Source organism: Clostridium sp. Marseille-QA1073 (assembly GCF_054863625.1).
The window spans coordinates 56,664-114,334 of sequence record NZ_JBSVQM010000009.1; the positions used below are offsets into that span (position 1 = coordinate 56,664).

Consider the following 57,671-nt stretch of genomic DNA (forward strand, 5'->3'; position numbering starts at 1 on the left):
TAACACAAAGTTCCGCAAAAGCCTTAAAGGATGCTAACTTATCTGTTCTAAAATCTCTAATAGCTTTAAATAGCCCAATCATACCTTCTTGGTATATATCTTCTTTATCTGCACCAATTAAAAAATATGATTTAGCTTTAGCTTTCACAAAATTTTGATATTTACATAGCAAATATTCTAAAGCACGATTGTCCCCATTTCTAGCTTCAACAACAATTTCCTCATCAGTTTTGTTCATAAACTGGGAATTTAACTCCTCATTGTCAACCCTTTTCTCCAAAAGCATCCCCTCCAAAATGAATATTGGACTTAACTAAAATTATACATTATTATTTTAAAGCGTCAAGCTATATTACTTGCTTCGCCTTATTTTTTCTAGCTTTTTAGCTATTTCACTGTCAATCATATCCTCAAATAAGTTTCTATCCTGCGAATAAGTTTTTTCATACTTTTTAGAAATCTTTTTATTAGCCTCCATAACGGTGTGATAAAACTCTAATGAAGATATTCTATTGGCTCCCCTTTGAAAAGTAACTTGTTGTTCAATAGCATCAGAAGTAACTACGTAAACCTCTGATGCTCTACCTATATTATTTACGGTCTTTTCAATATATAGGTCTGCTGTTTCTCCTTCTTTAGTAAAAACTACTGTGATATTTCCAATCCTCTCTTTCTTTTGAATACTACCTTTTACCATATGAGCATCGAAAACTATTATAATGTTATATCCTTTAAAGGAAGAATAGTTAATCATAATATCTATTAATTTTGCCCTTGCGGATTCATAACTATAATCCTTTATCGTTCTAAGTTCCGGCCAACTATTTATAACATTGTAGCCATCTATAAATATTTTTCTCAAGATTATATTAGCAAAAGTCTATTTCAACTTTTGCTTCAACACCTCATACATTAGTATTCCACCAGCTACAGAAGCGTTAAGCGAAGTTATTTGACCAACCATAGGGATTTTCATTAGTACATCACATTTTTCTTTAGTTAGTTTTGATATCCCTTTTCCCTCACTTCCTATAACTAACGCTACTGCACCCTTTAAGTCCACATCATAACAATTCTCACCATGCATATCAGCACCATATATCCATAATCCTAATTCTTTTAATTCATCTATAATGCTGTTAATATTCGTAACTTTAGCTATTCTCATATGCTCTGTAGCACCTGCAGAAGTTTTATATACAATAGGAGTGACCCCTACATTTTTTCTTTTAGGAATTATAATTCCATGTGCTCCACAAACTTCTGCCGTTCTTATAATTGAACCAAAGTTATGAGGGTCTTCGATTTCATCCAGTATAATTAAAAATGGTTTTTCATTTTTTGAATTTGCATAATCAATGATTTCTTTTACATTATAATATTTATAAGCAGTAACTTTAGCTATTACACCTTGATGAGCCCCTGTTAAAGACATAGAATCAAGTTTTGCACGATCTACATTTTTAACAACTATACCTTTTTCCTTTGCCAAAGCTAAAACCACATTAATAGAACCTTTAGTATCACCTTTAGCAACTAATATCTGTTCTATAGTTCTATTAGATTTTAAAGCTTCAATTACTGAATTTCTTCCTTCAATAATATCTTCTCTTATTATTTCTTCATTTCCCATATTAGTTTTATTATTGTATTCTTTTTTAACTCTATCTCTACTGTTATTTTTTTTATTTTCTTTCATATTTTAACCTCTTTCATAAACCTATTTAAATTTAAGCTATCTTTAATTATATCCAAAAGTATAACTTTAATTTATGTAGTTGTTTATAAATTAGAATATTTTTTCCTTACTGCCACAATTTCTCCACAGGTCATAGTACCTTCTGGACAAGATCCTTTTATACAATTTGGTCCTCCATTTTTAAATAAAATAGGAGCTACTTTTTTTGCTTCTTTTAACATTGCATCTGCCATATCTCTAATTTCCCATTGAGCTCTATTACAGCATCTATGTGCAAAAAAGTGCATAAGCTCTCTTGCATTCATGGTAACAATAATTTTAGTTTCACAAGCATTTGGAAATACATATCTAGCGTCTTCAATAGCTCTTTTCTGTGCTTGTGACTTTAGTTTTCTTAATACACGTTCTTCAACTTCTGACGTTGAATTTAAAGACTTCTCTCTTATGTATTTATCTAAGCTTTCATTATAAATTTGGTCAAATAATATTTCCACGATTTCATCGTAATACTCTTGGTCCTTTTTCATAGCTTCTATAAATATTTCTTTAGCTTTAGAATTACTCTCTATTGATGGTGGTATTATGTACTCAAAAGCATCCAATTTTACGTATCTTTGACTTTGTTGTGAGTATGAAGCAACTCTATGACGTACTAGTTGATGTGTTAAACTTCTAGACACTCCTTCAATAGCAAAGGTAAAACTAACATGCTCAATAGGAGAATAGTGACCATAATTCATAAGCATACTTAAAAAGTTTTCTGTTTTTTCTTTATCTAATCCTTCTAATATTTCGTCTACTCCTACAGAGCTATAACAAAGCTTTGCTGCTGATGCAATAACCTTTTCCGGGTTTGGTGTATGCTCAATTAATTTAACTTTCAAAGTCATTTTTATCCTCCTCGTATTTTACTATTTTACTTAATATATAATTAAGTTTTTCTTCCTTTTCACATAAATATAGATATCCTATAACTGCTTCAAAACCAGTAGCCCATCTATAATCAGCTACATCTGAATTTTTAGGTGTATGAGATTTAGAATTTCTTCCTCTTTTGAAAATAGCCATTTCATCATCATCTAAATCATCTATTATAATCTTCATATATTCACTTTGCGCTTTTGCTTTTACATAAGATACAGCTTTTACATGAACCTTATGTACATTAAGTCCTCTATTTTTTTCCACTAAATATGTTCTTATAAACACTTCATACACAGCATCTCCTATCAAAGCCAACACTAGTGGATTAAGTTGTTTTATCTCTTCTAGAGTAAATTTTCCCTTTAGTAATTGAAAGTTCATGTTTTTCTCCTTAACCTTATAGTTATTCAATTTTAATTATACACAGATATTTAAAATAATAACAGGTAATAAATGAATATTTTTAAAAATCATGACGAAATTTAGCTAGTAAATTATAAATATATAAATTTAATATCAGTTATTAAAAACTTTGTATAATCTTCGTTTCATTCACAATATAATATTTAAATATTTCTTCTTAATTACAAGAAACATTGAAAATATTTTTAAAATATCAATAGATTATTATAAAAAGAGTAAAGTTTGTAGTAATTTTTATAAATTATAATAATAAATTATTACTTCTAATTATACTTAATTATTATTTTACTCTAATATAAATTTCCTTTAAATAAAAAAATGTTTGCAACAGTTTTAGAATTTTTTAAAACTGTTGTAAACACTTATGTATTAAATATAATTTTTATTTTAGATATTACAAATACCTTAAATAGAATAATTAATTAAAGGTTTCTAAAATACCACCTAGCTATTTCTCTTAAAATGTATAGGTTAATCTTAAAAATTATTTATATACTTGTTCAAATATATATCCTTTTATTGCTAAGGCATTTTTTATCATTGCAGCATGTTCTTTTGATTCTGTTTCAATTTCTATTTCAATATTTGTAAACTCAAGTCCTTTAGGATTCCAGTTTTTATCTTGTTTAATCTTTGATACATTTCCACCTAGTGTAGCTACTTCAGCAACTAATGCTCCCAATTGACCTATTTTATCTCTTAATTCAAATTGTAGAGTTATTCTTCTTTCAACTAAAACTAATTGTCTATCAATTATTTTTGATATTGTAGCTATATCTATATTCCCACCACTTATAACTGCAACAACATTTTTACCAGCATTCTTAATTTTTCCTGTTAATAATGAAGCTAAGGAAACAACTCCTGCACCTTCAGCTATGACCTTATTTCTCTCCATTAGTGCAAATATTCCATAGGCAATTTCATCTTCTGTAACCGTTACTATTTCATCAACATACTCTTTTATTATTTCAAAAGTTTTATCTCCTGGAGTTTTAACAGATATACCATCTGCTAATGACTTTGAACCTTCAACTGTGACAACTTCACCTTTTTCTAGAGATGCTTTACTTGAAGCAATTATTTCTGCTTGAACTCCTATTATCTTTACATTAGCATTTATAGCTTTAGCTGCTATAGCAATACCTGATATAATTCCTCCTCCACCAATTGGAACTATTATAGTATCAACTTCTGGTAAATCTTCAAAGATTTCAAGAGCAATTGTTCCCTGTCCTGCAATTACATGTTCATCATTAAATGGGTGCAAAAATGTTGCTCCTGTTTCCTTTTGTACTTCTACTGCTTTAGCATAACATTCATCGTAAACTTCACCATGCTGTATAACCGTTGCTCCATAATTCTTTGTAGCTTGAACTTTTGCAAGAGGTGCTGTTAATGGCATACATATTGTAGACTTGACACCAAATATAGTTGAAGCATATGCAACTCCTTGAGCATGATTTCCTGCGGAAGATGCAACAACTCCCTTAGCTCTTTCTTCCTCTGTCAATGATGCAACTTTGTTATAAGCTCCTCTAAGTTTGAAAGACCCAGTTTTTTGTTTATTTTCACATTTTAAATATACTTCATATCCAGTGTCTTTTGAAAACGTACTTGAATGAAATAAAGGTGTTTTTCTTACAACTCCCTTTAAATTTTCCTCTGCCTCTCTTATATCAGATAATGATAATGTTATACTCACTATTTTCTCTCCTTTTGTTTAAAAGTTTATACTAAATTAACAAAAAATTTAAAATATAATAATTAGTCAAAAGTTCCGAAGGATATTTTCTGTTAATAAAAAGTAATTTTCTATAGATACTTATTTATTATTATCTATAGAAAATTATAATTTAACATAGTAGAAAACACGCAAGAATACTCTCTATTATTTTTTGAATATAGTTATTCTATGCATATATATCAGTTTTAATATTGTATATCTATACATTATTTTATAGTAAGGTTATTATATTTAAATTCTCTCTTAACTCTTTCAACAACATTTTCTAATCCAATTAATTCAAGTTCTTCTTTAGTTCTAAGTTTAAATTCTACAAGTCCTTCTGATATCTTTTTACCCACAGTTATTCTCATAGGTATTCCTATAAGCTCAGAATCCTTAAATTTAACTCCTACTCTTTCATTTCTATCATCTAAAAGAACATTAACTCCTAAAGACTTTAATTCATTATATAACCTTTCCGCTGCTTCAACTTGTGCTGAATCCTTCATTACTGCTGGAACAACAACTACATGATATGGAGCAATTTCTAGCGGCCATGCTATACCATTTTCATCATGATGCTGCTCTATAATAGCTGCCATTGTTCTATTTATACCTATACCGTAGCATCCCATAACCAATGCCTTGTTTTTACCTTCTTCATCTATAAAATTAGCACCCATAGCATCTGAATATTTAGTTCCTAACTTAAATATGTGTCCTACCTCAACTCCTCTAGCAATAGTGATATCTCCACCACATTTTGGACATTTATCCTCATTAGTAACTTTTCTAAAGTCTCCCACTACACCTTCAAAATCTCTTCCATAATTAACATTTTTAAGATGATATTCTGTTTCATTAGCACCAACTACAAAATTGTACATTTTACTAACTTCTTCATCTATAAGCAGCACATCAACCTTTATTCCAATAGGTCCAGCAAATCCAATTTCAGCATTTGTTGACTTATTAACAGTTTCACTATCAGCTAATGAAAATTCTAATACTCCACCTAGTGCATTTATAACTTTTGTATCGTTAATTTCTCTATCTCCTCTTACCATAACAGCAACTACTTTGTCATTAGCCTTATAAATTATAGTTTTAGCTAACTTTTTCTTTTCTATATTTAAAAATTCTACTAGCTCGTCTATAGTTTTTGAGTGTGGTGTATAAATTTTTTCAATGTCATTTAATTCTTCTTTTTCTTGTATTTCAGCTATAGCTGATGCTTTTTCCATATTAGCACCATACTTACAGCAGTTACAAAAAACTATCTCATCTTCTCCAACTTCAGATTTAACCATAAACTCAGCAGAACCTGAACCACCCATAGCACCAGAATCTGCCTCTACAGGACTAAAATCTAATCCACATCTTGTAAATATGTTATTATAAGCATGATACATTTTTTCATAAGCTATATCTAATCCTTCATTATTTTTATCAAAAGAGTATGCATCTTTCATTATAAACTCTCTAGATCTCATAACTCCAAATCTTGGTCTTCTTTCATCTCTATATTTAGTCTGAATTTGATATAAATTTAAAGGTAATTGCTTATAAGATTTTATTTCATTTCTTGCAAATTCAGTAAACACTTCTTCATGTGTTGGTCCTAAGCAAAACTCTCTTTCATTTCTATCTTTTAGTTTAAACATTTCAGGTCCAAAAACATCCCATCTACCTGATTCTTTCCAAAGTTCAGAAGGAAGTAACGCTGAAGCTAAAAACTCCTGTGCACCAGCTTTATCCATTTCTTCTCTTACTATATTTTCTACATTCTTTAAAACTTTAAGTCCTATAGGCATATAATTGTACACACCTGAAGCTAACTTTCTTATCATTCCAGCTCTAAGCATTAACTGATGACTTAAAATTTCTGCTTCTGCTGGAACTTCTCTTAATGTTCCTAAAAACATATTTGATAATCTCATCGTAAATCACTCCTTAATCTCAACATATTTATTATCATAAAGTTTTAAAATAATTTTAGACATAAAAAAACTCACCCTAGTTTTAGGGCGAGTTAATATCGCGGTACCACCTAAATTTGTACTCTTTTTTGATAACGGTATAATTACCGGTAGTTTTGCTACTGCTCAGAAGTAGGTTCAAAATTGGCAAAAATCTTTCAGCCATGGATTTTCTCTCTGTATTTTAATTTTTACTAGTCTTCCTCATCACAACCTAAATATTAAATTATATTTACAAGAAAATACTATACAATTTTAAATTTATACTGTCAAGAGGATATAAATATATTTATGGTATTATTAGATTTTCTAGAATTTTTTCTCCTATAATTAAATCCTCTATAGTAGTAATTTTTATATTATTATAGTTCCCTTCATATAAATAAACTTTATATCCATATTGCTCTACTACCATAGTATCATCTGTAACTGATATATTGTCTTCATTTACTCTCTTATGACAATTCAAGATGATATCATATTTAAAGCTTTGAGGGGTTTGGACTGCAAAAAGAGTCTCCCTATCTGGAGTGTTTATAGAAAAACCATATTCATTTTTAATTTTAATTGTGTCTTTAGGTTTAACTCCACATGCAACAGCTCCATATTTTTCTGCATACATAATACCAGTATTTATAATATTATTATCAACAAAAGGTCTTGCACCATCATGAATTATTACTATATTACAATTTTCTATAGCTAATAGTCCATTTAATACAGAATGTTGCCTTTCTTTCCCTCCAGAAACTATGGAAGTAACTTTCGCAAACCTATATTTTTCTACAATTTCTTTTCTACAATACTCTATTTCATCTTTGGCAGCTACTAAAATAATTTCATCAATTAAATTACAATTTGAAAAAGCTCCTAAAGTATAATATAAAATGGGCTTTTCTTTTATTTCAAGAAACTGCTTATTTTTATCTGCTCCCATTCTTTTGCCTTTTCCCGCTGCCAATATCACAGCTACGTTTTTATTCATATATCCTCCTAAAGCATTTCCTTAGCTTTAGCAAAAATCATTCTGCCTGCAGCAGTTTGAAGTACTGATGTTACAACTACTACTATAGTTTCTCCTATATAACCTTTACCTTCTTCAACAACTATCATTGTACCATCATCAAGATATGCAAGACCTTGACCTGACTCCTTACCATCCTTAACAATTTGAATCTTCATTTCTTCTCCTGGAAGAACTACAGGCTTTATTGCATTAGCAAGTTCATTGATATTTAATACAGAAACCCCTTGAAATTCAGCTACTTTATTAAGGTTGTAATCATTAGTTATAACCTTACCATTTAAAAGTTGTGCAAGTTTTAGTAACTTAATATCAACCTCTGGTATATCAGGGAAATCCCCTTCCCATATTTCAACTTTTATGCTTAATTCCTTTTGTATTTTATTTAATATATCAAGTCCTCTTCTTCCCCTATTTCTTTTAAGTCCATCTCCTGAATCAGCTATATGTCTTAATTCATTTAAGACAAAGTTAGGTATTACTAGTACACCTTCAATGAATCCCGTTTGGCAAAGATCAAATATTCTTCCATCAATAATAACAGAAGTATCTAACACCTTTGCACTTCCTTTTGGTATGTTTTTATGTTTAGCCTCTTTATTGGGTGATATTCTTTTTAAATTGGAAAGTAGTGATAAAATATCTTCTTTTTTTCTAACTGCTACATCTGCTGATACTACCACAATTACTAAAGTTACTATAATTGATATAATTGTGTAAATCATTGATGTACTTTTAATTAAACTTGAAAGCAGTACGGATACTATTAATCCTAAAACCGCCCCAATTGCTCCTAATAACATGTCTGCTGTAGGTACTTTTTGTAAACTCTTCTCTGTGTAATCTATAGCTCTCATTATAAGCTTAGTAACATATGATGATAAGAAATAAAATAAAACTAAGAATGCTAAAACACAAAATATAATAAATAAAATTCCTTTTAATGGCGAGTTGTTAAGTATGCCAAGGCCTACTATAAATTCTGTTCGACTAATCCAAGTTCCTATTATATATCCTAAGCTTCCTCCTGCAATAGTAATAAGAGCTCTTAATATATTTTTCAACAAGAGATTCACCTCCCTATTCGATTATTGACAAATTATTAAAATACTATCCCATTTATAATAATATATATTATGAACAAATTTATTGCAATAAGTTATCATATTCTTAATAAAATATTAATTGAAAACCTTTAATTCTTATGATATTTTAATCTTTAATGTATATAGGTCAAAATAATATTATAATTATCCCCCTATCATTTGTTATGACAATGATATATTATATAAACATAAGTTAGATTTGGAAGTAAGAATAAATCTTATATATTATATCAATAAATGCTATTTAATTTAAACATGTACCTTAAAATTTTTATAAGGAGTTGAAAGTAATGAAGGATCTTATTTTCGATGAATTTCAAAATTCTGTTGATGAATGTTTATTAAGACATAAAAGTATATTGGATATTATGTCAAAACTTCAAGAGTCTGAAGCTAGAGTTAATAGAGCTTTAATAAAATCTGTAACTAGTTGCGGTTGTTTAAAAGTAGAAGCTGAAAGACAACATATTCCTCACAATATAGATAATTTAGATTTAGAGGATTTAGATCATTGTTTTGATACTCACCTTAAAGGTGATATTTGTGACTCTTGTCGGGAAATATTAGAAAAGGAGCTTGGGAATCATTTCTTCTATATAGCTTCAGTTTGTAATTCTCTTGATTTAAATCTTTATGATATATTTTTAAAAGAATATAAAAATATTAACGCTTTAGGAAAATACACATTAAAATAGTACATTGCATAGCACAAAACATTTAAGATTTTGTGCTATATTTCTTTATGAAATGAATATTGCTCTTTCAATTTTTCAATCCCACTTTTTATGGCCTTTGCTCTAGCTTCCCCTATACCCTCTACAGCATCAAGTTCTTCAAAAGATGCCTTTTCAATAAATCTTAATTGTTTAAAATGACTAATCAAATTTTCTATAACAGAAGTAGGTACTCTATAAATTTTATTTAAAATCCTATATCCTTTTGTAAATACTAAAGTGTCTGATGATGAACTAGAAGGATATCCTAGTAATTTGGATATACTATTTAAATCTAATAATTCATCTTTAGATAATTTCTGTATATTTTTATAAATAGTATTTATATTAGCTTCTTCTTTAGAATAATCTCTGATTAAATCCATTCCGTCCTTTTCAATATTTTTAATTAATTCTTTAAGCTGCATTTCTATTAATCTACCTTCATTGCCTAATTCACATATATATATTTCAATCTCATATACAATCCTCATAATCATTTCTACTCTTTGAATAGCAGTAGATACATCTAGTAAGCTCACAGAATCGTGAAGCTCTAATCTATTTAAATTATTAATAATCTTTTCAAAGACGGAAACATACTTTTCAAGGGTATTTAATGCTTGATTAGCTTTGGCTAAAACTTCACCACTATCTCTTACTATATACTTAATATCATCTTTATAGACAGTTATCAAATTTTTTCTTTGTGAAATAGCCACTACCATTGAACCTGTTTGCTTTGCAATTCTTTGAGCTGTTCTATGTCTAGTACCTGTTTCAAGTGTAGGTATAGATGAATTAGGTATAAGTTGAGTGTTAGCATATAATATCTTTTTTAAGTCACTACTAATAATAATAGCACCATCCATCTTAGCAAGTTCGTATATATGAGCTGGAGTATACTCTGAATTAATACTAAAACCACCATCAATTAGACCTAATATCTCATCACTATCACTTAAAACTATAAGACCACCAGTTTTAGCATACAAAATATTATCTAAACCTTCTCTAAGTAGCGTACCTGGTGACAATATCTTAAGTGTATTAATCAATTCCTTCTGTTTTTCTTCCTTCATCTTCTCCGTTATATGAACTACTTTAAAGAAATAATAACGGTATTCACTTCCTTTCCCATATATTTTTTATATTTATTATATTTTAGATGTCCATATTAAAAAACCTTATTAATTACTTCCCTAACATTTGATATTCCTATTATATTTATTTTTTTATTTTCTATTTTTTCTTTATTCCTTAGAGGCATAATTATGTTTTTAAATCCCATTTTTATGCCTTCATTTACTATTTTATCTATATGTGATATAGGTCGAACCTCTCCCGTTAAACCTACTTCTCCTATAAATAATGGTCTTTCAAGTTTAACCTCTTTTCCTTTAGCACTAGACATAAGAGCTACTGCAAGACCTAGATCTCCAAAAGTCCCTTCTATATTTAACCCTCCTACTACATTTATATAAACATCACTACTATAAAAAGGAATTCTTAATTTTTTCTCTAGAACTGCTAATATAAGACTCATTCTTGAGTTATCTACCCCTACTGCAGTTCTTCTAGGCATAACAGCTTTAGTTTCACTTACTAATGCTTGTATTTCTACAAGTAATGGTCTTGTTCCTTCAATAGTTCCTATTACTACTGACCCTTCTTGCTCAAAAGAAGTCTCTTGTAAAAATACGCTAGAAGCATCTAAAATTTCCTCAAGTCCACTTTGCCTCATTTCAAAGACACCAATTTCACTGGTTGTTCCAAAACGATTTTTTATAGTTCTTAGTATTCTAAATTCTTGAGTTCTTTCCCCTTCAAAATATAAAACTGTATCTACCATATGTTCTAAAACTCTAGGACCTGCAAGTTCTCCCTGTTTTGTAACATGAGCAACGATGAATAGTGGTATTCCCTTAGTTTTACCTATTCTCATAAGTTCATTGGTACACTCTCTAACCTGTGAAACACTTCCCGGTGCAGAACTTATTTCACTTTTATATAATGTTTGTATGGAATCAATTATTGCAAATACAGGTTCCAATTCTAAAACATGATTTTCTATGGTCGTAATATTAGTTTCGGATACAATATATAAGCTATCACTTATAGAATTTAATCTTTCAGCCCTCATCTTTATTTGCTCTTCTGACTCTTCACCTGATACATAAAGCACTTTTCCATATTTATCAGAAATATTTTTAGCACTTTGAAGCAGTATTGTAGATTTTCCTATTCCTGGATCACCAGATATTAAGGTCAAAGAACCTTTTACTAGTCCTCCACCTAATACTCTATTGAGTTCAGTAATTCCAGTATTATATCTTTCATATTGGCTAGACTTAATATCTTTTATATTTTGTGGCTTATTATTACCACTTATAGTAACCGCTCTATTAAATACTTGTGATTGTGATGAAACCTTAACCTCTTCTGACATGGTATTCCAGTTATTACAGCTAGGGCACTTTCCTATCCATTTAGGTGATTCGTATCCACATTGATTACAAACATATATATTTTTAACCTTAGCCATTAATTTGTCCTCCAAAATATTATATAAATTTTTTATTAATCCTTTAAAGTAAAATAGCTAGCATATCCACTAGCTATTTTATTTTAAAATGCCTTATATAAGATTTTAACTTATTTTTTATATATTATACAAATTTTTTTCAATTCATAATGTATAATTAAGATTGTTAACTTTGCATTGTGAATTGAAGAAGTTGCAAACTCAATAGTTCTAATTTTCTAAAACCCTATGTTTAAACATAGGGTTTTAAATATTAATGCTTATTAAATTTTAATTCATTTTCCTCTACGGTTACTATTAAACTATCTCCTTGTTTTACATTACCTTTTAATATTTCTTCTGATAATTTATCTTCTACAGTTTTAGTTATAGCTCTTCTAAGTGGCCTTGCACCATAGGTTGGATCAAACCCTTCTTTTGCAAGATATTTCTTCGCTTCTTCATCAAACTCAATATTTATTTCCTTTTCTTTCAATCTTTCAGAAACAGAATTTAGCATTAATCCTACTATTTCTAAAAGATCTTCTTCTGCTAAAGAGTGGAATACTATAATATCATCTATTCTGTTTAAAAATTCTGGTCTAAAACTGCGTTTTAATTCTTCCATTATATTTTCTTTCATTTTCTCATGTTCATTATTTGCTTCATTAGCACCTTGTGAAAAACCTATAGTTTTTTGTTTTCTAATAGTTGAAGCACCTGCATTGGAAGTCATTATTACAATTGTATTTTTAAAGTCAACAGTTTTTCCTTTTCCGTCTGTAAGCCTTCCATCTTCTAATATTTGAAGTAATATATTAAACACATCTGGATGAGCTTTTTCTATCTCATCAAATAATACTACTGAATAAGGATGTCTTCTAATTTTTTCTGTTAATTGACCTCCATCATCAAAACCTACATATCCTGGAGGCGCTCCTATAAGCTTAGATACTGTATGTCTTTCCATATACTCAGACATATCTACTCTAATTATGCTATTTTCATCACCAAACATAGCTTCTGCTAATGCTTTTGAAAGCTCTGTTTTACCTACTCCTGTTGGCCCTAAGAATATAAATGAACCTATTGGTCTCTTTGGATCTTTTAGTCCTACTCTTGCTCTTCTAACTGCCCTGGCAATAGATTCTACTGCTTCTTCTTGACCTATAACCCTTTTATGAAGTATCTCCTCAAGCTTTAATAACCTTTCAGCTTCACTTTCAGTAAGCTTTTCTATTGGTATATTCGTCCATTTAGAGATTACATTTGCAATATGTTTTTCATCTACTACTGCATCTGCCTCACTATTTTGAGATACCCAGTTGTTTTTAGAAGCTTCCAATTTATCCTTTAATTCTTTTTCCCTGTCCCTTAAAGTTGCTGCCTTTTCAAAATCCTGCATTGTTATTGCATCAGCCTTTTCTTTTATAACTGCTTCAAGGTCATTTTCTAATTCTTTTAAATCCTTTGGTGCTGTTAAATTTTGAATTCTTACCTTTGAACCAGCTTCATCAATTAAATCTATAGCTTTATCTGGTAAATATCTATCAGTTATATATCTATCTGAAAGATTTACTGCTGCTAATATAGCATCGTCAGTAATTTTCACTCTGTGATGTGCTTCATATTTATCTCTTAGTCCTTTTAATATTTCTACTGCTTCCTCTTTAGTAGGTTCTTCTACTGTAACAGGTTGGAATCTTCTTTCTAGAGCAGCATCTTTTTCTATATATTTTCTATACTCATCTAAAGTTGTTGCCCCTATACATTGTATTTCACCTCTACCAAGTGCAGGCTTTAATATGTTTGAAGCGTCAATGGCACCTTCTGCGCCGCCTGCACCAACTATAGTGTGAATTTCATCAATAAATAAGATAACATCTCCAGCCTTTGAAATTTCATCCATTACACTTTTAAGTCTTTCTTCGAATTCACCTCTATATTTTGAACCTGCTACCATAGAAGATAAGTCTAAAGTTACAACTCTTTTATCTTTTAACAGTTCTGGAATGTTGCCTGATGCAATTTTTTGTGCTAATCCTTCTGCTATAGCTGTTTTACCTACACCAGGATCTCCTATCAAACAAGGATTATTCTTAATTCTTCTACATAGTATTTCCAAGACTCTTTCTGTTTCTCTATCCCTTCCTATAATAGGGTCTAATTTACCTTCTTTTGCAAGTTCAGTTAAGTCTTTTCCATATTTCTCCAATGTTGGAGTGCTAGTTCTTCCTTTTTTAGGACTACCGCTTTGCTGAGTTTCATCTCCTGCAATATTATTTATAATTTCATTTCTTAATTTAGAAAAATCTACTCCTAAATTCCCTAATATTGTATAGGCAACTCCTTCTGGTTCCCTAATTAATGCTAACAATATATGCTCGGGTGATATATAATTTTGATTTAAGCCTCTTGCTTCTATTAGGCTTAGTTCAAATAATCTTTTAGTTCTAGGTGTTAGTGCAATTTCATTTTTAGGCATTTCTATATCTCCAACACCTATATATTTATTCACTAATTCTTTAACTTTATTATAATCTACTCCTGCATTTATTAAAGCATTAGCAGCTATACTATCTTTTTCTTTTAAAATTCCAAGTATAATGTGTTCCGTTCCTACATATCCATGTTTAAAATTTTGTGACTCTTCATGGGCATACATAAGAATATTTCTTGCTCTCTCTGTAAATCTATTAAACATATAAAACACCTCTCTATTATAGATTTTGTAATTTGTTCCTAACTATTTGCGCTCTATTTAAATCTCTCTCTCTTTTATCTAAAGCGGAATTGGCATTAAGTTGAAGTGTTGCTACTCCTGTTTCCACCATAAGTTCATTTAATATTGTTTTGTCTATATGATTTATTATTCCCATTTCTACTCCAAATCTAACATTAGATAATAAATCCATACATTCTTTAGAATTTAATAAAACTGCTGACTTTAATACCCCCAAAGATCTCATTATTTTATCTTCTAATTCATATTTATATTGAGATTTTAGTTTCTCCCTAGCTAACTTCTCTTTTTCAATAATTTGATAAACCATAGCATTTAATCCATTTATTATTTCCTCTTCACTAGGTCCTAATGTTATTTGATTAGATATTTGAAATATATTTCCATAACCTTTTGAGCCTTCACCATATAATCCTCTTATAGTCATTCCTATTTTACTTACAGCATTAAAAACATTTTCTATCTCTTTAGTCTCATGTAATGCAGGAAGATGAAGCATGACTGAAGCTCTTAGACCTGTACCTGCATTAGTAGGACATGCTGTTAAATAACCTAAATCAGAGTCGAAAACAAATTCTAATTTTTCCTCTAAAAGATTATCTATCTTATCAACTTCTTCATAAGCTTTTTTTAAGTTAAATCCTCCTACTATATATTGCATTCTTAAATGATCTTCTTCATTTATCATAATACTTACAATTTCATCTTTATCTAATATAAAGGCAGATATATCTTTGTTAGTAATTAAATTATCACTTATAAGATGTTTCTCAAAATAAGAGTTTATCTCCATTGCATTTATACTATTCATATTTATAGTCTTAAAGTTTTCATTTATATAGGATGAAGTATAAAAGGCAGATTCAACCTTTTTAATTATTTCCATTGCCTTATCTTTTGAAAGTTTATTAGGGAAAGGATATCCTTTTATATTTCTAGCTAACCTTATTCTACTGCTTAGTACAATATCGTCATTTGCACTATGAGCTTTAATCCAATTTTCCATAACTATACCTCCTAGATTTATTAACTTAAATCTCTAATTTTATCTCTAAGCTCTGCTGCTTTTTCATATTCTTCAAGGGCAATGGCTTTTTGAAGTTCTTCTTTAAGCCTGATAAGTTCTTTTTTCTTAAGTATTTCTCCACCTGATTTTACTGGTATCTTTCCATTATGCTCTGTACTTACTTGAACTCTTTTAACTATTGGTATTATAGTTGTTTTAAATGTTGAATAACAATTGCCGCAACCTAATAGTCCTGTTTCTTTAAATCCTCTATAAGTCGTACCGCACTCTTTACAAATTACTTCGCTAGGAAGGTTACTTTCAGTTGTAGTATTCATATAGTCCATGAATCCACTTAATATATTTTGAAATGAAAAGCTTGGAGAGAAATCCATATCTTGAAGCATACTCATAGTATTATTTTCTTTGGCACAGACTTCACATAGATGCTCTTCTTCCCTTACTCCATTTACTATTTTAGTTATATGGAAATTAGCTTCATTTTTTTTACATTTTTCACAAAGCATAATATCACTACTCCTTTTAAATTCATTAATTTAATATATTAAATATCACTGCTCTTAAAATATCTGCTCTTAACTTATTCTTCATATCTCCTGCGTAACTTAATGTTCTATCATTAAGTGCGGTTTTAATAATATTTTCTTCTTTTTCATTAATAATTTCTGAATCCTTAAGACTTCTTAGTATTCTTACGCTATTATCATAGGTTATATTATTTCCTATCGCTTCATCAATAGCCTCAAGCAAGCTACTATGATATTTGTATTCAATTCTAGTAATCCGTATATAACCTCCACCGCCTCTTCTACTTTCTATATAATAACCTTTATCTTTTGTAAATCTCGTAGTTAATACATAATTTATTTGTGACGGTGCACAACTAAAGTAATTAGCTAACTCATTACGTTGAATTTCAATTTCATTGTTTTGAGTTTCTTCTATCATCTCTTTAATAAAATCTTCAATTATGTCTGATAATCTTGCCATAATCATTACCTCTTCCAAAGTTTAACTTTACTTTGACTTTCTTTGACCTTAATTAAATATTATAACTTTATATAATATTATTCAACTAATATTTTTATCTTTTATTAATTAATTTATTCTTATAAAGCGAATTAATGGAAAATAAATTAACTTTGCTTAATTTTTCTCTTAAATTCTTATTTTTTCTTATAACTTTAAAATTTATTAAATATATTACTTACTTTTACTTTAGTCTACTAAAGAAATATTATTAAGAATGATATCAATACAATTTCTTCCAAATATACTAATCTCTATACTTGTTATTTAATTTAAAGTAACTAATTCTATACAAACTTAATTATTCCTTTATGAAAAATATTTTTTAATATTCTTAATATTTGAATGTTTTTTATAAAGTATGTCCATTTTCTTATTAATTTTACACTTTAAATTTCTTTTTACATAATAATTTCTTTTTAATATGCTATATTAGCTATATTAGTTAATATAAATAAGGTACTTTTCCACTATTGGAAAAGTACCTTATTTATATATTTTCTATCTTTGTATAAAGCTGATATGCCATCTTCATAATCATAATAATTAATTATTATACATTTTTCATCATAACATCTTATATGCATACTTTCTTCTGTTTTAAGTTCTACATCAATTATTACAGTATCTTTTTCATAAGAAAAATTTTTCATTTCATTTATTAGCTCGCATATATTACTTTTGTTTTTTATCATATTATTCCTCTCCCATCTTCAATAATTTCCATATTTTTCATGTTAATTATATTCTATGGCTTTTGTTCATTTCCTTTTTTTTACATGTTTTTGTCTTATATAAAATTATTACAATTTTCTTCAAATATTTTATACAAGGCGTTAAGTTCTGCTCATAGTACCACTATGAGCAGGTTTTGTGAGCATAGCATGTTTGAAAATAAGCTAACATACTTGTTCTGTTATTTTGAAAATACTTCATATTATTTAACATTCCATATCATCTGGTATGAAGCCTCTAAATTGAGCATTATAAAGCTTTGAGTAAATTCCATTATTCAATATAAGCTCTTCATGATTACCTTGCTCAACTATGCCTTTATTAGTTAAAACAACAATTTCATCTGCATTTTTAATAGTAGAAAGTCTGTGTGCAACTACTATTGTTGTTCTTCCTTTAGACAGATCTTCAAGAGATTTTTGAATTATAATCTCTGAAGCATTATCTAGAGCTGAAGTAGCTTCATCTAATATTAATATTGGAGGATTTTTTAAGAATACTCTAGCTATAGATATTCTTTGTTTTTGTCCACCTGAAAGCTTTACTCCTCGCTCCCCTACATAGGTATCATATCCTTCTGGAAGTGAAGATATAAAATCATGTATATTAGCATTTTTAGCTGCTTTTATAACATCTTCATCACTAGCCTCTGGTCTTCCATAAAGAATATTTTCCTTTATTGTTCCTGTAAATAAAAATACATCTTGTTGAACTATACCTATATTTCTTCTTAAAGATTTTAGTGTTATATCCTTAATATCCATACCATCAACAGTTATACTACCATCACTTAATTCATAAAATCTAGGTATTAAATGACATATTGTAGTTTTGCCTCCACCGGATGGTCCTACTAAAGCTAAAGTTTTGCCTCTCTCAATCTTTAGATTTAAATTAGATATAATTTCTGTGTCTTCATCATACTTAAAACATGCACTTTTAAACTCTATATCACCTTTTACATCTTTAAGCTCTGTTGCATTTGGACTATCCACTATATCAGGCTCAGTTTCCATTATTTCTAAAAACCTTTTAAAACCTGACATACCACTTTGATATTGTTCAACAAAAGCAGTTAACCTTCTTATTGGTTGCATGAAATATGTGATATATAAAAGATATGCTACAAGTTCTGTTGGAGTTATATATTTCTTATAAGCAAAATATCCTCCAAATCCAATGACAACTACATTTAACATATCTACCATAAATCTCATACCAGACATGAATTCAGCCATATATTTATATGCATCTGACCTTGAGGTTTTAAACTCTATATTTCCCTCATCAAATTTTTCCATCTCATATTCTTCATTAGTAAAAGATTTGGCAACTCTAATACCAGAAATACTATTTTCTAATTTAGCGTTTACATTACCTATTTTCTTTCTAACGTCATCAAAAGCTTTTGACATCTTCATTCTTTTAGTCATTGCAAACCAAATAATAAATGGAAGGCAAGCAAATATTAATAGCGTTAATTTAATGTTAATTCTACAAAGAAGTATAAAAGAACCTAGAATCATTACTAATGATATAAATACGTCTTCTGGTCCATGATGTGCAAGCTCAGATATTTCCATTAAATCATTAATTATTCTAGACATTAAATGTCCTGTTTTATTATCATCAAAATAACTAAATGGTAGAGTTTGCAAATGTGAGAACACATCTTTTCTCATATCATATTGTAGCCTTACCCCCATAACATGTCCCCAGTAGTCAACTATGTAATTAGCAATTAACTTTATTACATATAAGCCAGTTAACACAATCACAAAGTTCATTATCATCCTAATATCACTATTAGGAATAGCCTTTTCTAACAATTCCTTTGTAATCATAGGAAAAGCTAAATCTAAAGCTGCTACTAAAAATGCACAAAACATATCTATTATAAATAATTTTTTGTGCCCTGCATAATAAGAAATAAATTTTTTAATCATAATCATCATCCCCCTTTACTTCAATTTCTTAAAAATTAATATAAAAAGCAATTAAATTGCATTTTAGGCATGTGAAAGAAAATAACAAGTGAAAATAAGTTAATATACTAGCTTGCTATTTTTTAAATATGCCTTAAGCTATGAAAAATAAAACTCCCCCATTATGGTTTATATAATGGGAGAATACAGAACACTAATTATTTATACATACTTAATTTTGTTTCTAATATTTTATAATGTAACTAAGTAACAACTTGTAATTATCTTAGTTACTAGATGTCCTTTATTCTAATCCTTATTCCTTCTTTCTTAAAATATAAATCTTTATATCTTATCAAATTGTATATTTTAAATCTCATAAGTGTAAGGTCCCAAATAACTATTTAAAACTCTAATAATGTTTACATCAAATAAAAAGTCATATAAAAGTAACACTACTGCAAAATCTAATTATGTTCTATAGCAAGCTACTAGAATACTAATTAATTATTTTTTGAAAATATTTAATATCTATTCGAAAAATGAGCTTAAATATTATTATACCATATCTTCATAAGTATGACTGCCATATTTAAAAAATTCAGTATATTAAATTTATTAGTAAAAAAATGCCTGAATGTTTAATCAAGCATAATTTTATTAAAATATATAAATTTTTAATACTACACAATGTAATTTATTCTTTATAATGAGATATGTCATTTTCCATTAAAACTTTATAACTATTATCGTCATTAAATTCTATAGCTGTTAGGCTTCCTTGTTGAATAAAAGGTGGATCCCATATATGTGCTATAGATTTTTTCTGTAAAGCGCATAAGAATGCTTTTATTGTCATACCATGACTAACTACTAATATATTTTCATTTTTATGATTATTAACAATCTTCATTATAGCTTCATATATCCTATCTTTAAGTTCATCAAAACTCTCTCCACCTTCTGTAGGCTTGTACATTATAGGGTTATTCCAATAATTATAGCAGTTTTCTTCATCTAAAGCTTTTATCCCTTCTTTATCTAACCCCTGCCATAATCCTAATTTTAATTCTTTTAAACCATCATTTTTAATTATCTTTATATCTCTATTTCCTTTTATTATTTTCGCTGTATTATATGCTCTTTCAGAAGAACTCGTATATATAGTATTTAAATCTAAATTTATTACTCTATCTCTAAACCATTGTGCCTGCTTAATTCCTAGCTCCGTTAAAGGAGAATCTCCCCAGCCCTGCATCCTGCCAAGTTTATTCCATTCTGTTTCTCCATGCCTTGTTATATATAATGTTGTCATCGCCACACCTCTTTTACTTTAGTTTAGTTAATACTATTATACTAAAATTATTCTCATTACCTAAAAATATATTTTATTTAAGAATCTAAATATGATTTTATCAAGTAATAGTTAAAAAAATCAAGTGAAAAATTTATATTAGTTAAACTATTACAAAGTATTATAACGATTATAAGATGCTATCACTATAAAATTATGAAATAATAAATTATGCTGTTTGATATTTTTTATTATAAAAAATAGACTACGAAAATCATAGTCTAAATCCTTTTCTTTCTTCATGATTGATTCCACCAATTTGAACCCAATTTTTTACTGCTGGAATTAGATCATTTGTTATTGGATAATTGTGTTCTACTTTACAGTGATTAATGTCTGAACCATAGGCTTGTTCGATAAGTCTACTATTAATAGGATCATTTTTTCTTAAACGCTTGTATGAAGTATTTTCCATCATATATATCTCCTTTTGAAACTATAGTGAATTTATCACTTTCTAAAATACTACATAGTACTTTGGCATCTTCCTCACTAGCAGACTGCAAAACAATAGTGAATTTGTCTTCTGGTCCTACTATACCCATATAGTCATGGATACTACTATAATCACTAAGGTTTATGTCTCCTCTTATATCCATTCTGTAGTCTGACATATAAATCCCCCTCAATACTATTTAGCTATATTTTGTACAAAATATATAAATTTATTCATTTACAAAAATAAACTTATAAATTTTAACTTGTAATTTATAATTTATATTCTCTCAAGAAAAATATTATAATGGTCTTTCTACTTCTGCAAAAATAGAAGAGACTACTCTTAAGAATAGTCTCTTTGTATTTTAATTAAGCATCTTTCTTTATATCTGAAATTATTTTATTAACTATATCACTAGGAACTTCTTCATATCTTTCAAATCTACTTCTAAAACTTCCTCGTGCACCTGTCAATGATCTTAAATCATTAGCATAATTATAAAGTTCAGCCTGCGGAACTTCTCCTACAATTTTTTGACCTTTTTCAAAAGGTTCCATTCCAAGAATTCTTCCTCTTTTCTTATTGATATCAGCAATTACGTCTCCCATGTAGTCATCTGGAATCATAATTTCTATATGCATAACTGGTTCTAGTAATACAGGTTGAGCTTCTTGTAATCCCTTTTTAAAAGCTAAAGATGCTGCAATCTTAAATGCCATCTCTGAAGAATCCACAGGATGGAAAGATCCATCGTGAAGAGTAGCTCTTAATCTAATAACAGGATATCCTGCTAAAACTCCATGTTGAATACAATCTTTTAATCCTTTTTCAACAGCTGGAATATACTGTCTTGGAACAACTCCACCTACTACTGCATCAACAAATTCTAATTCTTCCTCCCCATCAGTTCTAGGCTCAAATTTAATCTTAACATCACCATATTGACCATGTCCTCCAGATTGTTTTTTATGCTTGCCTTGTGCATCAGAGAACTTTTTAATAGTTTCTCTATAAGGTATTTTAGGTATTTCAAGTGAAACATCAACACCAAATTTTGATTTTAATTTACTTACTATAACATCTAAATGGGTTGTACCTAATCCTGATACTATAGTTTCAGCATTTTCAACATCTCTAGATATGGAGAACGTTGAGTCTTCTTCTAATAGCTTTGATAATCCATTAGATATTTTGTCTTCATCGCCTTTAGCCTTAGTAGCTATAGCTCTTGAATACATAGGAATTGGGAACTCTATAGAATCAAAAATTATTGGTCTTTCCTGTGAGCAAAGAGTATCTCCAGTATTAGTATAATTAAGTTTAGCAACAGCACCTATATCTCCTGCTTTAACCTCAGTAGTAGCATATTGTTGTTTTCCTTTTAAAAAGTATAAGGTTCCAATCTTCTCATCTTTTTCTTTATTAGAATTATAAACAACAGTATCAGACTGAGCACTTCCTGTAATTACTCTAAACATTGAAAGTTTACCTACAAAAGGATCCGCAATAGTTTTAAATACTAATGCTGAAAATGGTTCCTCTTCATCTATTTTAATATTTGTATAACTATTATTCTTTAAATCTTTTGCCATGTATAGAGTGGTATGAATTGGAGATGGGAAACACTCTACTATATCTTCGAGCAATGTGTCTATACCTATGCAATTTAGTGCAGAACCACACATTATTGGAGCTATTTCTCCCATCGAAGCACCTTTTATTAATCCATTATAAATTTCTTCCTCACTTAAATGTCCATCATTAAAGTATTTATCTAATAAAACTTCATCAATTTCTGCAACGGCTTCCATAACCATTTGTCTACATTCATCAACTTTATCTATTAACTCTACAGGTATTTCAGCATCTTCCATTTTTTGAGTTTTAGAATTGAATAATCTTGCTCTTTTTGAAATAACATTAATAACACCTCTAAAGTTATTTTCAGAGCCTATAGGGTATTGGATAGGTACAACTGACATACCAAATTTATCTTTTAATTGTTCTAAAACTTTTTCAAAATTACTATTTTCTCTATCTAATTTATTTATAAAAAAGGCCCTAGGTAATCTCTGCTTTTCAGCATAATCCCAAGCTTTTTCTGTTCCAACTTCAATGCCTGATACTCCACATACAGCTATCATAGCCATATCTACTGCATTTAAACCTTCTATCATTTCTCCAACGAAATCAAAATATCCTGGAGTATCTACTAGATTTATTTTTACATGTTTCCATTTACAAAGTGCCACTGAAGTTGATATTGATACTTTTCTTTTCTTCTCTTCAGCATCATAATCACTAATTGTAGTTCCATCTTCAACCTTGCCGAGCCTATCTGTTGCACCAGTATAATATAATATTGCTTCCATTAAACTTGTCTTTCCAGAGCCACTATGCCCTATAATTCCAACATTTCTAAGATTATTAATTTTATACTCTTTCATGTGCTATACCTCCCATTTTCTCTTTCAGATTATCCAATATAATTTATATATTCTATATTTTGGTGATTTTCCCTCTAATTTTTTATAATATTCTAAATCTTTAAAATATATTTACATTTTTTGAGGAAAAATATACTAAAATTAATTAGATTTAATTTTAAAAATTATCAACTTTAACTTTAAAATTATCAACAAACTGTTAACAACTTTAATAAAAAATGTTATTAATTTAATTAGCCACATAAAAAAGTATGTTAGATTCAATCTAGTTATTCTTAAAAATAAAAAAACAGCTCTTTTGAGCTGTAATTTACACAAAAAAATAAAATGGCTCCGCGAAGAGGATTCGAACCTCCAACCTATCGGTTAACAGCCGAGTGCTCCACCGTTGAGCTATCGCGGAATATTGCTAAACTTAAGTTAGCACTACCTGGCAACAACCTACCCTCCCACACAGTCTCCCGTGCAGTACTCTCGGCGTCTTAAGGCTTAACCTTCCTGTTCGGAATGGAAAGGGGTGTTACCCTTAAAACCATCATCACCAGATTAAAAATTTACATAAGCTTCACATTACTGCGTCAGTTTCAGTCACTCCAGTGCTCATTTACTCTAGTAAACTCCGCTCTTCGTTCCTTCACTTCCTTGTCCTGTTCGCTTCTATTAATTTTTTTAAATTTATATAAGCTTCATACCATTTTATCAACTTATAACATATTTAATTTTTAAATATGGCTCCGCGAAGAGGATTCGAACCTCCAACCTATCGGTTAACAGCCGAGTGCTCCACCGTTGAGCTATCGCGGAACATTATAAAATTCACTATAAACATCGTACTACTTCGTCAACTGCATTCGCTCCGGTGCTCATTTACCATAGTAAACTCTGCTCCTCACTCATTTGTTTCCTAGTATTACTCGTTTCTATCAAATTTTAAAAATTCATATAAACTTTGCATTACTTCGTCAGCTTCAGTCACTGCGGGGTTCATTTACCTAAGTAAACTCCACTCCTCGTTCCTTTGCTTCCTTGTACTGCTTGTTTCTATTAATTTTTTTAAAATTTATATAAGCTTCAAAGAAATTATTCTCTGAAAATTGCACAGTGAAATTAATTAGGTCAAGCCCTCGACTTATTAGTATGAGTCAGCTGAACATGTTGCCATGCTTACACCTCTCACCTATCAACCTGGTGTTCTTCCAGGAGTCTTACTAACTTATGTTATGGGAAATCTCATCTTAGGGGGGGCTTCACGCTTAGATGCTTTCAGCGTTTATCCCTTCCAGACATAGCTACCCAGCTGTGCCACTGGCGTGACAACTGGTGCACCAGAGGTCTGTCCATCCCGGTCCTCTCGTACTAAGGACAGCTCCCTTCAAATTTCCTACGCCCGCGACGGATAGGGACCGAACTGTCTCACGACGTTCTGAACCCGGCTCGCGTGCCGGCACAATGGGCGAACAGCCCAGCCTTGGGACCTGCTTCAGCCCCAGGATGCGACGAGCCGACATCGAGGTGCCAAACCTCCCCGTCGATGTGGACTCTTGGGGGAGATCAGCCTGTTATCCCCGAGGTAGCTTTTATCCGTTGAGCGATGGCCCTCCCACGAGGAACCACCGGATCACTAAGCCCGACTTTCGTCCCTGCTCCACTTGTCTGTCGCAGTCAGACTCCCTTCTGCCTTTGCACTCTTCGAACGATTTCCGACCGTTCTGGGGAACCTTTGGGCGCCTCCGTTACTTTTTTGGAGGCGACCGCCCCGGTCAAACTGCCCACCTAACAATGTCCCGTGACCTGATTCAAGGCCTCCGGTTAGAATTCCAGTACTATCAGGGTGGTATCCAAGGATGACTCCACAAAGGCTGACGCCCTTGCTTCCAAGTCTCCACTATCCTGTACAGATAGTACCGAAACTCAATGCTAAATTGCAGTAAAGCTCTACGGGGTCTTTCCGTCCAATCGCGGGTAGCAAGCATCTTCACTTGCACTACAATTTCGCCGGATTTGCTGTTGAGACAGTGCCCAAATCATTACGCCATTCGTGCGGGTCGGAACTTACCCGACAAGGAATTTCGCTACCTTAGGACCGTTATAGTTACGGCCGCCGTTTACTGGGGCTTAAGTTCATGCCTTCGTTTGCACTAAGCAATCCCCTTAACCTTCCAGCACCGGGCAGGCGTCAGCCCCTATACATCAGCTTTCGCTTTAGCAGAGACCTGTGTTTTTGCTAAACAGTTGCTTGGGCCTATTCTCTGCGGCCTACTTGCGTAGGCACCCCTTCTCCCGAAGTTACGGGGTCAATTTGCCGAGTTCCTTAACAGCAATTCTTCCGATGGTCTTAGGATTCTCTCCTCACCTACCTGTGTCGGTTTGCGGTACGGGCACTAACTTCCTCCATAGAGGCTTTTCTTGGCAGCGTGGAATCAGATACTTCACCCTTAAAGGGTTTCCCCATCACGCCTCAGCTAATGTAGGTGGATTTGCCTATCCTACATACCTAAACGCTTAGACTAGCATCCAATAGCTAGCACATCTTATCCTCCTGCGTCACCCCATTTGTAATAACGTCTGCTAGTGGTACAGGAATATCAACCTGTTGTCCATCACCTACGCCTTTCGGCCTCGGCTTAGGTCCCGACTAACCCTGAGCGGACGAGCCTTCCTCAGGAAACCTTAGGTTTTCGACCGACAGGATTCTCACCTGTCTCTCGCTACTTATGCCAACATTCTCACTTCTGCATCGTCCACCGCTCCTTCCGGTACGACTTCAGCCAATGCAGAAAGCTCCTCTACCGCGTACACGTAGTGTACACCCATAGCTTCGGTGGTAAGTTTTAGCCCCGGACATCTTCGGCGCAGGATCTCTTGACTAGTGAGCTATTACGCACTCTTTGAATGAGTGGCTGCTTCTAAGCCAACATCCTAGTTGTCTTAGAAATCCCACATCCTTTACCACTTAACTTACACTTTGGGACCTTAGCTGATGGTCTGGGCTGTTTCCCTTTTGACTACGGATCTTATCATTCGCAGTCTGACTGCCGAAATAAAAGTATATGGCATTCGGAGTTTGATAAGGTTCGGTAAGCGATATGCCCCCTAGCCTATTCAGTGCTCTACCTCCATTACTCAATTAATCGACGCTAGCCCTAAAGCTATTTCGAGGAGAACCAGCTATCTCCGAGTTCGATTGGAATTTCTCCGCTATCCACAGCTCATCCCATGGTTTTTCAACACCAACGTGGTTCGGTCCTCCACGAGATTTTACTCTCGCTTCAACCTGGCCATGGATAGGTCACCCGGTTTCGGGTCTACGACATGCAACTTTGCGCCCTATTCAGACTCGGTTTCCCTTCGGCTCCGTACCTTAAGTACTTAACCTTGCTACATATCGTAACTCGTTGGCTCGTTCTACAAAAAGCACATCGTCACACATATAAAGTGCTTCGATCGGTTGTAGGCACAGGGTTTCAGGTTCTATTTCACTCCCCTCCCGGGGTTCTTTTCACCTTTCCCTCACGGTACTTCTCCACTATCGGTCACTAGGTAGTATTTAGCCTTGGGAGGTGGTCCTCCCTGCTTCCCACAAGGTTTCACGTGTCTCGTGGTACTCTGGATCAGAACTGTTACCTTATCTCTTTCGCTTACAGGCCTATTACCTTCTACGGAGTAGCTTTCCAGCTATCTTCAACTAAAGATACAGTAAATTTATGTTCTGTCCTCAACCCCCAAGCCAAAGGCTTAGGTTTGGGCTCTTTCCCTTTCGCTCGCCGCTACTTAGGAAATCGATTTTTCTTTCTCTTCCTCCGGGTACTTAGATGTTTCAGTTCCCCGGGTTTACCTCTATATACCTATGTATTCAGCATATAGTACATGGCGTAGCCATGTAGGTTTCCCCATTCGGAAATCTTTGGATCACAGACTATTTGCGTCTACCCAAAGCTTATCGCAGCTTATCACGTCCTTCTTCGGCTCCTAGTGCCAAGGCATTCACCCTGCGCCCTTTGTAGCTTGACCTTAAAATTCAATATAAGCTTCACACTACGTCGTCAACTGCGCTCGCTGCGGTGCTCATTTACCGTAGTAAACTCCGCTCCTCGCTCACTTGTTTCCTAGTATTGTTCGCTTCTATTTAATTTTATAAAGTAACCTAGTTAACTTTATAAAAAAGTGTCCTATACAAATTCGCATAAATAGAGTTCAAAAACTTTGTTTTTAAACTTATTTCTGTTTGTCTTGACGAAATTGTTTATTTATCTTTTAAATTTAAAGGATATTTAAACAAATATTTTCACTGTGCAATTTTCAAAGAACAATTGAGCTTTTCCTTTGTCCCGTAGGACCTTGGTCGCTCAAAATTAAACAGAGATAGTACCAGTTTTCGTAGTAGAGTTACCAACTACGTCGACTCCCTAGAAAGGAGGTGATCCAGCCGCAGGTTCTCCTACGGCTACCTTGTTACGACTTCACCCCAATCACTAATCCCACCTTCGGCCGCTGGCTCCTTGCGGTTACCTCACGGACTTCGGGTGTTACCAGCTCTCATGGTGTGACGGGCGGTGTGTACAAGGCCCGGGAACGTATTCACCGCGACATGCTGATTCGCGATTACTAGCAACTCCCACGGCTTCATGTAGGCGAGTTTCAGCCTACAATCGGGCCTAGGTTAGTTTAAGTTTAGCTCCACCTCACGGTCTTGCATCTTGTTGGCTAACCATTGTAGCACGTGTGTAGCCCCTAGACATAAGGGGCATGATGATTTGACGTCATCCCCACCTTCCTCCCGGTTAACCCGGGCAGTCTCACTAGAGTGCTCAACTTAATGGTAGCAACTAATGATAAGGGTTGCGCTCGTTGCGGGACTTAACCCAACATCTCACGACACGAGCTGACGACAACCATGCACCACCTGTCTCCCTGCCCCGAAGGGCTTCCCTCATTACAGGTAATTCAGGGGATGTCAAGTCTAGGTAAGGTTCTTCGCGTTGCTTCGAATTAAACCACATGCTCCGCTGCTTGTGCGGGCCCCCGTCAATTCCTTTGAGTTTTAATCTTGCGATCGTACTCCCCAGGCGGAATACTTATTGTGTTAACTGCGGCACAGAAGGGGTCGATACCTCCTACACCTAGTATTCATCGTTTACGGCTTGGACTACCAGGGTATCTAATCCTGTTTGCTCCCCTTTCATGCCTCAGCGTCAGTTACAGTCCAGAAAGCCGCCTTCGCCACTGGTGTTCTTCCTAATCTCTACGCATTTCACCGCTACACTAGGAATTCCGCTTTCCTCTCCTGCACTCTAGACACCCAGTTTCAAATGCAGCACCCAAGTTGAGCCCGGGTATTTCACATCTGACTTAAATGTCCGCCTACGCATCCTTTACGCCCAGTAAATCCGGACAACGCTTGCCACCTACGTATTACCGCGGCTGCTGGCACGTAGTTAGCCGTGGCTTCCTCATATGGTACCGTCATTATCTTCCCATATGACAGAACTTTACAACCCTAAGGCCTTCTTCATTCACGCGGCGTTGCTGCGTCAGGGTTTCCCCCATTGCGCAATATTCCCCACTGCTGCCTCCCGTAGGAGTCTGGACCGTGTCTCAGTTCCAATGTGGCCGATCACCCTCTCAGGTCGGCTACGCATCGTCGCCTTGGTGAGCCCTTACCTCACCAACTAGCTAATGCGTCGCGGGTCCATCTCATAGCGGATTGCTCCTTTGGTATAAAAGTCATGCGACCTTCATACTTTATGCGGTATTAATCTCCCTTTCGGGAGGCTATTCCCCTCTATGAGGCAGGTTACCCACGTGTTACTCACCCGTCCGCCGCTAATCCACTCCCGAAGGAGCTTCATCGCTCGACTTGCATGTGTTAGGCACGCCGCCAGCGTTCGTCCTGAGCCAGGATCAAACTCTCAATTTAAAAGTTTGTATCTTGATTGCTCAAGTAAAGTTTGCTGACTATAATAGTCATTTTAAGTTTCTTTCGAAACTCAATGAATTAACTGGTTTTACCTATTTCTCTGTTTAATTTTCAAAGACCAAGTTTTAATTTATTTGGTCTGCTCTCAGACCGCTTAATCATCTTATCATCTGCATTTAGTTTTGTCAACAACTTTTTTAAAAAGTTTTAAACTCAACTGTGTGCTTGATAACTTAAGCGTCGTATGCACCTTAGCACTGACGACTTATTCATAATAACATGTTATAATTTATATAAATATAATTATTTACATTTTGTATAAAAATTATCCTAAAAAATCTTAAATTATCTCGAAAAATCTTTAAATTACTCATATTGATACACCTGGTAATGTTTTAGGCTAAAATAATAAGATTCTGTTTAAATTGAATATCATAGGGCAATTTATTTCATTAAATAAATCTTAAAATTAAAAAAGTTTTATATTAAATCAAATATCTTTAATATAAAACTTCTTAATAATCTCTTTATAGTTTTATCTATATTCATAATTCTCCATAAATAATCTAGACTTCTCTTACTTTCATTATTTACCTACATTAATAACAGTTTAAATTGTTAACTTAATACTAAATTAAAGATGTGTTATATTAAAGTACATAGTTTTAATATAACACGCCTGATCTATTCTCTATTTAATTTAATCCTGACTGTAAATTCACGTGTTACTCTTAGTTTAGACATCTAAAAAACTAACTAATCATAGATATTAGACATTTTACATCCTGCAATGGAGTATAATGGAGAATATTTTAATAAACTGGTTTATTTTAAAGATACCTTAACTTGAACTCTTTTTATTTCTTCATATAATTACCTATATTAGCATCTTTGTCAATTATACCTTCAATGATAGGCTTTTTACTAGTAATGATTGTCGTAATTCCAGGTCCATGGCCAGCTTTTACACAATCACTATGAATCACCACTCCAATACTTACAGCTCCTTTTAAAAATCCTCTTCCATAAGTATTGTCACAATCTTCAAGTAAAACCAAGTCTCCAAATCTTAATTTATCTAAGCCTAGTCTTTCTATTTCTTCTGTATCAGCAGTCATTATATCATAATCTCCTGTATATGCACTTGATGATCCAATACCTGAACCCATAAGATATGGTGGAACCTTAGCAACAACAGGAACTTGTAGCTTACCATCTTTTTCTGTAATTCCTAGCTTTTCAAATAAATCTGGATCTATACTCATAAGTTGTACATCTTCAAATCCTTCTAATTTTAAACCTTGTCCATATGCTTTGATTAGTATTTTATCGTCTATAGCTAAATTTTCTAAATCTTCTTTTTCAAAACAAATCATAACATGTTCTATTCCGCCATGCATACCAGTTACATAACCCTTTGCACCTTTTCCATCTCCTGAAACAACCTTTGCTTCATTTCCTATACATGCAAATGTCATCAATGCTGCATTTTCTGTTGTATTCTCATTTCTAATTGATACTCCTGGTTCAACATGATCACCTACCCATCCAAAAGCTGAATCTCCAATGCTCACATTATAAGAAATCCCTCCTGTAGCTGGCAATATCATGGGTACTCCCTCATGAGTTATTCTATAATTTCCACCTAGTGGATGATGTATTTTCCCTTGAACTGACCATTTAACAATCTTTTCTTTATTTGTTCTTAACATATAAACTCCCCCTTATATTTAAATGTTTTATCAAAATATAAATTAGATAAAACCTATATATTTAATTTTATAAATATTTGTTAAAACATTGTACTAAAGATTTATTAGGATTATATCCTAAATCTCTAAGTGCCTTTTCTAAAATATTTAATACATATACTAATCGTTCTTCTCTAGCGTTTTCACCCATATGAGCTATTCTAACAACTTTGCCTTTTACAAATCCAAAAGAAGCTGACATTAATACATTATATTTATTAAACATATGAGATACTAATTCATCTGCATCTATCCCTTCTGGAAGTGCTACTGCTGTTACTGTGTTAGCTTGTCCTTTTCTTATAAATAGCTCTAATCCAAATTCTTTAACTGATTTTCTAATAGCATTAGCATATTTTTTATGTCTTTCAATAACATTATCTATTCCCTCTTCTATTACATTATCCACTGCTGCTCTAAGTCCCATAATATCACTTATAGGCATTGTATAAGGAAACCATCTTTTTTCATAATAACCTTTCCATATTGTTAAATTACAATAGAATCCTACAATTGGAGTTTTTCTGTTTTCCATAACCTTATAAGCATCATTACTAATTGATAGTATTGTTAGCCCTGGTGGCGCTGAAAATGCTTTTTGAGAGCCACCTAATACAATATCTATTTTCCAATCATCTACTTTTAAAGGTTCCCCTACCATAGCAGCAACACTATCTACAACTGTAATTATTTCATATTCCTTTAATAATGGACATATTTTACTTATATCATTTAAAAGTCCTGAAGGAGTATCACAATGCACTATAGTTGCATATTTAAAATTATTATCCTTCTCCAAAAACTTTCTTAAAGCTTCTATATCTATCTCTTCCTGTCTATCTACGCTATAATATACAGGTTCTCCACCATATATTTTAACAAAATCACCAAAACCTTCTCCAAAAACCCCATTATCCAATATAAGTACTCTATCATTTAGTTCTGTTAATGATGCACAAGCAGCTTCAAGTCCTAATATACCTTCACCGCTTAATATGTAAACATCATTCTTAGTTTCAATTACTTGTCCTATTTTTTCACAGGTCTCTTTGTAAAAATCATAAAAATTTATATCTAAATCTGGATTAGTAACTTCCATTGCTCTAGCTAAACGAACATTTTCTCTAACCTCTGTTGGACCGGGTGTAAATACATAAGGTTTATTCATATTAGCACTCCTTTTCTATATACCTCTTATATGAAGTAATTGTTATAGTTATCTTTTAATATTATACAGTATTTAATAACACTGAACAAAAATAAGGGAATTATAATGACTAATTTATAAAATTAATAATGCATATAATTAAGATAAATTTTTGTTTTTATGTTATTTTTTCATTGTAAGCCATTCATTCTTCTTTATACTCATCTCATATAAATTCCAATATTTATTTTCTACAAACCTAGCATTTTCAGTAAATTTTGTCTTTTTAAAACCTACTTTTTCATAACATCTTATCGCACCATGATTAAAATCAAATACCCCTAAAGTGATTTCTTCTAATAAAAAGGTATTGAAACCTATACTTAATATCTCATCTATTGCCGCTGTACCAACCCCTTTACCTCTCATAGATTCTTCACCTATAAGAAATCTTGCTATTTTTCCTATTTTATTTACATTATCTGCTTTAATTAGTTGAATAGTCCCAATGACTTCATTACTTTCTGTATAAATAATTTTATATATAAATACTTGTGATTCCTCTTTATTGGATATGTTTTTAAAATTCTCAGCTATTTGTTCCTTTGTTATAGGATACTTATATGTTGGCCCTGCCCATTGCATTAAATACTCTGGTGAAGTATTTTCATTCCATTTTATTATCTTATCAAAGTCCTCTTCCAACAAATATTCTAATTTTACCATAACCCTCTACCTTTCATACAAACATTTCATTATAGTGTTGCCAAAATCTTTAACATCTCTTAAATAGTCATACCCTTTAGGATTGCCTTTTTTATTGTACATTCTAACTGCTATTAATTCCTCACTAGGAATTACCAATATGCATGCTCCTGTATTACCTAAAATCTGATATGATCCATTAGGTACTAATTCTCCTAATTCACTTTTTTTACACTCTCTAGTTTTTACCCACCACAAAAATCCGTTCTCTGGAAGTTCTCTATCTTCCAAATATGGACTTTGAAGAGAAGTAGCTAAATCAAATATTTCCTTAGGAAGTACTTCTACTTCATTAATAGTACCTTTTTTCAAATGAATATATCCCCAATAAGCTAATTCTCTAGATGAAACATATAAATTCTTATCATATCCTGCTCCTGTAGAGCTTTTTTTAACCCCACTTACTGGTTCATCTTCTGGATTGAAAATAATTAACACTTGATCTTCTTTTGCTTCTGTCTCCCACCCTGTTTCTGATAAATTAAAAGGATTAAAAACAGTTTTTTGTAATATTTGAGATACAGTTTTTCCTGTACTAATTTCTACTATATCCGTTAATACCTTTATTCCCTCATTCCTATATTCCCAACTTGTACCACACGGAAAATTTCTAATTAGATTTCTGCTTGCATCACTGGTTAAACCATGAGTATGAGTTAATAAATGTCTAATAGTAGTTTTATCTATTATGTTCTTATCTAAATTAGGTAAATAATCAATTACATAATCATCAATACTATGTATATTTTTATTTAACAATGCATAAGCGACTGCAAATCCTATATAGCTTTTTCTTGCAGATGCAATATTAAATCTAGATCTGCAATCTACTTTCCTAGCAAATTCTTTATAGGAATGTTGTCCAAAATACTTTTCTGTAACTATCTTATCTTTATGTATTATAAATAATGATGAAGCAGAAGCTTTAATAAAATCTCCTGTATTTTTAACTTTATTTACTACCTCATCAAAAATATGATTTTCTTCTTTTTTTATCTCATCTTTAATATTAATATTATTTTTAATAAAATTAATCATTGTATATCATCCTTTTAATATAGCTTTTTTGTAAAACATTTTATATTTACAATTATAATCCTTCTATAACATAGTGTTAACTTATTTTTCTCTATTTTATTACACATCTTAATTTACTTATAAGTAGAAAAAGAGCTATTAAGCTCTTTAAGTCCATAAAAAAGTATACCTTAATATATTTAAAACATTTTTTTCACATCTTCTAATATATTAAAATTAGTTAAATCATAATGAAGAGGGGTTAGAGTTATATACCCTTTTTTAATATTATAAACATCTGTTTCTTCAGTATCATTCTCTTCTAATACGCCATTTATTTTTAAACTCCTTGTGCCATCCTCATTTAAATCTTCTACAAAAGTATTTTTATAATTTCTTTCTCCTATTCTACATACTTTTATTTCATTTTTGATATTTTCATCTATAGGTGGTATATTTATATTAAGTACTATATCATTTTTAAATTTACATTCTTCAGCTTTTGCTGCTATATCTAATGCTATTTTAGCTGCTAAGTCATAACTTTCATCTTTACCATCGCAAGAAAATGCAACTGAAGGTACTTTTAATATTGCTGCTTCAACAGCTGCAGATACGGTCCCAGAATAAATTACATCTGTTCCTAAATTATATCCTTCATTAGCTCCTGAAATTACCAAATCTACTTTATTTTCAACTAACTTCATAAGTCCTACTCTTGTGCAATCCGCTGGAGTACCGCTTACACTGAAAGCCTTAGACTTTATTCCATCTAATTTTTCCTCTTTAATTATAAGCGGGGCTGTTATTGTAATAGAGTGACTACTAGCACTTCTTTGCATATTAGGTGCTACAATTATTACCTCATGATATTTCTCAAGTTCTCTAGCTAATGTTTGTATTCCTTTTGCAAATATTCCATCATCGTTTGTTAGTAATATTCTCATATATAACTCCTCCTAAATTCTATGTTTTACCTTATACTAAGATTACTTACCTTATCATTATTTATCATATCATTAATTTTAACCTATGTATTTTCTTTTTAACATTAAAATATAGAAGATAAAACTTCTAAATAGAAAAGTGTCCTAAAAAGCAATTATTAAGTTGCTTTTTAGGACACCGCAAAATAGTTAATTTATGAATTTGAATTGAATTAAAGTAATTAATATTTAATAATATAAAATTTTATTATTTATTTTTATAGTAACAATGTCTTAAATAGACTTTGCAACATAGTTTACTAAATCTACTGTTCTACAAGAATAACCCCATTCATTATCATACCAAGAAACAACTTTAACCATATTATCTTCTATAATCATAGTAGATAATCCATCAATTATTGATGATCTTGGGTCTTGTTTATAATCTACTGATACTAATGGCTCTTCAGAATATCCTAATATTCCTTTCATACTACCTTCTGAAGCCTCTTTAAGTGCTGCATTTACTTCTTCTGCAGTAACTTTTGTTTTTAATTCACATACTAAATCTGTTAAGGATACATTCGGTGTAGGTATTCTTACTGCAAAACCATTTAGTTTTCCATTTAATTCTGGAAGAACCTTAGCAACTGCCTTAGCTGCTCCTGTAGTTGTTGGAATTATAGATTCTCCCGCTGCTCTTGCTCTTCTTAAATCTTTATGTGTTTTATCTAATATTCTTTGATCATTTGTATAAGAATGTATTGTAGTCATTAGTCCTTTAACTATTCCAAACTTATCATTTAATACTTTAGCAAATGGTGCTAAACAGTTAGTTGTACAAGATGCATTTGAAATTATATGATGCTTTTCTGCATTATAATCATTTTCATTAACTCCCATAACAATGGTTACATCTTCATTTTTACCTGGTGCTGTTATTATAACCTTCTTAGCTCCTGCTTCTATATGCTTTATAGCACCTTCTCTACCGTTAAATATACCTGTAGATTCAATAACTATATCTACTCCAAGCTCTTTCCATGGTAATTTAGCCGGATCACACTCTCTAAGTATTTTAATTTCTTTTCCGTTAACTATTATTTTATCTTCGCCATCAACTTCAATAGTTCCATTAAATTTGCCATAACAAGAATCATACTTAAATAAATGTGCTAGTGTTTCACTTTCTGCTTTAGCATTTATAGCGACTAATTCAACGCCATCCATTAGATTTTCTTGAGCAATTCTTAAAACAGCTCTTCCTATTCTTCCAAAACCATTCATAGCAACTTTTACAGTCATTATTTAGTCCCCCTATAAAATATAAACTTAAATTATATCATACTTTTTAAAAGTCTATAATACTATTATATTTATTAATTCATTTATGTGTTATACTTTTTCACCTTTTTTTCAATATATAATTATATGTGCTATACTATATATAGCATATTTAAGGATATATGTCAATACATTCAGCTAAATATGATATTCTATTATCTTAATTTAAAACTTATATAATAAATAAATTTTCTATTTAAATATATAAATTTAAGAACTTTTTGCATTTAAAGAAGCATATTAATTTGTCATTGTAAACCTTAATAGTAATCTTTAACCTTTCTAATACCTCTAAAATAAAATTATAGCTTGCACGTATAAATTATCTAAATTATCTAAATTATAATATTACATAATAAATATTTTTAAGAGGTGTTAATATAATGGAGAAGATGCTTAAAAAGTATGCTAGATTAGCAGTAAAAACAGGAGTAAATATTCAGAAAAATCAAACTCTTATAATAGCATCCCCAATAGAATGTGCTCCATTTACTAGAATGATTTCTGAAGCCGCCTATAAAGAAGGAGCTAGGGAAGTAATAATAGATTGGAATGATGAACTTTCTACAAAAATAAAATATATGTATGCTGATGATGAGGTATTAAGCACTATAGCCCCATGGAAAGTGGATTCACTTATGCACTATGTAAAGAATGGTGCCGCAGTATTAAGTATATCTGCCTCAGATCCCGAACTTATGAAAGATGTTCCCTCTAAAAAAATTTCTGCTTCTATAAAAGCTAGTCAATTAGCATTTAAAGAATTTAATAATCGATTAACAAATTATAAAAATCGCTGGTCAATACTATCGATCCCTACAAAATCATGGGCTTCAAAAGTATTTCCAGAACTTTTACCAGATAAAGCAGTAGAAAAACTTTGGGAAGAGATTTTCAAACTAGTTAGAGTTGATAAAGAAGACCCTGTAAAAGCATGGGAAGAACATATAGAAGTTCTCAAAAGCAATAGAGACCTTTTAAATAATCAAAATTTAAAATCACTTCATTTTAAGAATTCTTTAGGTACAGACTTATATGTGAACTTGCCTCAAAATCATCTATGGATGGGTGGTAGTAAAAAGAGCTCAGATGACATAGAATTTGTTGCTAATATGCCAACAGAAGAAATATTTACATTACCTAAAAGAAATGGCGTTAATGGTATAGTGTATAGCTCAAAACCTTTGAATTATAGCGGAAAGCTTATAGAAGATTTTTCTTTGACATTTGAAAATGGCAAAATTATAGATTTTACTGCTAAAAAAGGCTATGATTCATTAAAAAACTTAATTACAACTGATGAAGGTTCTCATTATTTAGGTGAAGTGGCACTTGTTCCATTTAACTCTTCAATATCTAATTCTGGATTAACTTTTTTTAATACGCTATACGATGAGAATGCCTCTTGCCATCTTGCTATAGGGAAAGCTTATAACTTATCTATAAAAGATGGAGATAAAATGACAGATGAAGAATTCTTAAAGGTCGGGGGAAATATATCTTTAATTCATGTAGATTTTATGTTTGGCACAGAGGATTTAGAAGTAATCGGAGTAAATCAAAATGGAGAACTAATTCAAATTTTTAAAAATGGGAACTGGATCTTTTAATAAGGATAAAAAATTTTAAAGAGTTTTAAGCTTATAAATTTTTCAATATATGCTAAGTTTTTTTAACAAATTAGTTTTTGACTTCATATTTATAAAAAATGAATGCTATTATTAAAAATTCGTATAAAAAAAGCAATCCTTTTGGATTGCTTTTTTGGTGGAGATAAAGAGATTCGAACTCTTGACCCCCTGCGTGCAAGGCAGGTGCTCTCCCAACTGAGCTATACCCCCAAATATGGTGGACCTTCAGGGACTCGAACCCCGGACCTACCGGTTATGAGCCGGTTGCTCTAACCAACTGAGCTAAAGATCCATACTGTTAACTAAGTTTCCTTAGTTAACACTACCTGGCAACAACCTACCCTCCCACAGGGTCTCCCCTGCAGTACTCTCGGCGTCCTAAGGCTTAACCTGCCTGTTCGGAATGGAAAGGGGTGTTACCCTTAGGACCATCATCACCAGATTAAAAATTCATATAAGCTTCACATTACTTCGTCAGTTTCAGTCACTCCAGTGCTCATTTACTTTAGTAAACTCCGCTCTTCGTTTCTTCACTTCCTTGTTCTGTTCGCTTCTATTAATTTTAAAGAAAATTTGTCATAAACGTCGTACTACTTCGTCAACTGCATTCGCTGTGGTGCTCATTTACCATTAGTAAACTCTGCTCCTCACTCATTTGTTTCCTTGTATTACTCGTTTCTATCAAATTTTAAAATTATATAAACTTCAAAGAAATTATTCTCTGAAAATTGCACAGTGAAATTAATTAGGTCAAGCCCTCGACTTATTAGTATGAGTCAGCTGAACATGTTGCCATGCTTACACCTCTCACCTATCAACCTGGTGTTCTTCCAGGAGTCTTACTAACTTATGTTATGGGAAATCTCATCTTAGGGGGGGCTTCACGCTTAGATGCTTTCAGCGTTTATCCCTTCCAGACATAGCTACCCAGCTGTGCCACTGGCGTGACAACTGGTGCACCAGAGGTCTGTCCATCCCGGTCCTCATTGCCAGAGTTGGCTCCTTCAATTTCCTACGCCCGCGACGGATAGGAGACCGAACATCTCCACGACGTTCTGAACCCAGCTCGCGTGCCGCTTCAATGGGCGAACAGCCCAACCCTTGGGACCTACTTCAGCCCCAGGATGCGACGAGCCGACATCGAGGTGCCAAGCCACGGCCTTCCCCGTCGATGTGGACTCTTGGGGGAGATCAGCCTGTTATCCCCGAGGTAGCTTTTATCCGTTGAGCGATGGCCCTCCCACGAGGAACCACCGGATCGCACTAAGCCCGACTTTCGTCCCTGCTCCACTTGTCTGTGTCCTGATCAGGCTCCCTTCTGCCTTTGCACTCTTCGAACGATTTCCGACCGTTCTGAGGGAACCTTTGGGCGCCTCCGTTACTTTTTGGAGGCGACCGCCCCGGTCAAACTGCCCACCTAACAATTGTCCGTGACCTGATTCAAGGCCTCCGGTTAGAATTCCAGTACTATCAGGGTGGTATCCCAAGGATGACTCCACAAAGGCTGACGCCCTTGCTTCCAAGTCTCCCACCTATCCTGTACAGATAGTACCGAAACTCAATCGCTAAATTGCCGTAAAGAGCTCTACAGGGTCTTTCCGTCCAATCACGGGTAGCAAGCATCTTCACTTGCACTACAATTTCGCCGGATTTGCTGTTGAGACAGTGCCCAAATCATTACGCCATTCGTGCGGGTCGGAACTTACCCGACAAGGAATTTCGCTACCTTAGGACCGTTATAGTTACGGCCGCCGTTTTTCAGGAGCTTAAGTTCATGCCTTCGTTTGCACTAAGCAATCCTTAACCTTCCAGCACCGGGCAGGCGTCAGCCCCTATACATCAGCTTTCGCTTTGTGAGACCTGTGTTTTTGCTAAACAGTTGCTTGGGCCTATTCTCTGCGGCCTACTTGCGTAGGCACCCCTTCTCCGAAGTTACGGGGTCAATTTGCCGAGTTCCTTAACAGCAATTCTTCCGATGGTCTTAGGATTCTCTCTCCACCTACCTGTGTCGGTTTGCGGTACGGGCACTAACTTCCTCCATAGAGGCTTTTCTTGGCAGCGTGGAATCAGATACTTCACCCTTAAAGGGTTTCCCCATCACGCCTCAGCTAATGTAGGTGGATTTGCCTATCCTACATACCTAAACGCTTAGACTAGCATCCAATAGCTAGCACATCTTATCCTCCTGCGTCACCCCATTTGTAATAACGTCTGCTAGTGGTACAGGAATATCAACCTGTTGTCCATCACCTACGCCTTTCGGCCTCGGCTTAGGTCCCGACTAACCCTGAGCGGACGAGCCTTCCTCAGGAAACCTTAGGTTTTCGACCGACAGGATTCTCACCTGTCTCTCGCTACTTATGCCAACATTCTCACTTCTGCATCGTCCACCGCTCCTTCCGGTACGACTTCAGCCAATGCAGAAAGCTCCTCTACCGCGTACACGTAGTGTACACCCATAGCTTCGGTGGTAAGTTTTAGCCCCGGACATCTTCGGCGCAGGATCTCTTGACTAGTGAGCTATTACGCACTCTTTGAATGAGTGGCTGCTTCTAAGCCAACATCCTAGTTGTCTTAGAAATCCCACATCCTTTACCAACAACTTACACTTTGGGACCTTAGCTGATGGTCTGGGCTGTTTCCCTTTTGACTACGGATCTTATCATTCGCAGTCTGACTGCCGAAATAAAAGTATATGGCATTCGGAGTTTGATAAGGTTCGGTAAGCGATATGCCCCCTAGCCTATTCAGTGCTCTACCTCCATTACTCAATTAATCGACGCTAGCCCTAAAGCTATTTCGAGGAGAACCAGCTATCTCCGAGTTCGATTGGAATTTCTCCGCTATCCACAGCTCATCCCATGGTTTTTCAACACCAACGTGGTTCGGTCCTCCACGAGATTTTACTCTCGCTTCAACCTGGCCATGGATAGGTCACCCGGTTTCGGGTCTACGACATGCAACTTTGCGCCCTATTCAGACTCGGTTTCCCTTCGGCTCCGTACGCCGAAGTGTCAACACCGCTGCATATCGTAACTCGTTGTGGCTGTTCTTAAAAAAAGCATCGTCACACATATAAAGTGCTTCGATCGGTTGTAGGCACAGGGTTTCAGGTTCTGTTGCCTCCCGGGGTTCTTTTCACCTTTCCCTCACGGTACTTCTCCACTATCGGTCACTAGGTAGTATTTAGCCTTGGGAGGTGGTCCTCCCTGCTTCCCACAAGGTTTCACGTGTCTCGTGGTACTCTGGATCAGAACTGTTACCTTATCTCCGCCAAGCACGGGCCTACCTATTACCTTCTTTGGTGCTTTTCCAGCTATCTTCAACTAAAGATACAGTAAATTTATGTTCTGTCCTCAACCCCAAGCCAAAGGCTTAGGTTTGGGCTCTTTCCCTTTCGCTCGCCGCTACTTAGGAAATCGATTTTTCTTTCTCTTCCTCCGGGTACTTAGATGTTTCAGTTCCCCGGGTTTACCTCTACCACCTTATACTTCGGCATATCTGAGTACGCCCGGCAACCGCCGGGAGGTTTCCCCATTCGGAAATCTTTGGATCACAGACTATTTGCGTCTACCCAAAGCTTATCGCAGCTTATCACGTCCTTCTTCGGCTCCTAGTGCCAAGGCATTCACCCTGCGCCCTTTGTAGCTTGACCTTAAAATTCAATATAAGCTTCACACTACGTCGTCAACTGCATTCGCTGTGGTGCTCATTTACCTAAGTAAACTCCGCTCCTCGCTCACTTGTTTCCTAGTATTGTTCGCTTCTATTTAATTTTATAAAGTAATAAAATGATTTTATTAACTTTTACAAAGTGTCCTATACAAATTCGCATAAATAGAATTCAAAAACTTTGTTTTTAAACTTATTTCTGTTTGTCTTGACGAAATTGTTTATTTATCTTTTAAATTTAAAGGATATTTAAACAAATATTTTCACTGTGCAATTTTCAAAGAACAATTTTAAATTAATGGTGGGTCTAAATGGACTCGAACCATCGACCTCACGCTTATCAGGCGTGCGCTCTAACCAGCTGAGCTATAGACCCACAATATGGTGGAGATAAAGAGATTCGAACTCTTGACCCCCTGCGTGCAAGGCAGGTGCTCTCCCAACTGAGCTATACCCCCATATTAAAGACTTTTGGTCTTTCAAAATTAAACAGAGATAGTACCAGTTTTCGTAGTAGAGTTACCAACTACGTCGACTCCCTAGAAAGGAGGTGATCCAGCCGCAGGTTCTCCTACGGCTACCTTGTTACGACTTCACCCCAATCACTAATCCCACCTTCGGCCGCTGGCTCCTTAGCGGTTACCTCACGGACTTCGGGTGTTACCAGCTCTCATGGTGTGACGGGCGGTGTGTACAAGGCCCGGGAACGTATTCACCGCGACATGCTGATTCGCGATTACTAGCAACTCCGGCTTCATGTAGGCGAGTTTCAGCCTACAATCCGAACTGGGATTGGTTTTTAAGTTTAGCTCCACCTCACGGTCTTGCATCTTGTTGTACCAACCATTGTAGCACGTGTGTAGCCCTAGACATAAGGGGCATGATGATTTGACGTCATCCCCACCTTCCTCCCGGTTAACCCGGGCAGTCTCACTAGAGTGCTCAACTTAATGGTAGCAACTAATGATAAGGGTTGCGCTCGTTGCGGGACTTAACCCAACATCTCCCCGAAACTTCACGAGCTGACGACAACCATGCACCACCTACTCCCTGCCCCGAAGGGCTTCCTCATTACGGGTAATTCAGGGGATGTCAAGTCTAGGTAAGGTTCTTCGCGTTGCTTCGAATTAAACCACATGCTCCGCTGCTTGTGCGGGCCCCCGTCAATTCCTTTGAGTTTTAATCTTGCGATCGTACTCCCCAGGCGGAATACTTATTGTGTTAACTGCGGCACAGAAGGGTCGATACCTCCTACACCTAGTATTCATCGTTTACGGCGTGGACTACCAGGGTATCTAATCCTGTTTGCTCCCCACGCTTTCATGCCTCAGCGTCAGTTACAGTCCAGAAAGCCGCCTTCGCCACTGGTGTTCTTCACAATCTCTACGCATTTCACCGCTACACTAGGAATTCCGCTTTCCTCTCCTGCACTCCTGAACGCACCGGATTTCAAATACAACACAAGTTGAGCCAGGTATTTCACATCTGACTTAAATGTCCGCCTACGCATCCTTTACGCCCAGTAAATCCGGACAACGCTTGCCACCTACGTATTACCGCGGCTGCTGGCGCATGGGTGTAGCCGGCGGCTTCCTCATATAGTACCGTCATTATCTTCCCATGTGACAGAACTTTACAACCTAAGGCCTTCTTCATTCACGCGGCGTTGCTGCGTCTGGGGTTTACATTGCGCAATATTCCCCACTGCTGCCTCCCGTAGGAGTCTGGACCGTGTCTCAGTTCCAATGTGGCCGATCACCCTCTCAGGTCGGCTACGCATCGTCGCCTTGGTGAGCCGTTACCTCACCAACTAGCTAATGCGCCGCGGGTCCATCTCATAGCGGATTACTCCTTTGGTATAAAAGTCATGCGACCTTCATACTTTATGCGGTATTAATCTCCCTTTCGGGAGGCTATTCCCCTCTATGAGGCAGGTTACCCACGTGTTACTCACCCGTCCGCCGCTAATCCACTCCCGAAGGAGCTTCATCGCTCGACTTGCATGTGTTAGGCACGCCGCCAGCGTTCGTCCTGAGCCAGGATCAAACTCTCAATTTAAAAGTTTGAATCTTGATCATTTCTTAAAGAAATTTGCTCAAGTAAAGTTTGCTGACTGTAATAGTCATTTTAAGTTTCTTTCGAAACTCAATGAATTAACTGGTTTTACCTATTTCTCTGTTTAATTTTCAAAGACCAAATTCTTACTGTTTTGCCGTCGTTTCCCGACTGCTTTTTTATCTTATCACTTTGTTTTCTCGTTGTCAATATATTTTTTAAAACTTTTCAAAGTTTTTTTAGGAAACTTAGTTTTCTTTAAGTCCTATTAAATATGTTGATTTAAAAACTCAGTATGTCGCTTTAGCACTTGGCGCTGACGACTTATTCATAATAACATGATAAAAAAAAGCAAAATTTTATTTATTATTTTGCTAAAATTATTTTATAAATTCTTGGCAATAATATCTTTCTCGTTTTTCATATAAAGATACACTAGGATAAGTTTCTTTTTGTTTTTTCTAACTGGAATAGAAATCATGAATAATTGCTACTTTTAGCAATTATAATTAAAACTATTGAGTTCATAATTCACAAAGAATTAGTTTCTTTAAAGCTAGTTTCAACCTTAATTTTAAATTTTACATTATCTTAAGTTGTTAATTGAAATACTTAATGGCATAGTTATTATTTATAAATTAACTTCTTTTATCTATAAATGAAATACTGCCTTAAGCATTTTATTATACTCAAGACAGTATTCTACTAATTATAAATTATTAATTATTTCTTTAAATCTATTTCCTCTAACTTCAAAATTTACAAACATATCAAAGCTAGCACAAGCAGGAGATAATGTTACTATATCATCTTTTTCAGAAATTTCTTTTGCCTTATCTACCGCTTCCTCTAAAGTATCAACCATATATATTGTAGTTTCTATTCCTTCTTTTTCTTTTAACTCATCAAAAGCTGCCTTTATTTTATACTTTGTTGCACCTAGTAATATTAATGATTTAATATATTTATATCCTTCAAAAGCTAAAGGTTCAAATGGTAGCTTCTTATCATATCCTCCTGCTATTAATATAACAGGTTTTTCAAAAGCTTTAATACTTGCTAAGGTTCTTGTAGGACTAGATGCTATAGAATCATTATAAAACTCCACTCCATTTATAGATCTTATAAATTCACTTCTATGTTCCACTCCTCCAAAAGATATAGCTATATTCTTCATAACTTCAATATTTACTTCATCACAAGTTGCAGAAAACGCAGCTAATAAATTTTCAACATTATGCATACCTTTTAATTTTATATCTTTCTTATCACAAACTTCCTTACCCCTAACATATAATTTTTCATTTTCATAATATGCACCTTTTTCTACTTTTTTCTTTCTACTAAAAGTGTAAACTCTTCCTTTAGCTTCTTCTATCATTGAGTTAGTTATATCATTATCTTCATTTAATACTAATAGAGAGTTTTCATCTTGATATTTGTATATATTCTTCTTGCTTTCAACATATTCATTCATGTCCTTATGCATATCTAAATGGTTAGGAGATAAATTTGTTATTACTGCTACATCTGTAGAATCCTTCATTGTCATAAGCTGAAAGCTTGATAATTCTAATACTACTCTATCATCTTTTTTTATTTTTTCTATGTTAGTAAAGAGAGGCGTTCCTATATTCCCACCTACCCAAGTGTTATATCCTGCTTCTTTTAATATATTATATACAAGTGTTGTAGTTGTAGTTTTACCATCACTTCCTGTAATGCCATAAATCTTAGCAGGACAATATCTTACAAACTCCTCCATTTCAGATGTTATATAAGTTCCTTCATTTCTAGCTCTAACTAAAGCTTCACTATCTATTCTCATAGATGGAGTTTTAAAAATCACTTCAAATCCTTTTAAATTATTTAAATAGTTGTCTCCTAACTCAAATTTTATTCCTAATCCTTCATACTTATCTATATCTTTAAACTGGTCTCTATTTTTCTTATCAAAAGCAGTTACCTTAGCTCCAAGTTTAACTAAAAACTCTATAAGAGGTATGTTACTGACTCCTATACCCACTACTGCTACATTTTTATTCAATATATATCTTTTAAAATCATTAAAATCTCTTTTCATTCTATTTTTAATCCTCCAACATTGACTGTTATCATTAATAATATGTATATTATAACACTTTTTATTTGTTATTTGAATTACCGTAGAATATGATATAATCAAAAACGAGAATTTTGTCGAAATTGTTCGAATTGAATTAATATATAAACTTATCTTTGTCGTATTGATTTGCACTTTTCTACATGCTATACTTCTCTTGTGCCGTAAGGAATATGTTAAGATGATTCCCCAAAGTTTTAACATAACACATAACATATCCCCATGATTAAACCCTATTTTTTACCGGATGACAATCCGGTTATTTTTTTACCTAAAAACCCTTTTAACTTTAGAATTATCCTCGACATTATTGAGTATTTTTAGAATATATTTATTTCATTTTTTAAATTCTTTAAATAAATTTTAAAAATATAATTTTATCTATAAGTTATTAGTATCAATTTCAAAAGAAAAACTCTCTACAAATATATTGAACTTGTAGAGAGTTTTTCATTGAATTTAGGCATCTGAAATAAAATAATAAACCAAAGATGTTAGTATGTTTTATATCAGACAAGGCGTCAGGTTCTCCTCATAGTGGAGCTATGTGCGGGTTCTTTGAGCGTAGTATGATGAAAAATAGAATAACATACTGGTCTATTATTTTTTTGAAGATGCCTAAGTTATTAAAATTCCATTTTTTCTTCTATATATTTAGTAAGCTCATCTATATGAAGTCTTATTTGCTCCATTGTATCTCTATCTCTTACTGTTACAGTATTATCTTCCATAGTATCAAAATCCACTGTTATACAGAAAGGTGTTCCTATTTCATCTTCTCTTCTATATCTTTTTCCTATACTTCCTGCTTCATCGTAGTCCACATTAAATTTTTTAGCAAGTATTGAATAAACTTCTAAAGATTTTTCACTTAATTTTTTACTTAGTGGTAATACTGCTGCTTTGAAAGGCGCTAGTGATGGATGTAAATGTAATACAGTTCTAACATCGCCACCTTCAAGTTCTTCCTCATCATAAGCATTTACTAAGAATGCAAGAGCAACTCTATCTGCACCTAATGATGGCTCAATACAATATGGCACATATTTTTCATTTGTCACTGGATCTAAGTAAGATAAGTCTTCTCCAGAATGCTCCATATGCTTTTTAAGGTCGTAGTCTGTTCTATCAGCTATGCCCCATAGTTCACCCCAACCAAATGGGAATAAAAATTCTATATCGCAAGTTGCATTACTATAGAAAGATAACTCCTCTTCACCATGATCTCTAAATCTTAAATTTTCTTCTTTCATACCTAGATTAAATAAGAATTTCTTGCAGTAGTCTTTCCAATACTCAAACCATTCTAAGTCTGTTCCTGGTTTACAGAAAAACTCTAGCTCCATTTGCTCAAATTCTCTAGTTCTAAATATAAAATTTCCTGGTGTAATTTCATTTCTAAAAGATTTACCAATCTGAGCTATACCAAAAGGTACTTTTTTTCTTGAAGTTCTCTGTGCATTTTTAAAGTTAACAAATATACCTTGAGCTGTTTCTGGTCTTAAGTATATTTCTGATTTACTATCTTCAGTTATTCCTTGAAATGTTTTAAACATAAGGTTAAATTTTCTTATGTCTGTAAAATTTTTCTTTCCACATTTAGGGCAAACTATTTGATGCTTTTCAATATACTCTTTGTACTCTTCATTAGTCCAGCCATCAGCAACCGCAACTTCCGCTCCTTCTGAAGTCATATGATCTTCCACTAGTTTATCCGCTCTAAATCTAGCCTTACAATCTTTACAATCCATTAATGGATCTGAGAATCCCCCAACGTGTCCTGAAGCCACCCAAACTTCTGGATTCATAAGTATAGCACAATCAAGTCCTACATTATATGGGCTCTCTTGAACAAATTTTTTCCACCATGCTTTCTTAACATTGTTTTTAAATTCTACTCCTAATGGACCATAATCCCAAGAGTTAGCAAGTCCTCCATAAATCTCTGAACCTGAAAATATAAATCCTCTATTCTTGCATAAGCTAACAACTTTATCCATAGTAACTTCTTTCATAAAATAATACCTCCGTTTTTTTTATTTATAAACACTCCAATTGAAGTAAATTTACTTTAATAAAAATAAAAAACTATTACTAGTTAAGGGACGAAATAATATTCCGCGGTTCCACCCTTATTAGCAATAGCTCAGCTCTACTAAAATATACTCAAAAGCTCCCTTCACTATAAGTCTTTAATGATTTGCACCATCCATCATCTCTCTTTATAAAGTACTTAAAGTTACTCTTCTTTATCAATGTATAATATTAAATTGTATTGGTATATACTATCATAAAAATTCAGAATTGTCAAGCATTAATTATTAAAAAAATTAATATTAGATATATTTTATTTATACTTTATAATTTATAGCCATTTCTTCTATTATAAAAGATAAATATTTTATCTTCTGTAAAGTTATTTAACAATTTCTTAATAATAAACAAAATGGCTAATAACTTTTTAAACTTATAACAAAAATTAATAATTTAAAATTAGTTAAGTATTGTAGATTAAATTCCAATATCTTATAATTTATATAATTCTACTTTTTATAAATTTATCGCAATAAAAAAAGTAATACTATAAAGTATTACTTATATTTATCAAAAATAAAAAATGGCTCCGCGAAGAGGATTCGAACCTCCAACCTATCGGTTAACAGCCGAGTGCTCCACCGTTGAGCTATCGCGGAATATTGTCATTACTGACTACATATATTATTATATCAAAAATAAAAAACAAATGCAATAGTATTTTAAAAAGTTTTTATACTTTTCTTTATTTAATTTTATATGCCTTATATTAACTATGGTAAATAATTTATATTCATTGATATGTTTGTTCATATTTAACAATATTAAACTCTGAAACTTTTATAGTAAGTGGATATTTCACTTTGCTTAAAATATCTTTTTTAATAGATATTTTAAAATCCTCACTTTTGCGAATATCGGAAAGCCATAGTGCATTATCTTCTATAAGCTTATCATCTTTATCATATACCTTAACACTTTTGTCGTGATCATAGATAAAACTACATCTTTTATCACTACTCTCCTCCTCAGTACCTATAGACAGAAATTTACCTTTATCTTTGTTTATATTTTGCCTCTTTTCAAAACATAATCTTAAAAAATTATTATCATTTCCCTCTATCCTATCTAAATATATTTCTGAATTATTCCCTTCATAAACAAGTTCTTTTACTTCAATAGGCTCATTAAAATAGCTTAATAGTTTATCATCTTTAGGCATATAATTTTCATTAACTTGTATTGTAACTTCTATAGGGCTAAGTTTAGTAATTTTATATTCTCTTTCGTAAAGGATATTCTTTCTTATAATTTCTTTTACATCTTCTTTATTAATTAAATCTAATACTACTTTAAAAATTAAAAGTAGCCCGATTAAACATAAAACTATTTTAGAACTCCGTTTCATTTTAATCTCCCTTACAAATTACTCTTATAAAAATTTTTAACATAATCATTGTTAAATGTTAATATTCAATAATTTAAAAGTCGCTATAAGGATTATATATTATTAATTAGATTACTCGTAAAAAAATCATATTATATAAAAAGAGATATAAAGTCTTCATAAACAATATATCTCTTAATTTTTATATTATTGTAACGGCTTCATAGTTGGGAATAAGATTACGTCTCTTATTGATGTAGAATCAGTTAGGAACATAACTATTCTATCTATACCTATTCCTAATCCTCCAGTTGGTGGCATACCTACTTCTAATGCGCTCATAAATTCTTCGTCTATAACATAAGCTTCATCATCACCAAGTTCTCTTTCTTTTGCTTGTTGTTCAAATCTTTCTCTTTGTACTATTGGATCATTAAGCTCTGAATAGGCATTACATACTTCTCTACCATATATAAATCCTTCAAATCTCTCAGTAAATTCAGGATTTCCACGTTTTTTCTTAGTAAGTGGTGAAATTTCTACTGGATAATCGCATAGGAATGTTGGCTGTATTAAATGTTCTTCCGCAAACTCTTCAAACAATGCATTTAATACGTCTGCTTTTGTACAATCTTTTAATTCTTTCTTAAATTCTAAATGCTTTTCTTTAGCAATAGCTTGAGCTTCTTCATCTGTTTTAATAGTCTCAAAATCTATTCCTGCATATTCTTTAACTGCATCCACCATTGTAAGTCTTCTCCAAGGTGGTGTTAAATCTATTTCCGTTCCTTGATAATTTATTTTAGTAGTTCCATGTACTTTCTCACAAGCATAGGCAATCATTTGTTCTGTAATTTCCATCATATCATTATAATCTGCATAAGCTTCATATAATTCAATCATAGTAAATTCTGGATTATGTCTTACACTCATACCTTCGTTTCTGAAGTTTTTACCCATATCATAAACTTTCTCGAAACCACCAACAATACATCTTTTTAGATATAATTCAGTAGCTATTCTTAAATACATATCTATATCTAATGCATTATGATGAGTAGAGAATGGTCTTGCAGCTGCACCACCTGCTATCGGTGATAAAATTGGAGTTTCAACTTCTAAGAAACCTCTATTATCTAAGAATTCTCTTATACTTCTTATTATTTGAACTCTCTTCATGAAAGTATCTCTAACATCCTTGTTCATAACAAGGTCAACTTCTCTTTGTCTATATTTTAAATCTGGATTTTTAAGTCCATGCCATTTCTCTGGTAATGGCTTTAATGACTTAGATATAAGTGTAACTTCTGTTGCACGTACAGAAATTTCTCCTGTTCTAGTTCTGAATGAAGTTCCTGTTACACTTAAGAAATCTCCTATATCAAATGTTTTAGCATCTTTAAAAGATTCTTCGCCTACTGCATCTAATCTTATATATACTTGAATTTTTCCATATCTATCATGAAGATCGCAAAATCCAGCTTTACCTTGAATTCTCTTAGACATAAGTCTTCCTGCTACAGTAACTGGAATTTCTCCGCCTTCTTCAAATCCATTAACAACTTCTTGTGATGTATGGGTTCTATTCACTTTATAAACGTCAAATGGATCTTTTCCTTCAGCTTTAAGTTCAGCTAATTTTTGCCTTCTAATTACCACTTGCTCATTATACTCAGCTTCTTTTGCTTGAATATCTTCCACTTCAAGCTCTGGCGTATTTAAATTATTTTCTTCCATGTATAAACTCCTCCTATGCTCTTTTTATTTCAAGTACTTCGTATTTACTTACTCCATCAGGAATAGAAACCTCAATCACATCTCCTACTCTTTTACCTACAAGTGCTCTTCCAACTGGTGATTCGTTTGAAATTTTATTCTCCATTGGATCTGCTTCTGCTGAACCAACAATATGGAATTCTACTTCTTCATCAAAGTCATAGTCCTTAACTTTCGCTATTGAACCTATACTAATTATATCCTTATCTAATTCACTTTCATCAACTACTGATGCATTTCTCAGCATGTTTTCAAGCTGTATTATTCTTCCTTCTACAAAAGCTTGCTCGTTTTTAGCTTCATCATATTCAGAGTTTTCACTTAAATCTCCATATCCTAAAGCTACTTTAATTTTTTCAGTGATTTCTTTTCTCTTAACTGTTTTAAGGTACTCTAACTCTTCTTCAAGCTTCTTTATTCCCTCATAAGTCATCACATATTTTTTAGAATCACTCATTTTTTTCTCCCCTTTAAACAATATATATATTTACTCTATTCTTCAATAAAACACTTTATTAATTTAACATGATTGTACCACAAAACTTCTTTAAAGTCTTAAATCCACAAAATTTCTTTAGAATCTGTGGATTTAAGACTTTAAGTTATTATAAATCAGTGGCTACGATATGTCAATAAAAGGATGCCCAATACATCCTTTATTAATATTTATGTAATATTATATTACTGTATATTATCCACAAATACTGATTTATATTCAAGTAAAAGACTTAACACATCTTCATATTTAGTCATTGAGTTAATTCTATCTTTGATCTCAGTACAATATTTAAGGCCTTTAATATACCAAGCTATATGCTTTCTCATTTCCCTTACAGCCTTTATTTCTTCAAAATACTTAATAGATAAATTTAAATGATTAATACACATATCTACCTTTTCTATAGGTATAGGTTTTGTTATATTTTCACCTTTCAAAGCTTGGGTTATTTCTCTAAAAATCCACGGGTTACCCATAGCCCCTCTTGCAATCATTATTCCATCACAATTGGTTTGTTTTTTTATTTTCATGGCATTCTCAGCTGAAAATACATCTCCATTTCCTATTACAGGTATTTTAACCGCTTCTTTAACTTGCCTTATAATGTCCCAATCTGCTTTTCCTTCATACATCTGTTCCCTAGTTCTGCCATGAACCGCTATAGCATCTGCACCTGCATCTTCTATGTATTTGCCAAACTCAACAGCATTTATATTATTTTCATCGAAGCCTTTTCTAAATTTAACAGTTATAGGTTTTTTACTTACCTTCTTCATTTCCTTTACTATTTCTGCTGCTAATTTAGGATTTTTCATAAGTGCTGATCCTTCACCGTTTTTAACAATTTTAGGCACAGGACATCCCATATTTACGTCTACTATACAGATATCATTATTTTCATTAAACACTTCACAAGCATAAGCCATTATTTTAGGTTCATTCCCAAAAATTTGAATACCTACAGGTTTCTCTTCATCTGCTATTCTCATTAATCCTTCTGTGTTTTTACTTTTGTAAAATAGTCCTTTAGCACTTATCATTTCAGTATATACAAGTCCACAGCCCATACTTTTACAAATACCTCTGTAAGCTATGTCTGTAACACCTGCCATAGGCGCTAAAAATACTTCATTATCAAAATGAAGATTTGATATATACATACTATCACCTAGTCTCTATTTTTTTCATATATAATTCTAAGTCCATCTAAAGTTAAAAACGATTCCACTTTATCAATTGTAGAAGATTCTTCTGCTATTAACTTAGCAAGTCCTCCTGTAGCTATAACTATAGGCTCATCTTCACCTTTAGCCATCATCTCTTCTTTCATTTTACGCACTATGTAATCAACTTGACCTATGTATCCATAAACTATACCTGCTTGCATACTTGCTACTGTATTTTTACAAATTACAGTTTCAGGCTTTGAAAGTTCAACTCTTGGAAGTTTAGCCGCTTTTTCAAATAATGCGTCTGAAGATATCTTTACTCCTGGACAAATTGTTCCCCCTAGATAATCTCCATTTTTAGTTATAGCACAAAAAGTAGTAGCTGTACCAAAGTCTATTATTATCATTGAACTTTTATAAATATCAAAAGCTGATACTGCATTTACTATCCTGTCAGCACCTACTTCTTTTGGATTATCATATTTTATATTTATACCAGTTTTAACTCCTGGCCCAACTACTATTGGTGTCTTATCAAAATATTTTCTTATCATATGTTCTAAAGAGTACATAATATTCGGAACCACAGATGATATTATTACTCCTTCTATATCAGATATCTTTATATTGTTTTGCTCAAAAAGTTGCCTCACTTGTATACCATATTCATCGGAACTTCTCTTGTGATCAGTAGATAGCCTCCAATCAACTAATAATTCTTTTCCTTTGTATATCCCTAATACAATGTTGGTATTCCCTACATCTAAAACAAAAATCATTTAAATTCACCTCTATATAATTAAAAGCAGCTTTAAAAGCTGCTTTTATCCTGTATGTTTGACTAAAAAAATCTCATTACAATTAATAATTTAATTTTAACAAGTTAATCTATTTTGTCAAGGTGTTTAAATAATTTTTAAAACTTGTAATTTATGTATATATAATTTAATGTAAAGATTATTTATATTACGCTCTTACTACTATTTTCCATTATATTTAATATTTCTTTTTCATCCTTAGCAAACTCATATAATATTCTTTTTAAACTTCCTTCTTTTTCACTATTCATTAAGTTCATGTACATATTCATTAAGCTTTTCTCTACATTTGTAATATGACGACTTCTCACTAATTGTTCTTTTGTTAAATGATAATTATATTTCATGATAATTACCTCCTTAAGAGCTGTTGTAATACTTCAATGTGATTATTATGCTTTTGTATTAATTCGTCGATTGAACTTTGCATAGAGCTGCTATTTACAGCTTTCAGATAACTTTTGTACTTACTTATAAGTATTTCCTCTTTTTCTATAATGTTATTAATAGTAGCTTGATTGGGACATATCATAAATAATCTTCTCCTTTTTCACATATTATTATCAATATAAAAAGGTATATACTTCTTTTTAAGAAGTATATACCTAATTTATAAATTGTTTACACTTTAACTTAGTCATATGAAAGAAAATAGTAGACCAAAGATATTAGTCTATTATTTTTTGTATATACCTTACTAACCAAACATAGAAAGTAATACACCAGCTGCTACAGCACTACCTATAACCCCTGCAACGTTTGGTCCCATAGCGTGCATAAGCAAGAAATTAGAAGGATCTTCCTTTTGTCCTACAACTTGTGAAACTCTAGCAGCCATAGGTACTGCTGAAACTCCTGCTGAACCTATTAATGGGTTTATTTTGCCCTTAGTAACTTTACATATTATCTTACCTATAATTACGCCTGAAGCAGTAGCTACTGCAAAAGCAACAACTCCTAAAATTATTATTCCTATAGTTTTTGGAGTTAAGAATATCTCTGCTTTAGCTGTTGCTCCAACGGAAAGTCCTAAAAATATTGTTATTATATTTATAAGAGCATTTTGTGCTGTATCACTTAATCTTCCAACAACTCCAGATTCTTTAAATAAGTTTCCAAGCATCAACATACCAACAAGTGATTTAAGCGATGGAAGGAATAATATAACTAAAATAGCAACAACTATTGGAAATATAATTTTTTCCACTTTCTTAACTTGTCTTAGTTGTCCCATTTTTATTGTCCTTTCTTCCTTAGTAGTTAATGCCTTCATGATTGGAGGTTGAATTAATGGTACTAATGCCATATATGAGTAAGCTGCAACTGCTATTGGTCCAAGTAAATGTGGAGCTAAATTATTTGTTAAAAATATGGCCGTAGGACCATCCGCTCCTCCAATTATACCTATTGATGCCGCTTCTTGTGGAGTAAATCCAAGTAATATTGCTGCCATAAATGCAAAGAATACTCCAAATTGCGCTCCTGCCCCCATTAGAACACTGGAGGGATTAGCTAATAGTGGTCCAAAATCTGTCATAGCACCAACTCCTAGGAATATGAGCGGCGGGAATATTTCCCATTTAACACCTCTTGATAAATAATATAATAATCCTCCAGCTTCACCTGCAACAGGTTCTGCCATTATATCTGCTAATGGTAAATTTGTAAGCAGCATACCAAAAGCTATAGGTAGTAATAATAATGGCTCAAACTCTTTTGCAATTGCTAAATATATTAATAAACAAGAAACACCTATCATTAAAAGTTCTTTCCAAGTTATTGCAGCAAAGCCGGAGGTACTTAATAATTCTTGTAATACTTCAATTATATTCATTTAGCTTACCTCCTTTTTATTATGCGATAACAGCTAAAACATCTCCTGTACTAACAGCTGCTCCTTTTGCCACATTTATTTCAGCAACGGTACCATCTACTGGTGACATTATTTCATTCTCCATTTTCATAGCTTCTAAAACAAATAATACATCACCTTTTTTAACTGTAACACCTTCAGCTATATTTATTTTAACTATTGTTCCTGGCATTGGACAATCAATCTTTTCTCCAGAAGCATTTGATTTTTTAACTGATGGTGCTGGAGCTGCTGGCTTTTGCACTGGTGCTGGAGCTATTGGTTTCTCTGCAGCTATATTAGGTGTAGAGGTAAACTCTCCTTTAACCTCTTCAACCTCTACTTGATACATATTTCCATTAACAGTAACATTATATCTCTTCATAGTAATTTTCCTCCCTATACATTTTAGCGATTAAATTTAGTAGCATTACTTTGCCAATTTGCATTTCCACTATTTACTCTTTTTATACTCTTTATATTTAAATCTGAAACTGGTACATTAAGATGAGCTGATAACGATGCCATTATAACTGCAACTAATTCTAAGTCATCTTCAGGGTTTTCTATAGTTTCTACTTCTTGCACTACTGGTTCAAATTTTTCTTCTTTAACCGGTTCCATTTCTTTCTTTTTATCTCTTAATAAAAAACTTTGAAATTTAATTATATACATTAAGATAACTAATACAGCGAAAACTATAATCATAGCTACTGCCGAAACTCCCAATGCATCTATTAAACTTAATTTTTCATTCATATTATATCCCCCCTAAATTAATATGCTTCCATGCTTTTTAGGGTAGCTTAACTCTCTTTTGCTTTGTAACATATCTAACATTGCAAATACTCTTTGTTTAGTTTCACTTGGCTTTATAATATCATCTAATAAACCTATTTCTGCACAAGCATATGGATTTGTAACTTCATCCATATATTTTTTAATAATCTCTTCTTCTTTTACTTTCGGATTATCCGCACTTAATATTTCATCTCTATATTTAGAAGTTATTATAGACTTAGGTGAAGTTAATGAAATTTTAGCGGTTGGCCATGCTAATGCTATATCAAAAGATGCTTCCTTACTTGCAAGTGCTAAATAACCAGCTCCATAAGCTTCTCCAATTATAAGCGAAACCTTCGGAACTACAGCATCACCTAAAGCATATACCATTTTTGATACGCTTTTAGCTAATCCCATCCTTTCCTCCTCAAGACTAATAATAATTCCCTTTGTATCTACAATACTAAGTATTGGAATGTTGAAACTATCACACATTCTTACAAAGCTTGCTACTTTATTTGAAAGTTTTATATTAATCTCACTCTTCTTACTAGAATCGTTTGCTATAACACCAACTGTTAATCCATTTATTTTTATTAAGTAAGTGTTTATGCTCTCTTCCATAGTTTTATTTATTTCTAAAACAGAATTTTCATCACTAATTGCATTTACTACTGCTTCTCCACTATAGTTTTCATTAATAGCAGCTTCATTTAATGTTTCTTTAGCTTCATTTAAATCCATAGATTCAGCAGTTAAATATGGCATTTCTAAATTATTAGATGGTATATAATTAAATAATTTCTTAGTTAATATTACTGCTTCCATTTCATCACTAACAACAAAGTGAGCATTTCCATTTTTAATAGAAGATATTCCATCACTATACATAGAGCTACTTACATATCTTTCTTCTCTATCTATCAGTTTATCACTTGTATTTATACTAAATTGTCCATTTTCCTCTACTACTATAATAAAATCACTCATAGTGGCATTTAATGCCATCATTCCATTACATGGTCCTGAAACAATAGAAATTTGAGGTATTACTCCACTATTCTTAGTAGTTTTTCTTAAAACTTCTCCATAGGAAGCTAAAAGCTCAATTCCATCATCAACTTTTCCGCCTATGGAATCAAATATCTTAACTATTGGTGCTCCCATTTTCACTGCAGCATCC

42 protein-coding genes, 7 tRNA genes, 6 rRNA genes and 1 other annotated feature (2 of these 56 cut by a window edge) are annotated in these 57,671 nt (G+C 32.7%); of the genes, 2 read left to right on the forward strand and 53 right to left on the reverse strand.

Annotation, left to right across the window (positions count from 1 at the left end):
* The 9 genes from sigH to ACY1IQ_RS10155 form a co-directional block, all read right to left on the reverse strand.
* A protein-coding gene (sigH, locus tag ACY1IQ_RS10115) for an RNA polymerase sporulation sigma factor SigH (RefSeq protein ID WP_080618848.1) crosses the window boundary here: on the reverse strand, positions 1-286 show its beginning. Its footprint begins 365 nt before the window's first position; 286 of the gene's 651 nt are visible here — the first part of the coding sequence; it begins with the start codon at positions 284-286; the stop codon falls past the left edge of the window.
* Positions 287-352: 66 nt separating this feature from the next.
* Positions 353-862: an NYN domain-containing protein gene (locus ACY1IQ_RS10120; protein ID WP_461613820.1), complete on the reverse strand. Its 510-nt coding sequence runs from the start codon at positions 860-862 to the stop codon at positions 353-355.
* 18 nt (positions 863-880) lie between these two features.
* Positions 881-1,633 (reverse strand): 23S rRNA (guanosine(2251)-2'-O)-methyltransferase RlmB, encoded by a 753-nt coding sequence (rlmB, locus tag ACY1IQ_RS10125; protein ID WP_461613886.1) that lies wholly within the window; start codon positions 1,631-1,633, stop codon positions 881-883.
* Positions 1,634-1,782: 149 nt separating this feature from the next.
* A complete protein-coding gene (thyX, locus tag ACY1IQ_RS10130) occupies positions 1,783-2,589 on the reverse strand; it encodes an FAD-dependent thymidylate synthase (protein ID WP_461613821.1) in 807 nt (268 codons plus the stop codon).
* Positions 2,573-3,004: a Mini-ribonuclease 3 gene (locus ACY1IQ_RS10135; protein WP_461613822.1), complete on the reverse strand. Its 432-nt coding sequence runs from the start codon at positions 3,002-3,004 to the stop codon at positions 2,573-2,575. The genes thyX and ACY1IQ_RS10135 overlap by 17 nt, the downstream gene beginning before the upstream one ends.
* A gap of 526 nt (positions 3,005-3,530) precedes the next feature.
* Complete coding sequence (gene ilvA, locus ACY1IQ_RS10140; protein ID WP_461613887.1) at positions 3,531-4,745, reverse strand: threonine ammonia-lyase; 1,215 nt, start codon at positions 4,743-4,745, stop codon at positions 3,531-3,533.
* A 254-nt stretch (positions 4,746-4,999) separates the two neighbouring features.
* Positions 5,000-6,715 carry a proline--tRNA ligase gene (locus ACY1IQ_RS10145; protein ID WP_461613823.1) on the reverse strand — a complete coding sequence of 572 codons (1,716 nt, stop codon included), beginning with the start codon at positions 6,713-6,715 and terminating at the stop codon, positions 5,000-5,002.
* Between the two features lie 328 nt (positions 6,716-7,043).
* Positions 7,044-7,739: a 2-C-methyl-D-erythritol 4-phosphate cytidylyltransferase gene (gene ispD, locus ACY1IQ_RS10150; RefSeq protein WP_461613824.1), complete on the reverse strand. Its 696-nt coding sequence runs from the start codon at positions 7,737-7,739 to the stop codon at positions 7,044-7,046.
* A gap of 8 nt (positions 7,740-7,747) precedes the next feature.
* The gene (locus tag ACY1IQ_RS10155; protein ID WP_461613825.1) at positions 7,748-8,845 is read right to left on the reverse strand and encodes a PIN domain-containing protein; all 1,098 of its coding nucleotides are present in this window, start codon (positions 8,843-8,845) and stop codon (positions 7,748-7,750) included.
* A 329-nt stretch (positions 8,846-9,174) separates the two neighbouring features.
* Between ACY1IQ_RS10155 and ACY1IQ_RS10160 the strand changes: the two genes are divergently transcribed.
* Positions 9,175-9,579, forward strand: coding sequence for a nucleoside triphosphate pyrophosphohydrolase family protein (locus ACY1IQ_RS10160; RefSeq protein ID WP_461613826.1), 405 nt, complete (start codon positions 9,175-9,177; stop codon positions 9,577-9,579).
* A gap of 35 nt (positions 9,580-9,614) precedes the next feature.
* On the opposite strand, the gene disA is transcribed toward ACY1IQ_RS10160, so the two are convergent.
* The 23 genes from disA to gap all read right to left on the reverse strand — a co-directional run bounded on the left by disA (position 9,615) and on the right by gap (position 36,651).
* The gene (gene disA / locus ACY1IQ_RS10165) at positions 9,615-10,679 is read right to left on the reverse strand and encodes a DNA integrity scanning diadenylate cyclase DisA (RefSeq protein WP_461613827.1); all 1,065 of its coding nucleotides are present in this window, start codon (positions 10,677-10,679) and stop codon (positions 9,615-9,617) included.
* 95 nt (positions 10,680-10,774) lie between these two features.
* Entirely contained in the window at positions 10,775-12,142 is a 1,368-nt protein-coding gene (gene radA / locus ACY1IQ_RS10170; protein ID WP_461613828.1) for a DNA repair protein RadA, read from the reverse strand.
* A 253-nt stretch (positions 12,143-12,395) separates the two neighbouring features.
* Positions 12,396-14,825, reverse strand: coding sequence for an ATP-dependent Clp protease ATP-binding subunit (locus tag ACY1IQ_RS10175; RefSeq protein WP_461613829.1), 2,430 nt, complete (start codon positions 14,823-14,825; stop codon positions 12,396-12,398).
* A gap of 16 nt (positions 14,826-14,841) precedes the next feature.
* The gene (locus ACY1IQ_RS10180) at positions 14,842-15,870 is read right to left on the reverse strand and encodes a protein arginine kinase (RefSeq protein WP_461613830.1); all 1,029 of its coding nucleotides are present in this window, start codon (positions 15,868-15,870) and stop codon (positions 14,842-14,844) included.
* A gap of 20 nt (positions 15,871-15,890) precedes the next feature.
* On the reverse strand, positions 15,891-16,397 hold the full coding sequence (locus tag ACY1IQ_RS10185) for a UvrB/UvrC motif-containing protein (RefSeq protein WP_461613831.1): 507 nt from the start codon (positions 16,395-16,397) through the stop codon (positions 15,891-15,893).
* A 25-nt stretch (positions 16,398-16,422) separates the two neighbouring features.
* A complete protein-coding gene (locus ACY1IQ_RS10190) occupies positions 16,423-16,881 on the reverse strand; it encodes a CtsR family transcriptional regulator (RefSeq protein ID WP_461613832.1) in 459 nt (152 codons plus the stop codon).
* Positions 16,882-17,390: 509 nt separating this feature from the next.
* Positions 17,391-17,615 (reverse strand): hypothetical protein, encoded by a 225-nt coding sequence (locus ACY1IQ_RS10195; protein ID WP_461613833.1) that lies wholly within the window; start codon positions 17,613-17,615, stop codon positions 17,391-17,393.
* A 246-nt stretch (positions 17,616-17,861) separates the two neighbouring features.
* Positions 17,862-19,601, reverse strand: a complete 1,740-nt coding sequence (locus ACY1IQ_RS10200) for an ABC transporter ATP-binding protein (RefSeq protein WP_461613834.1) — start codon at positions 19,599-19,601, stop codon at positions 17,862-17,864.
* Positions 19,602-20,277: 676 nt separating this feature from the next.
* Positions 20,278-20,895 (reverse strand): histidine phosphatase family protein, encoded by a 618-nt coding sequence (locus tag ACY1IQ_RS10205; protein WP_461613835.1) that lies wholly within the window; start codon positions 20,893-20,895, stop codon positions 20,278-20,280.
* 253 nt (positions 20,896-21,148) lie between these two features.
* On the reverse strand, positions 21,149-21,349 hold the full coding sequence (locus tag ACY1IQ_RS10210) for a hypothetical protein (RefSeq protein WP_461613836.1): 201 nt from the start codon (positions 21,347-21,349) through the stop codon (positions 21,149-21,151).
* Positions 21,312-21,548, reverse strand: coding sequence for a hypothetical protein (locus tag ACY1IQ_RS10215; RefSeq protein ID WP_291560867.1), 237 nt, complete (start codon positions 21,546-21,548; stop codon positions 21,312-21,314). Before ACY1IQ_RS10215 ends, ACY1IQ_RS10210 begins: the two co-directional genes overlap by 38 nt.
* A gap of 193 nt (positions 21,549-21,741) precedes the next feature.
* On the reverse strand, positions 21,742-23,820 hold the full coding sequence (gene fusA, locus ACY1IQ_RS10220; RefSeq protein WP_461613837.1) for an elongation factor G: 2,079 nt from the start codon (positions 23,818-23,820) through the stop codon (positions 21,742-21,744).
* 328 nt (positions 23,821-24,148) lie between these two features.
* Positions 24,149-24,223, reverse strand: a tRNA-Asn gene (locus ACY1IQ_RS10225).
* A gap of 25 nt (positions 24,224-24,248) precedes the next feature.
* A 5S ribosomal RNA gene (gene rrf / locus ACY1IQ_RS10230) occupies positions 24,249-24,366 on the reverse strand.
* Between the two features lie 183 nt (positions 24,367-24,549).
* Positions 24,550-24,624 (reverse strand) — tRNA-Asn (locus tag ACY1IQ_RS10235).
* Between the two features lie 308 nt (positions 24,625-24,932).
* Positions 24,933-27,831 (reverse strand): 23S ribosomal RNA (locus tag ACY1IQ_RS10240).
* A gap of 399 nt (positions 27,832-28,230) precedes the next feature.
* Positions 28,231-29,737, reverse strand: a 16S ribosomal RNA gene (locus ACY1IQ_RS10245).
* Together the 16S, 23S and 5S rRNA genes with 2 tRNA genes alongside form the textbook arrangement of a ribosomal RNA operon.
* A gap of 857 nt (positions 29,738-30,594) precedes the next feature.
* Positions 30,595-31,449, reverse strand: a complete 855-nt coding sequence (locus tag ACY1IQ_RS10250; RefSeq protein ID WP_461613838.1) for a DUF4438 domain-containing protein — start codon at positions 31,447-31,449, stop codon at positions 30,595-30,597.
* A 67-nt stretch (positions 31,450-31,516) separates the two neighbouring features.
* The gene (locus ACY1IQ_RS10255; protein ID WP_461613839.1) at positions 31,517-32,656 is read right to left on the reverse strand and encodes a pyridoxal-phosphate-dependent aminotransferase family protein; all 1,140 of its coding nucleotides are present in this window, start codon (positions 32,654-32,656) and stop codon (positions 31,517-31,519) included.
* A 162-nt stretch (positions 32,657-32,818) separates the two neighbouring features.
* Positions 32,819-33,361, reverse strand: a complete 543-nt coding sequence (locus ACY1IQ_RS10260) for a GNAT family N-acetyltransferase (RefSeq protein ID WP_461613840.1) — start codon at positions 33,359-33,361, stop codon at positions 32,819-32,821.
* A 6-nt stretch (positions 33,362-33,367) separates the two neighbouring features.
* Complete coding sequence (locus ACY1IQ_RS10265) at positions 33,368-34,438, reverse strand: serine hydrolase domain-containing protein (RefSeq protein WP_461613841.1); 1,071 nt, start codon at positions 34,436-34,438, stop codon at positions 33,368-33,370.
* Positions 34,439-34,617: 179 nt separating this feature from the next.
* Positions 34,618-35,364 (reverse strand): 5'/3'-nucleotidase SurE, encoded by a 747-nt coding sequence (gene surE / locus ACY1IQ_RS10270; protein ID WP_461613842.1) that lies wholly within the window; start codon positions 35,362-35,364, stop codon positions 34,618-34,620.
* A 273-nt stretch (positions 35,365-35,637) separates the two neighbouring features.
* Positions 35,638-36,651, reverse strand: coding sequence for a type I glyceraldehyde-3-phosphate dehydrogenase (gene gap / locus ACY1IQ_RS10275; protein WP_461613843.1), 1,014 nt, complete (start codon positions 36,649-36,651; stop codon positions 35,638-35,640).
* Between the two features lie 422 nt (positions 36,652-37,073).
* Between gap and ACY1IQ_RS10280 the strand changes: the two genes are divergently transcribed.
* Complete coding sequence (locus ACY1IQ_RS10280; protein WP_461613844.1) at positions 37,074-38,300, forward strand: aminopeptidase; 1,227 nt, start codon at positions 37,074-37,076, stop codon at positions 38,298-38,300.
* 155 nt (positions 38,301-38,455) lie between these two features.
* Here the strand turns inward: ACY1IQ_RS10280 and ACY1IQ_RS10285 are convergent.
* The 21 genes from ACY1IQ_RS10285 to ACY1IQ_RS10385 all read right to left on the reverse strand — a co-directional run.
* Positions 38,456-38,531, reverse strand: a tRNA-Ala gene (locus ACY1IQ_RS10285).
* A 5-nt stretch (positions 38,532-38,536) separates the two neighbouring features.
* Positions 38,537-38,613: transfer RNA gene (locus ACY1IQ_RS10290), tRNA-Ile, on the reverse strand.
* 32 nt (positions 38,614-38,645) lie between these two features.
* Positions 38,646-38,763, reverse strand: a 5S ribosomal RNA gene (rrf, locus tag ACY1IQ_RS10295).
* A gap of 304 nt (positions 38,764-39,067) precedes the next feature.
* Positions 39,068-41,976, reverse strand: a 23S ribosomal RNA gene (locus ACY1IQ_RS10300).
* 316 nt (positions 41,977-42,292) lie between these two features.
* Positions 42,293-42,369 (reverse strand) — tRNA-Ile (locus ACY1IQ_RS10305).
* 6 nt (positions 42,370-42,375) lie between these two features.
* Positions 42,376-42,451: transfer RNA gene (locus ACY1IQ_RS10310), tRNA-Ala, on the reverse strand.
* Between the two features lie 85 nt (positions 42,452-42,536).
* A 16S ribosomal RNA gene (locus ACY1IQ_RS10315) occupies positions 42,537-44,051 on the reverse strand.
* Between the two features lie 706 nt (positions 44,052-44,757).
* Entirely contained in the window at positions 44,758-46,131 is a 1,374-nt protein-coding gene (gene murD / locus ACY1IQ_RS10320; protein ID WP_461613845.1) for a UDP-N-acetylmuramoyl-L-alanine--D-glutamate ligase, read from the reverse strand.
* A gap of 665 nt (positions 46,132-46,796) precedes the next feature.
* Complete coding sequence (locus ACY1IQ_RS10325) at positions 46,797-48,185, reverse strand: glycine--tRNA ligase (protein ID WP_461613846.1); 1,389 nt, start codon at positions 48,183-48,185, stop codon at positions 46,797-46,799.
* A gap of 83 nt (positions 48,186-48,268) precedes the next feature.
* Positions 48,269-48,435 (reverse strand) — a binding site (T-box leader).
* Positions 48,436-48,788: 353 nt separating this feature from the next.
* Positions 48,789-48,863 (reverse strand) — tRNA-Asn (locus ACY1IQ_RS10330).
* Between the two features lie 134 nt (positions 48,864-48,997).
* Positions 48,998-49,612 carry a hypothetical protein gene (locus ACY1IQ_RS10335; RefSeq protein ID WP_461613847.1) on the reverse strand — a complete coding sequence of 205 codons (615 nt, stop codon included), beginning with the start codon at positions 49,610-49,612 and terminating at the stop codon, positions 48,998-49,000.
* Positions 49,613-49,798: 186 nt separating this feature from the next.
* Positions 49,799-51,328 (reverse strand): lysine--tRNA ligase, encoded by a 1,530-nt coding sequence (gene lysS / locus ACY1IQ_RS10340; RefSeq protein WP_461613848.1) that lies wholly within the window; start codon positions 51,326-51,328, stop codon positions 49,799-49,801.
* 13 nt (positions 51,329-51,341) lie between these two features.
* On the reverse strand, positions 51,342-51,824 hold the full coding sequence (greA, locus tag ACY1IQ_RS10345) for a transcription elongation factor GreA (RefSeq protein WP_461613849.1): 483 nt from the start codon (positions 51,822-51,824) through the stop codon (positions 51,342-51,344).
* Between the two features lie 224 nt (positions 51,825-52,048).
* Entirely contained in the window at positions 52,049-53,026 is a 978-nt protein-coding gene (gene dusB, locus ACY1IQ_RS10350) for a tRNA dihydrouridine synthase DusB (RefSeq protein WP_461613850.1), read from the reverse strand.
* Positions 53,027-53,034: 8 nt separating this feature from the next.
* A complete protein-coding gene (locus ACY1IQ_RS10355; protein WP_039634414.1) occupies positions 53,035-53,814 on the reverse strand; it encodes a type III pantothenate kinase in 780 nt (259 codons plus the stop codon).
* A 182-nt stretch (positions 53,815-53,996) separates the two neighbouring features.
* The gene (locus ACY1IQ_RS10360; protein WP_461613851.1) at positions 53,997-54,200 is read right to left on the reverse strand and encodes a hypothetical protein; all 204 of its coding nucleotides are present in this window, start codon (positions 54,198-54,200) and stop codon (positions 53,997-53,999) included.
* Positions 54,201-54,205: 5 nt separating this feature from the next.
* Entirely contained in the window at positions 54,206-54,385 is a 180-nt protein-coding gene (locus tag ACY1IQ_RS10365; RefSeq protein WP_461613852.1) for a hypothetical protein, read from the reverse strand.
* 165 nt (positions 54,386-54,550) lie between these two features.
* Positions 54,551-55,687: a sodium ion-translocating decarboxylase subunit beta gene (locus ACY1IQ_RS10370; RefSeq protein WP_461613853.1), complete on the reverse strand. Its 1,137-nt coding sequence runs from the start codon at positions 55,685-55,687 to the stop codon at positions 54,551-54,553.
* Positions 55,688-55,706: 19 nt separating this feature from the next.
* Positions 55,707-56,090 (reverse strand): biotin/lipoyl-containing protein, encoded by a 384-nt coding sequence (locus tag ACY1IQ_RS10375; RefSeq protein WP_461613854.1) that lies wholly within the window; start codon positions 56,088-56,090, stop codon positions 55,707-55,709.
* A 23-nt stretch (positions 56,091-56,113) separates the two neighbouring features.
* Complete coding sequence (locus ACY1IQ_RS10380) at positions 56,114-56,464, reverse strand: OadG family protein (RefSeq protein WP_461613855.1); 351 nt, start codon at positions 56,462-56,464, stop codon at positions 56,114-56,116.
* Between the two features lie 12 nt (positions 56,465-56,476).
* A protein-coding gene (locus ACY1IQ_RS10385) for an acyl-CoA carboxylase subunit beta (RefSeq protein ID WP_461613856.1) crosses the window boundary here: on the reverse strand, positions 56,477-57,671 show its 3' portion. Its footprint extends 296 nt past the window's final position; only the last 1,195 of its 1,491 coding nucleotides appear in the window; the start codon falls outside the window, past its right edge; its stop codon occupies positions 56,477-56,479.

Bases quoted from the DNA above. Each gene is read 5' to 3' on its own strand.
- ACY1IQ_RS10195 (WP_461613833.1), bottom strand. From the start codon at position 17,615: ATGATAAAAAACAAAAGTAATATATGCGAGCTAATAAATGAAATGAAA.
- ACY1IQ_RS10280 (WP_461613844.1), top strand. From the start codon at position 37,074: ATGGAGAAGATGCTTAAAAAGTATGCTAGATTAGCAGTAAAAACAGGA.
- ACY1IQ_RS10200 (WP_461613834.1), bottom strand. From the start codon at position 19,601: ATGATTAAAAAATTTATTTCTTATTATGCAGGGCACAAAAAATTATTT.
- ACY1IQ_RS10325 (WP_461613846.1), bottom strand. From the start codon at position 48,185: ATGAAAGAAGTTACTATGGATAAAGTTGTTAGCTTATGCAAGAATAGA.
- ACY1IQ_RS10145 (WP_461613823.1), bottom strand. From the start codon at position 6,715: ATGAGATTATCAAATATGTTTTTAGGAACATTAAGAGAAGTTCCAGCA.
- disA (WP_461613827.1), bottom strand. From the start codon at position 10,679: ATGAAGGAAGAAAAACAGAAGGAATTGATTAATACACTTAAGATATTG.
- ACY1IQ_RS10160 (WP_461613826.1), top strand. From the start codon at position 9,175: ATGAAGGATCTTATTTTCGATGAATTTCAAAATTCTGTTGATGAATGT.
- ACY1IQ_RS10365 (WP_461613852.1), bottom strand. From the start codon at position 54,385: ATGATATGTCCCAATCAAGCTACTATTAATAACATTATAGAAAAAGAG.
- ACY1IQ_RS10375 (WP_461613854.1), bottom strand. From the start codon at position 56,090: ATGAAGAGATATAATGTTACTGTTAATGGAAATATGTATCAAGTAGAG.
- ispD (WP_461613824.1), bottom strand. From the start codon at position 7,739: ATGAATAAAAACGTAGCTGTGATATTGGCAGCGGGAAAAGGCAAAAGA.
- ACY1IQ_RS10250 (WP_461613838.1), bottom strand. From the start codon at position 31,449: ATGTTAAGAACAAATAAAGAAAAGATTGTTAAATGGTCAGTTCAAGGG.
- ACY1IQ_RS10360 (WP_461613851.1), bottom strand. From the start codon at position 54,200: ATGAAATATAATTATCATTTAACAAAAGAACAATTAGTGAGAAGTCGT.
- surE (WP_461613842.1), bottom strand. From the start codon at position 35,364: ATGAGAATATTACTAACAAACGATGATGGAATATTTGCAAAAGGAATA.
- ACY1IQ_RS10355 (WP_039634414.1), bottom strand. From the start codon at position 53,814: ATGATTTTTGTTTTAGATGTAGGGAATACCAACATTGTATTAGGGATA.
- dusB (WP_461613850.1), bottom strand. From the start codon at position 53,026: ATGTATATATCAAATCTTCATTTTGATAATGAAGTATTTTTAGCGCCT.
- ACY1IQ_RS10185 (WP_461613831.1), bottom strand. From the start codon at position 16,397: ATGCTTTGTGAAAAATGTAAAAAAAATGAAGCTAATTTCCATATAACT.
- ACY1IQ_RS10135 (WP_461613822.1), bottom strand. From the start codon at position 3,004: ATGAACTTTCAATTACTAAAGGGAAAATTTACTCTAGAAGAGATAAAA.
- ACY1IQ_RS10265 (WP_461613841.1), bottom strand. From the start codon at position 34,438: ATGATTAATTTTATTAAAAATAATATTAATATTAAAGATGAGATAAAA.
- ACY1IQ_RS10255 (WP_461613839.1), bottom strand. From the start codon at position 32,656: ATGAATAAACCTTATGTATTTACACCCGGTCCAACAGAGGTTAGAGAA.
- ACY1IQ_RS10210 (WP_461613836.1), bottom strand. From the start codon at position 21,349: ATGGAAAATACTTCATACAAGCGTTTAAGAAAAAATGATCCTATTAAT.
- ACY1IQ_RS10180 (WP_461613830.1), bottom strand. From the start codon at position 15,870: ATGGAAAATTGGATTAAAGCTCATAGTGCAAATGACGATATTGTACTA.
- ACY1IQ_RS10175 (WP_461613829.1), bottom strand. From the start codon at position 14,825: ATGTTTAATAGATTTACAGAGAGAGCAAGAAATATTCTTATGTATGCC.
- ACY1IQ_RS10215 (WP_291560867.1), bottom strand. From the start codon at position 21,548: ATGTCAGACTACAGAATGGATATAAGAGGAGACATAAACCTTAGTGAT.
- ACY1IQ_RS10190 (WP_461613832.1), bottom strand. From the start codon at position 16,881: ATGGCAAGATTATCAGACATAATTGAAGATTTTATTAAAGAGATGATA.
- radA (WP_461613828.1), bottom strand. From the start codon at position 12,142: ATGGCTAAGGTTAAAAATATATATGTTTGTAATCAATGTGGATACGAA.
- rlmB (WP_461613886.1), bottom strand. From the start codon at position 1,633: ATGGGAAATGAAGAAATAATAAGAGAAGATATTATTGAAGGAAGAAAT.
- murD (WP_461613845.1), bottom strand. From the start codon at position 46,131: ATGAAAAGAGATTTTAATGATTTTAAAAGATATATATTGAATAAAAAT.
- greA (WP_461613849.1), bottom strand. From the start codon at position 51,824: ATGAGTGATTCTAAAAAATATGTGATGACTTATGAGGGAATAAAGAAG.
- ACY1IQ_RS10335 (WP_461613847.1), bottom strand. From the start codon at position 49,612: ATGAAACGGAGTTCTAAAATAGTTTTATGTTTAATCGGGCTACTTTTA.
- lysS (WP_461613848.1), bottom strand. From the start codon at position 51,328: ATGGAAGAAAATAATTTAAATACGCCAGAGCTTGAAGTGGAAGATATT.
- ACY1IQ_RS10370 (WP_461613853.1), bottom strand. From the start codon at position 55,687: ATGAATATAATTGAAGTATTACAAGAATTATTAAGTACCTCCGGCTTT.
- ACY1IQ_RS10380 (WP_461613855.1), bottom strand. From the start codon at position 56,464: ATGAATGAAAAATTAAGTTTAATAGATGCATTGGGAGTTTCGGCAGTA.
- ACY1IQ_RS10260 (WP_461613840.1), bottom strand. From the start codon at position 33,361: ATGGTAAAATTAGAATATTTGTTGGAAGAGGACTTTGATAAGATAATA.
- ACY1IQ_RS10205 (WP_461613835.1), bottom strand. From the start codon at position 20,895: ATGACAACATTATATATAACAAGGCATGGAGAAACAGAATGGAATAAA.
- thyX (WP_461613821.1), bottom strand. From the start codon at position 2,589: ATGACTTTGAAAGTTAAATTAATTGAGCATACACCAAACCCGGAAAAG.
- fusA (WP_461613837.1), bottom strand. From the start codon at position 23,820: ATGAAAGAGTATAAAATTAATAATCTTAGAAATGTTGGAATTATAGGG.
- gap (WP_461613843.1), bottom strand. From the start codon at position 36,651: ATGACTGTAAAAGTTGCTATGAATGGTTTTGGAAGAATAGGAAGAGCT.